Annotated in this window: 55 protein-coding genes (1 of these 55 running past the window's edge); 36 read left to right on the top strand and 19 right to left on the bottom strand. The window is 62.6% G+C overall.

Going from position 1 to position 56972, the window contains the following annotated elements:
- Positions 1-766 carry the 3' portion of a DHA2 family efflux MFS transporter permease subunit gene (locus BBG20_RS05600; RefSeq protein ID WP_065901037.1) on the top strand. The gene continues 764 nt to the left of window position 1, outside the view, so the window shows 766 of its 1530 coding nt (coding positions 765-1530); its start codon lies off the left edge, out of view; its stop codon occupies positions 764-766.
- 930 nt (positions 767-1696) lie between these two features.
- Here the strand turns inward: BBG20_RS05600 and lpxH are convergent.
- Complete coding sequence (gene lpxH, locus BBG20_RS05595; RefSeq protein ID WP_065901034.1) at positions 1697-2446, bottom strand: UDP-2,3-diacylglucosamine diphosphatase; 750 nt, start codon at positions 2444-2446, stop codon at positions 1697-1699.
- Positions 2443-2946 (bottom strand): peptidylprolyl isomerase, encoded by a 504-nt coding sequence (locus BBG20_RS05590; RefSeq protein WP_003211783.1) that lies wholly within the window; start codon positions 2944-2946, stop codon positions 2443-2445. Before BBG20_RS05590 ends, lpxH begins: the two co-directional genes overlap by 4 nt.
- 248 nt (positions 2947-3194) lie before the next feature.
- On the opposite strand from BBG20_RS05590, the gene BBG20_RS05585 reads away from it, so the two are divergent.
- Complete coding sequence (locus tag BBG20_RS05585; RefSeq protein ID WP_065901029.1) at positions 3195-4895, top strand: glutamine--tRNA ligase/YqeY domain fusion protein; 1701 nt, start codon at positions 3195-3197, stop codon at positions 4893-4895.
- 15 nt (positions 4896-4910) lie between these two features.
- Positions 4911-6299, top strand: a complete 1389-nt coding sequence (cysS, locus tag BBG20_RS05580) for a cysteine--tRNA ligase (RefSeq protein ID WP_065901022.1) — start codon at positions 4911-4913, stop codon at positions 6297-6299.
- Between the two features lie 457 nt (positions 6300-6756).
- Here the strand turns inward: cysS and BBG20_RS05575 are convergent, their stop codons facing one another.
- Together BBG20_RS05575 and BBG20_RS05570 are read right to left on the bottom strand one after the other, a co-directional pair.
- Positions 6757-7263 carry a dihydrofolate reductase gene (locus tag BBG20_RS05575; protein WP_065901015.1) on the bottom strand — a complete coding sequence of 169 codons (507 nt, stop codon included), beginning with the start codon at positions 7261-7263 and terminating at the stop codon, positions 6757-6759.
- A 24-nt stretch (positions 7264-7287) separates the two neighbouring features.
- Positions 7288-7851, bottom strand: coding sequence for a dihydrofolate reductase family protein (locus BBG20_RS05570; protein ID WP_065901012.1), 564 nt, complete (start codon positions 7849-7851; stop codon positions 7288-7290).
- A gap of 112 nt (positions 7852-7963) precedes the next feature.
- Between BBG20_RS05570 and lepB the strand changes: the two genes are divergently transcribed.
- Positions 7964-8632, top strand: coding sequence for a signal peptidase I (gene lepB, locus BBG20_RS05565; RefSeq protein ID WP_065901009.1), 669 nt, complete (start codon positions 7964-7966; stop codon positions 8630-8632).
- Between the two features lie 50 nt (positions 8633-8682).
- Positions 8683-9141, top strand: coding sequence for an HIT family protein (locus BBG20_RS05560; RefSeq protein WP_065901211.1), 459 nt, complete (start codon positions 8683-8685; stop codon positions 9139-9141).
- Between the two features lie 126 nt (positions 9142-9267).
- Here BBG20_RS05560 and BBG20_RS05555 read toward each other — a convergent pair whose 3' ends face one another.
- The 7 genes from BBG20_RS05555 to BBG20_RS05525 form a co-directional block, all read right to left on the bottom strand.
- Positions 9268-9606, bottom strand: coding sequence for a Na+/H+ antiporter subunit G (locus BBG20_RS05555; RefSeq protein ID WP_065901007.1), 339 nt, complete (start codon positions 9604-9606; stop codon positions 9268-9270).
- Positions 9603-9881, bottom strand: a complete 279-nt coding sequence (locus BBG20_RS05550; protein WP_005789171.1) for a K+/H+ antiporter subunit F — start codon at positions 9879-9881, stop codon at positions 9603-9605. Before BBG20_RS05550 ends, BBG20_RS05555 begins: the two co-directional genes overlap by 4 nt.
- Positions 9878-10366 carry a Na+/H+ antiporter subunit E gene (locus BBG20_RS05545; RefSeq protein ID WP_065901004.1) on the bottom strand — a complete coding sequence of 163 codons (489 nt, stop codon included), beginning with the start codon at positions 10364-10366 and terminating at the stop codon, positions 9878-9880. Before BBG20_RS05545 ends, BBG20_RS05550 begins: the two co-directional genes overlap by 4 nt.
- The gene (locus BBG20_RS05540) at positions 10363-12045 is read right to left on the bottom strand and encodes a monovalent cation/H+ antiporter subunit D (RefSeq protein ID WP_065901001.1); all 1683 of its coding nucleotides are present in this window, start codon (positions 12043-12045) and stop codon (positions 10363-10365) included. The genes BBG20_RS05545 and BBG20_RS05540 overlap by 4 nt, the downstream gene beginning before the upstream one ends.
- Complete coding sequence (locus BBG20_RS05535; protein WP_003192163.1) at positions 12042-12386, bottom strand: Na+/H+ antiporter subunit C; 345 nt, start codon at positions 12384-12386, stop codon at positions 12042-12044. Before BBG20_RS05535 ends, BBG20_RS05540 begins: the two co-directional genes overlap by 4 nt.
- Positions 12386-15307, bottom strand: coding sequence for a monovalent cation/H+ antiporter subunit A (locus BBG20_RS05530; protein WP_065900998.1), 2922 nt, complete (start codon positions 15305-15307; stop codon positions 12386-12388). Before BBG20_RS05530 ends, BBG20_RS05535 begins: the two co-directional genes overlap by 1 nt.
- Positions 15308-15474: 167 nt before the next feature.
- Positions 15475-16404 (bottom strand): DMT family transporter, encoded by a 930-nt coding sequence (locus BBG20_RS05525; RefSeq protein ID WP_065900996.1) that lies wholly within the window; start codon positions 16402-16404, stop codon positions 15475-15477.
- A 93-nt stretch (positions 16405-16497) separates the two neighbouring features.
- Between BBG20_RS05525 and BBG20_RS05520 the strand changes: the two genes are divergently transcribed.
- The 11 genes from BBG20_RS05520 to BBG20_RS05470 all read left to right on the top strand — a co-directional run bounded on the left by BBG20_RS05520 (position 16498) and on the right by BBG20_RS05470 (position 27397).
- Positions 16498-17061: a helix-turn-helix domain-containing protein gene (locus BBG20_RS05520; protein ID WP_065900993.1), complete on the top strand. Its 564-nt coding sequence runs from the start codon at positions 16498-16500 to the stop codon at positions 17059-17061.
- Positions 17062-17215: 154 nt separating this feature from the next.
- Entirely contained in the window at positions 17216-18412 is a 1197-nt protein-coding gene (locus BBG20_RS05515) for an SfnB family sulfur acquisition oxidoreductase (protein WP_065900992.1), read from the top strand.
- Positions 18413-18424: 12 nt separating this feature from the next.
- Positions 18425-18751, top strand: a complete 327-nt coding sequence (locus BBG20_RS05510) for an acyl-CoA dehydrogenase (protein ID WP_065900990.1) — start codon at positions 18425-18427, stop codon at positions 18749-18751.
- Positions 18751-20130: an LLM class flavin-dependent oxidoreductase gene (locus BBG20_RS05505; protein WP_065900988.1), complete on the top strand. Its 1380-nt coding sequence runs from the start codon at positions 18751-18753 to the stop codon at positions 20128-20130. The genes BBG20_RS05510 and BBG20_RS05505 overlap by 1 nt, the downstream gene beginning before the upstream one ends.
- A gap of 122 nt (positions 20131-20252) precedes the next feature.
- Positions 20253-21155 carry an AMP-binding protein gene (locus BBG20_RS05500; protein ID WP_065900984.1) on the top strand — a complete coding sequence of 301 codons (903 nt, stop codon included), beginning with the start codon at positions 20253-20255 and terminating at the stop codon, positions 21153-21155.
- Entirely contained in the window at positions 21152-21922 is a 771-nt protein-coding gene (locus BBG20_RS05495) for an ABC transporter ATP-binding protein (protein ID WP_065900979.1), read from the top strand. The genes BBG20_RS05500 and BBG20_RS05495 overlap by 4 nt, the downstream gene beginning before the upstream one ends.
- On the top strand, positions 21922-22803 hold the full coding sequence (locus BBG20_RS05490) for a branched-chain amino acid ABC transporter permease (protein WP_065900978.1): 882 nt from the start codon (positions 21922-21924) through the stop codon (positions 22801-22803). Before BBG20_RS05495 ends, BBG20_RS05490 begins: the two co-directional genes overlap by 1 nt.
- 4 nt (positions 22804-22807) lie before the next feature.
- Positions 22808-23857: a branched-chain amino acid ABC transporter permease gene (locus tag BBG20_RS05485; protein ID WP_065900976.1), complete on the top strand. Its 1050-nt coding sequence runs from the start codon at positions 22808-22810 to the stop codon at positions 23855-23857.
- 21 nt (positions 23858-23878) lie between these two features.
- The gene (locus BBG20_RS05480; RefSeq protein WP_065900974.1) at positions 23879-25219 is read left to right on the top strand and encodes an ABC transporter substrate-binding protein; all 1341 of its coding nucleotides are present in this window, start codon (positions 23879-23881) and stop codon (positions 25217-25219) included.
- 3 nt (positions 25220-25222) lie between these two features.
- Entirely contained in the window at positions 25223-25990 is a 768-nt protein-coding gene (locus BBG20_RS05475) for an ABC transporter ATP-binding protein (protein ID WP_065900971.1), read from the top strand.
- Between the two features lie 12 nt (positions 25991-26002).
- The gene (locus tag BBG20_RS05470; RefSeq protein ID WP_065900968.1) at positions 26003-27397 is read left to right on the top strand and encodes an FAD/NAD(P)-binding protein; all 1395 of its coding nucleotides are present in this window, start codon (positions 26003-26005) and stop codon (positions 27395-27397) included.
- A 1173-nt stretch (positions 27398-28570) separates the two neighbouring features.
- Here BBG20_RS05470 and BBG20_RS05465 read toward each other — a convergent pair.
- From BBG20_RS05465 to BBG20_RS05450, 4 genes are read right to left on the bottom strand one after another with little or no spacing between them, the layout of a single operon-like run.
- Entirely contained in the window at positions 28571-29812 is a 1242-nt protein-coding gene (locus tag BBG20_RS05465; RefSeq protein ID WP_065900966.1) for an efflux RND transporter periplasmic adaptor subunit, read from the bottom strand.
- Positions 29802-31280 (bottom strand): TolC family protein, encoded by a 1479-nt coding sequence (locus BBG20_RS05460; protein WP_065900964.1) that lies wholly within the window; start codon positions 31278-31280, stop codon positions 29802-29804. The genes BBG20_RS05465 and BBG20_RS05460 overlap by 11 nt, the downstream gene beginning before the upstream one ends.
- Complete coding sequence (locus BBG20_RS05455) at positions 31273-32490, bottom strand: ABC transporter permease (protein WP_065900962.1); 1218 nt, start codon at positions 32488-32490, stop codon at positions 31273-31275. Before BBG20_RS05455 ends, BBG20_RS05460 begins: the two co-directional genes overlap by 8 nt.
- Positions 32487-33194 carry an ABC transporter ATP-binding protein gene (locus BBG20_RS05450; RefSeq protein WP_065900960.1) on the bottom strand — a complete coding sequence of 236 codons (708 nt, stop codon included), beginning with the start codon at positions 33192-33194 and terminating at the stop codon, positions 32487-32489. Before BBG20_RS05450 ends, BBG20_RS05455 begins: the two co-directional genes overlap by 4 nt.
- Before the next feature lie 357 nt (positions 33195-33551).
- Between BBG20_RS05450 and BBG20_RS05445 the strand changes: the two genes are divergently transcribed.
- Both BBG20_RS05445 and BBG20_RS05440 read left to right on the top strand, forming a co-directional pair.
- Positions 33552-34310: a TetR/AcrR family transcriptional regulator gene (locus tag BBG20_RS05445; protein ID WP_065900958.1), complete on the top strand. Its 759-nt coding sequence runs from the start codon at positions 33552-33554 to the stop codon at positions 34308-34310.
- Between the two features lie 402 nt (positions 34311-34712).
- On the top strand, positions 34713-39158 hold the full coding sequence (locus tag BBG20_RS05440; protein WP_065900955.1) for a mitochondrial porin family protein: 4446 nt from the start codon (positions 34713-34715) through the stop codon (positions 39156-39158).
- Positions 39159-39250: 92 nt separating this feature from the next.
- Here BBG20_RS05440 and BBG20_RS05435 read toward each other — a convergent pair whose 3' ends face one another.
- Positions 39251-40312 (bottom strand): FUSC family protein, encoded by a 1062-nt coding sequence (locus tag BBG20_RS05435; RefSeq protein ID WP_065900953.1) that lies wholly within the window; start codon positions 40310-40312, stop codon positions 39251-39253.
- 139 nt (positions 40313-40451) lie between these two features.
- A complete protein-coding gene (locus BBG20_RS05430) occupies positions 40452-42068 on the bottom strand; it encodes an NADP-dependent glyceraldehyde-3-phosphate dehydrogenase (protein WP_065900951.1) in 1617 nt (538 codons plus the stop codon).
- Positions 42069-42334: 266 nt separating this feature from the next.
- Between BBG20_RS05430 and BBG20_RS05420 the strand changes: the two genes are divergently transcribed.
- From BBG20_RS05420 to BBG20_RS05370, 11 genes are all read left to right on the top strand, one after another.
- Positions 42335-43210 (top strand): Dyp-type peroxidase, encoded by an 876-nt coding sequence (locus BBG20_RS05420; protein WP_065900950.1) that lies wholly within the window; start codon positions 42335-42337, stop codon positions 43208-43210.
- Positions 43211-43537: 327 nt separating this feature from the next.
- Positions 43538-43810: a BufA1 family periplasmic bufferin-type metallophore gene (locus BBG20_RS05415; RefSeq protein ID WP_065900949.1), complete on the top strand. Its 273-nt coding sequence runs from the start codon at positions 43538-43540 to the stop codon at positions 43808-43810.
- Positions 43807-44220 carry a DoxX family protein gene (locus BBG20_RS05410; RefSeq protein WP_065900948.1) on the top strand — a complete coding sequence of 138 codons (414 nt, stop codon included), beginning with the start codon at positions 43807-43809 and terminating at the stop codon, positions 44218-44220. The genes BBG20_RS05415 and BBG20_RS05410 overlap by 4 nt, the downstream gene beginning before the upstream one ends.
- Positions 44221-44233: 13 nt before the next feature.
- Positions 44234-44995 (top strand): alpha/beta fold hydrolase, encoded by a 762-nt coding sequence (locus tag BBG20_RS05405; protein ID WP_065900946.1) that lies wholly within the window; start codon positions 44234-44236, stop codon positions 44993-44995.
- 25 nt (positions 44996-45020) lie between these two features.
- Positions 45021-45293, top strand: coding sequence for a BufA2 family periplasmic bufferin-type metallophore (gene bufA2 / locus BBG20_RS05400; protein ID WP_016979675.1), 273 nt, complete (start codon positions 45021-45023; stop codon positions 45291-45293).
- 55 nt (positions 45294-45348) lie between these two features.
- A complete protein-coding gene (bufB, locus tag BBG20_RS05395) occupies positions 45349-46173 on the top strand; it encodes an MNIO family bufferin maturase (RefSeq protein ID WP_065900942.1) in 825 nt (274 codons plus the stop codon).
- On the top strand, positions 46170-46919 hold the full coding sequence (locus tag BBG20_RS05390; RefSeq protein ID WP_065900941.1) for an HvfC/BufC N-terminal domain-containing protein: 750 nt from the start codon (positions 46170-46172) through the stop codon (positions 46917-46919). The genes bufB and BBG20_RS05390 overlap by 4 nt, the downstream gene beginning before the upstream one ends.
- A complete protein-coding gene (locus BBG20_RS05385; RefSeq protein WP_065900939.1) occupies positions 46912-47364 on the top strand; it encodes an alpha/beta fold hydrolase in 453 nt (150 codons plus the stop codon). Before BBG20_RS05390 ends, BBG20_RS05385 begins: the two co-directional genes overlap by 8 nt.
- A gap of 86 nt (positions 47365-47450) precedes the next feature.
- Positions 47451-48818 carry an MFS transporter gene (locus BBG20_RS05380; protein ID WP_065900938.1) on the top strand — a complete coding sequence of 456 codons (1368 nt, stop codon included), beginning with the start codon at positions 47451-47453 and terminating at the stop codon, positions 48816-48818.
- A 57-nt stretch (positions 48819-48875) separates the two neighbouring features.
- Positions 48876-50006, top strand: coding sequence for an MFS transporter (locus tag BBG20_RS05375; protein ID WP_065900937.1), 1131 nt, complete (start codon positions 48876-48878; stop codon positions 50004-50006).
- A 43-nt stretch (positions 50007-50049) separates the two neighbouring features.
- Positions 50050-50490 (top strand): MEKHLA domain-containing protein, encoded by a 441-nt coding sequence (locus tag BBG20_RS05370; protein ID WP_083221336.1) that lies wholly within the window; start codon positions 50050-50052, stop codon positions 50488-50490.
- Here BBG20_RS05370 and BBG20_RS05365 read toward each other — a convergent pair.
- Positions 50487-51008 (bottom strand): DUF3087 family protein, encoded by a 522-nt coding sequence (locus tag BBG20_RS05365; RefSeq protein WP_065900933.1) that lies wholly within the window; start codon positions 51006-51008, stop codon positions 50487-50489. The genes BBG20_RS05370 and BBG20_RS05365 overlap by 4 nt on opposite strands.
- A 121-nt stretch (positions 51009-51129) precedes the next feature.
- Between BBG20_RS05365 and BBG20_RS05360 the strand changes: the two genes are divergently transcribed.
- Together BBG20_RS05360 and BBG20_RS05355 are read left to right on the top strand one after the other, a co-directional pair.
- Positions 51130-51309 (top strand): hypothetical protein, encoded by a 180-nt coding sequence (locus BBG20_RS05360; RefSeq protein WP_065900931.1) that lies wholly within the window; start codon positions 51130-51132, stop codon positions 51307-51309.
- 12 nt (positions 51310-51321) lie between these two features.
- Complete coding sequence (locus tag BBG20_RS05355) at positions 51322-51522, top strand: DUF6021 family protein (protein ID WP_065900928.1); 201 nt, start codon at positions 51322-51324, stop codon at positions 51520-51522.
- Between the two features lie 30 nt (positions 51523-51552).
- Here BBG20_RS05355 and BBG20_RS05350 read toward each other — a convergent pair whose 3' ends face one another.
- The gene (locus BBG20_RS05350; RefSeq protein WP_065900922.1) at positions 51553-51789 is read right to left on the bottom strand and encodes a DUF6555 family protein; all 237 of its coding nucleotides are present in this window, start codon (positions 51787-51789) and stop codon (positions 51553-51555) included.
- Between the two features lie 120 nt (positions 51790-51909).
- On the opposite strand from BBG20_RS05350, the gene BBG20_RS05345 reads away from it, so the two are divergent.
- The 5 genes from BBG20_RS05345 to BBG20_RS05325 all read left to right on the top strand — a co-directional run bounded on the left by BBG20_RS05345 (position 51910) and on the right by BBG20_RS05325 (position 56798).
- Positions 51910-52737, top strand: a complete 828-nt coding sequence (locus BBG20_RS05345; protein ID WP_065900921.1) for an arylamine N-acetyltransferase family protein — start codon at positions 51910-51912, stop codon at positions 52735-52737.
- Between the two features lie 133 nt (positions 52738-52870).
- On the top strand, positions 52871-53623 hold the full coding sequence (locus tag BBG20_RS05340) for an outer membrane beta-barrel protein (RefSeq protein ID WP_065900920.1): 753 nt from the start codon (positions 52871-52873) through the stop codon (positions 53621-53623).
- A gap of 146 nt (positions 53624-53769) precedes the next feature.
- Positions 53770-54129 carry a c-type cytochrome gene (locus BBG20_RS05335; RefSeq protein ID WP_065900917.1) on the top strand — a complete coding sequence of 120 codons (360 nt, stop codon included), beginning with the start codon at positions 53770-53772 and terminating at the stop codon, positions 54127-54129.
- A gap of 72 nt (positions 54130-54201) precedes the next feature.
- Positions 54202-55533, top strand: coding sequence for a D-arabinono-1,4-lactone oxidase (locus tag BBG20_RS05330; RefSeq protein ID WP_168167057.1), 1332 nt, complete (start codon positions 54202-54204; stop codon positions 55531-55533).
- 56 nt (positions 55534-55589) lie between these two features.
- Positions 55590-56798, top strand: coding sequence for a DSD1 family PLP-dependent enzyme (locus BBG20_RS05325; RefSeq protein ID WP_168167056.1), 1209 nt, complete (start codon positions 55590-55592; stop codon positions 56796-56798).
- Positions 56799-56972: the final 174 nt, after the last annotated feature.

Below are 56972 nucleotides of genomic sequence, written 5' to 3'. Positions count from 1 at the left end.
CAAGCACCCGGTGGTCAACCTGCGGCTGTTCGCCTACCGGAACTTCCGCATCGGCACCATCGTGTTGATCCTGGGGTATGCGGGCTTCTTCGGCATCAACCTGATCCTGCCGCAGTGGCTGCAAACGCAGATGGGCTACACCGCGACCTGGGCCGGCCTGGCGGTGGCGCCGATCGGCATCCTGCCGGTGCTGATGTCGCCGTTTGTCGGTAAGTACGCGCACAAATTCGACCTGCGCCTGCTGGCAGGCCTGGCGTTCCTGGCGATTGGCCTGAGTTGCTTCATGCGTGCCGGCTTCACCAACGAAGTGGACTTCACCCACATCGCCCTGGTGCAGCTGTTCATGGGCATTGGCGTGGCGCTGTTCTTCATGCCGACCCTGAGCATCCTGATGTCCGATCTGCCGCCCCAGCAAATTGCCGACGGCGCCGGCCTGGCGACCTTCCTGCGGACCCTGGGCGGCAGCTTCGCGGCCTCGCTGACCACCTGGATCTGGATTCGCCGCGCGGACCAGCACCATGCGTACATGAGCGAAAACATGACCACCTACGACTCGGCCACCCGCGACGCGCTGCAAGCGCTCGGTGGGGCAGGGCACAAGGCGTACGCGCAGCTGGACCAGATCCTCACCAGCCAGGCGTACATGATGTCCACCGTGGACTACTTCACGTTGCTGGGGTGGATGTTCATGGGCTTGATGTTGCTGGTATGGCTGGCCAAGCCGCCGTTCGGCGCGAAGGCCGGACCGGAAGCCTCCGGGCACTGATACCCGGATCATCCCGAGCCTTGTAGGACCCGGCTTGCTGGCGATGGCGGTGGTTCAGTCGATAAATCTATTGACTGACAGACCGCCTTCGCAGGCAAGCCAGCTCCCACATTTGGATCTCTGTTCACAAGGGATGGCGGTGTTTGGGAATAAGGCACCAGGCAGCGCCAATTGCGGCTTCACAACCTCAAGCTGAGACAGCGCGCGATCAACAAGGTGGGAGCGGGCTTGCTCGCGAAGGCGCCGGATCAGTCGATAAATGAATCGACTGACACACCGCCTTCGCAGGCAAGCCAGCTCCCACATTTGGATCTCTGTTCACAAGGGATGCGCGGTGTTTGGGAATCAGACGCCAGGCAACACCAATTGCGGGTTCACAACCTCAAGCTGAGACAGCGCGCGATCAACAAGGTGGGAGCGGGCTTGCTCGCGAAGGTGCCGGATCAGTCGATAAATGAATCGACTGACACACCGCCATCGCCGGCAAGCCAGCTCCCACATTTGGATCTCTGTTCACAAGGGATGCGCGGTGTTTGAGAGGCAGGCACCAGGCAATGCCCACTGCGGGTTCACAACCTCAAGCTGAGACAGCACGCGATCAACAAGGTGGGAGCGGGCTTGCTCGCGAAGGCGCCGGATCAGTCGATAAATGAATTGCCTGACAGACCGCCTTCGCAGGCAAGCCAGCTCCCACATTTGGATCTCTGTTCACAAGGGATGCGTAGTGTTTGAAAATCAGGCGCCAGGCCATACCCACTGCGGGTTCACAACCTCAACCTGAGACAGCACGCGGTCAACAAGGTGGGAGCGGGCTTGCTCGCGAAGGCGCCGGTTCAGTCGATAAATGAATCGACTGACACACCGCCTTCGCAGGCAAGCCAGCTCCCACATTTGGATCTCTGTTCACAAGGGATGCGCGGTGTTTGAGGATCAGGCACCGGGTAACGCCAGTTGCGGGTTCACAAAGTCAAACGCCGCCAGCTGAAACCCTTGCTCATCCACCTGCAAGGCCCAGCCTTGCTTGTCCCAGTCCCCCAGCACGATGCGCTTGGCCGCCTGGTCTCCAATCTGCAACTTATGGATGGCCGGGCGGTGCGTGTGGCCGTGGACCAGGATGCGCACGCCGAACTGCTGCATCACCCTGGGCACTTCCTCGGGGGTGACGTCAACGATGTCGTTGGTCTTCATGCGCGTTTGCGCGCGGCTTTCACTGCGCAGCTTGCGCGCCAGCTTGTGGCGGGTGCGCAGCGGCAGGTGGCGCAGGATAAACAGCACGATCGGGTTACGCAGGATGCGCCGCAGCTTCATATAGCCAAGGTCGCGGGTACAGAGGCTGTCGCCGTGCATCAACAGCACAGGCTCGCCATGGAGCTGCACGACACTCGGGTCCTTGAGCAAGGTGGCGCCTGCAGCTTTGCAGAACCCCTTGCCGATGAGGAAATCGCGGTTGCCATGCATGATGAAAATCGGGGTGCCGCTGTCGCTCAGCTCGCGCAGGGCTGCGCAAATCGAGCGCTGGAAGGGCGTCATCCCATCGTCGCCAATCCAGGCTTCGAAGAAGTCCCCCAGAATGTACAACGCCTGGGCGCCACGGGCGCGGTTGTGGAGCAGATCCAGAAACGCCCGGGTGATGTCCGGGCGCTCCTCTTCCAGATGCAAATCTGAAATCAGCAATATCACTCAACGATCTCGGCTTTCTCGACGATCACGTCTTCTACCGGAACGTCCTGGTGACCGGCTTTACCGGTGGTCTGCACGCCTTTGATCTTGTCGACGACGTCCTGGCCTTCGGTGACTTTACCGAACACTGCGTAGCCCCAGCCCTGCACGTTCTTGCCACTGTGGTTCAGGAACGTGTTGTCGGCGACGTTGATGAAGAACTGCGCGGAGGCCGAATGCGGCTCCATGGTACGGGCCATGGCGACGGTGTACTTGTCGTTGGAAAGGCCGTTGTCCGCTTCGTTCTGGATGCTTGGACGCTTGTCTTTCTTTTCCTTCATGCCAGGCTCGAAACCGCCGCCCTGGACCATGAAGTTGCCGATGACACGGTGGAAAACAGTGTTTTCGTAGTGGCCGGCCTTAACGTATTCGATGAAGTTGGCGACGGTGATCGGCGCTTTCTCGGCGTTCAGCTCGATGACGATGTCACCGTGGTTGGTGGTCAGTTTGACTTGAGTCATGTTCACTACTCTTTTCAGGGAATTCGTGGGTTTGGACGCCTGCGCGCCTTACCAGGTTGGCGAAATCGCGGCCAAGGCGCGCAGTTTAGCGTGCCCGGCAGGAATTTCGAGGTGGTTTTTTACCGCCCATGCATTAAATGCAGCAGTTTTTGGCCACGCTCTGTCAGCGGCTTGACCGCTTCGGCTATGATAAGCCCTTTGTTTTACTTGGCCCCAACCGGCCACGAACCTGTCTGTTCAAGGATCCTATGAGCAAGCCCACTGTCGACCCTACCTCGAATTCCAAGGCCGGACCTGCCGTCCCGGTCAATTTCCTGCGCCCGATCATCCAGGCGGACCTGGATTCGGGCAAGCACACGCAGATCGTCACCCGCTTCCCGCCAGAGCCCAACGGCTACCTGCACATCGGTCACGCCAAGTCGATCTGTGTGAACTTCGGCCTGGCCCAGGAGTTCGGTGGCGTCACGCACCTGCGTTTCGACGACACCAACCCGGCCAAGGAAGACCAGGAATACATCGACGCCATCGAAAGCGACATCAAGTGGCTGGGCTTCGAATGGTCCGGTGAAGTGCGCTACGCTTCGAAGTATTTCGACCAGTTGTTCGACTGGGCCGTCGAGCTGATCAAGGCCGGCAAGGCTTACGTCGACGACCTGACCCCGGAGCAAGCCAAGGAATACCGTGGCACGCTGACCGAGCCGGGCAAGAACAGCCCGTTCCGCGACCGTTCGGTGGAAGAGAACCTCGACTGGTTCGCCCGCATGCGCGCCGGTGAGTTCCCGGACGGCGCCCGCGTACTGCGCGCCAAGATCGACATGGCCTCGCCGAACATGAACCTGCGCGACCCGATCATGTACCGCATTCGCCACGCTCATCACCACCAGACCGGTGACAAGTGGTGCATCTACCCGAACTACGACTTCACCCACGGTCAGTCGGACGCCATCGAAGGCATCACCCACTCGATCTGCACCCTCGAGTTCGAAAGCCATCGCCCGCTGTACGAGTGGTTCCTCGACAGCCTGCCGGTGCCGGCGCACCCGCGCCAGTACGAGTTCAGCCGCCTGAACCTGAACTACACCATCACCAGCAAGCGCAAGCTCAAGCAGTTGGTGGATGAGAAGCACGTGCACGGCTGGGACGACCCACGCATGTCGACGCTGTCGGGTTTCCGCCGTCGCGGCTACACCCCGGCATCGATCCGCAATTTCTGCGAGATGGTCGGCACCAACCGCTCCGACGGTGTGGTCGACTACGGCATGCTCGAGTTCAGCATCCGTCAGGACCTCGACGCCAACGCCCCACGCGCCATGTGCGTGCTGCGTCCGTTGAAAGTCGTGATCACCAACTACCCGGAAGACAAGGTCGACCACCTCGAACTGCCGCGTCACCCGCAGAAAGAAGAACTCGGTGTGCGCAAGCTGCCGTTCGCGCGTGAAATCTACATCGACCGCGATGACTTCATGGAAGAGCCGCCAAAAGGCTACAAGCGCCTGGAGCCGAACGGCGAAGTGCGCCTGCGCGGCAGCTACGTGATCCGCGCTGACGAAGCGATCAAGGACGCCGAGGGCAACATCGTCGAACTGCGTTGCTCGTACGACCCGGACACCCTGGGCAAGAACCCTGAAGGCCGCAAGGTCAAGGGCGTGATCCACTGGGTGCCGGCCGCTGCCAGCATCGAGTGCGAAGTGCGCCTGTACGATCGTCTGTTCCGCTCGCCGAACCCTGAAAAGGCCGAGGACAGCGCCAGCTTCCTGGACAACATCAACCCTGACTCCCTGCAAGTACTCACTGGTTGTCGTGCCGAGCCATCGCTTGGCGACGCACAGCCGGAAGACCGTTTCCAGTTCGAGCGCGAAGGTTACTTCTGCGCGGATATCAAGGACTCGAAACCAGGCGCTCCGGTATTCAACCGTACCGTGACCTTGCGTGATTCGTGGGGCCAGTGATTTAAGGGAATTGTCGTGCTAACGATCTACAACACACTCAGCAAGACCAAAGAAGTCTTCAAGCCGCTGGATGGCAACAAGGTGCGCATGTACGTGTGCGGCATGACCGTGTACGACTACTGCCACATCGGCCACGGCCGCAGCATGGTTGCCTTCGACCTGGTGACGCGCTGGTTGCGCTTCAGTGGTTATGACCTGACCTACGTGCGCAACATCACCGACATCGACGACAAGATCATCAATCGCGCCAACGAAAACGGCGAGTCGTTCGACGCGCTGACCGAGCGCATGATCGCCGCGATGCACGAGGACGAGGCCCGCCTCAACATCCTCAAGCCGGACATGGAACCGCGTGCCACGGACCACATCCCTGGCATGCACGCGATGATCCAGACCCTGATCGACAAGGGTTACGCCTACGCCCCGGGCAATGGTGACGTGTATTACCGCGTCGCCAAGTTCATGGGCTACGGCAAGCTGTCGCGCAAGAAAATCGAAGACCTGCGCATCGGCGCACGCATCGAAGTCGACGAAGCCAAGCAGGATCCGCTCGACTTCGTGCTGTGGAAAGCCACCAAGCCCGGCGAGCCGAGCTGGGAGTCGCCCTGGGGCGCCGGGCGTCCGGGCTGGCACATCGAATGCTCGGTGATGTCCACCTGCTGCCTGGGCGAGACCTTCGACATTCACGGCGGCGGCAGCGACCTCGAGTTCCCGCACCATGAAAACGAAATCGCCCAGAGCGAAGCCGCCACCGGCAAGACCTACGCCAACGCCTGGATGCACTGCGGCATGATCCGCATCAATGGCGAGAAGATGTCAAAGTCCTTGAACAACTTCTTCACCATTCGCGACGTGCTGGCAAAGTACCACCCGGAAGTCGTGCGTTACCTGCTGGTGTCGAGCCACTACCGCAGCGCCATCAACTACTCGGAAGACAACCTCAAGGACGCCAAAGGCGCCCTGGAGCGTTTCTACCACGCGTTGAAAGGCCTGCCCGCCGTGGCCCCGGCCGGCGGCGAAGGTTTCGTGGCGCGCTTCACCGAAGTCATGAACGACGACTTCGGCACCCCGGAAGCCTGCGCGGTACTGTTCGAGATGGTGCGTGAGATCAACCGCCTGCGCGAGAGCGATCTCGACGCAGCGGCGGGCCTGGCGGCGCGCTTGAAAGAGCTGGCCAGCGTGCTCGGCGTGTTGCAGATGGAAGCCGATGACTTCCTGCAAGCCGGCGCCGAAGGGCGTGTGGATGCGGCTGAAGTCGATGCGTTGATCCAGGCGCGCTTGACCGCCCGTACCAATAAGGACTGGGCGGAATCCGACCGTATCCGTGACCAACTGACCGCGATGGGTGTGGTGTTGGAAGACGGCAAGGGCGGGACGACGTGGCGGTTGGCTGATCAGGCTTGATTGGTAAACGCTGAACAAAAAACGCCCCGACTGGTTCGGGGCGTTTTTTTGCACGCAGGTTCAACGGCTTACTCGATCCATTGTGGGAGCGGGCTTGCTCGCGAAGGTGGCGTGTCAGTCACAGCTGCAGTGGCTGACACACCGCCTTCGCGAGCAAGCCCGCTCCCACATTTTTTACCGTGTCCACTTGGCGAATTCTTCGGTTTCAGATTTATCTGTGAAAAGCCAAATGCTTGCCAGCGCTTGAGCTGACGCCAGGTCCTCCGTAGCGTTGACCGGCAGCGTCTGGGTACGATAAACACGTCATAGCCTTCCACGGACGGCTATGGTTTTTCAGAAGGATTTAGTCAATGGATTGTTGGCAGACACGCGGCCGATCCGCAGATGTCCCCAATCCAAATGTAGGAGCTGGCTTGCCAGCTCCTACAGTTTTCAGCGTGGCCGCTTCATTGCGTCGTTATCTACGCCTGACGTAGTCCACCCATTCGTACTCAAGGCCCTCGTGTTGTCGGACGCCATGGCGGCAGACCTCAACGAACTCATCCTCAAGACGCGGAAACCTGGCTTCACCCTCGTGATCATCGTCGAACAGGGTCAGGTACAGCCTGTCCACAAGGTGTATCGCTTGGTCATAAAGCTCTGGCCCGCCACCGATATGAATTTCCTCGGGGGTGTAGAGGGCTGCGCGTTCTAGTGCCGCTGCCAGGGATTGGCAGGCGATAGCGTGCTCGTGCACATAGTCGGGGTTTCTGGACAGCACGATGTTGGGCCGATCGGCCAATGGCCTACCGCTGAGGGCAATGACCGACTCGAAGGTTTTTCGGCCCATGATGACCGGCTTGCCAATCGTCTTGGCAGCGAATCTGCGCAGATCATCCGGCACCATTCGCAACAGTCCGCTGGCTTTGCCGATGGAGCGATTACGGCTGCCTATGCCTGCGACCAATGCGAGGGGTGGGTTCATGGTCTGTTCCTTCAGGGAAATCCACTATTGCGCGGCGTGAGCGCCTGACATTACTTGATACCGACTTTGCACAAAACCATTGTCCGACATGTAGGTGCCAACATGCTGCAGCTCCTGCTCACTGCCAACCTGGCTGAACAGTGGAATGCCTTGCCCCAGCAAAACGGGGATACGCGTAATGATCAGCTCATTGACCAAGCCCGCTTCAAGAAACGCCTGGATCGTCTGGCCACCGTCGATATAGAGGTGCTTCATACCGCGTTCGGCTAACGTTGCCACGAGTGAGGTGACGTCTCCCGCCATCAACTCGACCTTGCCCTCCAGATGCGCAGGGATCTGCAGAGGCTGATGGGAGAGCGCAATGACGGGGGTGCCCTCGTAGGGCCAATCCGGGAAGGACGAGACTTTCTCCAGGGTTTTGCGACCCATTACCAGTGCATCGACCGTGGCGATGAAGCGTTCATAGGTCACGCCGTTCAGCTCGGCGGTTTCGTATTCCGGTCGGTGCAACCATTCGATATCACCGTCTGGACGGGCAATAAAACCGTCGATGCTGGTTGCGATAAAAACGGAACAGCGGATATCCATGGCGAAAACTCCTTTTAGTGCGCTTTGACGCTAATACTCATTTAATCCTCGCGTGCCACAACCGGGCGTCTGAGAAACAATCCTGATGCCCTTTTCTGTCGTGCGAGGATGTATGCGAAGTTGGTTGATCCGTTACCGTTACGCAATCATTTTCTGGATATGCTTCGGCGTTTTCCGTACCTCCCTGGCAGACTGGAATCCGATTCCCTCCGGCTCCATGCGCCCGACCTTGCTGGAAGGCGATGTGGTGCTGGTCAATCGCGTAGCGTATGACCTCAAGGTCCCGCTCACGGACATTTCCCTGGCCCACCTCGATAACCCCCAGCGCGGCGATGTGGTGACATTTTCGTCACCCAAGGATGGCATGCGCCTGATCAAGCGGATTGTCGGCGTTCCCGGCGACACCCTGGAAATGCGCGATGAAGTGCTGTGGGTCAACGGTACGCCAGCCACCTACAGTGATGCGCAGGACATCAGCGAGCCAATTGTCCCAGGTCATACGGTACCTGGGATCAAGCTGAACGAATTGGCCGCCAACCGCCAGCGTACTGTGCAGTTCATGCCGACGGTGCGGGCGATGCGCAATTTCGCGCCAGTGGTGGTGCCGGCCGACAGCTATTTCATGCTGGGTGATAACCGCGATAACAGCGATGACTCGCGATACATCGGCTTTGTGCCACGTCGGCTATTGATCGGGCGGGCGCATCACGTGCTGGCGTCGGCGCAGATTCTCGATGATTGGATGCCACGGTTTCGCAGGTTTGGCGCGTCGATCTTGTAACGGAATCTGTGCTATCTGAAGGGCAACAAGAGCCACTGATGGAGATTCAAATGACGTGTATTTTCTGCAGCATCGTTCAAAAGACTTCCCCGGCGCACATCTTGTGGGAAGACGACCAGCATATGGCGTTTCTTTCGATCTTCCCTAACACCCCCGGTTTCAGCGTGGTAATCCCCAAGCAGCACTACGGCAGCTATGCGTTTGCGCAGTCGGATGAGGTGTTGGCCGGGCTTGCTATCGCCGCGAAGAAGACTGCGCAACAGATTGACCGCGCGTTTCCCGATGTGGCCCGTACGGGGATGATGCTGGAAGGGTATGGAGTGGATCATCTGCATGCGAAGCTGTTTCCCATGCATGGGACGGGCGGGGACAGTACCTTCAAGCCCATCAGCTCCAAGGTGGAGAAGTTCTTCGAAGCCTATGAGGGCTATATCTCGTCCCACGATTTTGTGCGGGCGGATGATGCCGAGCTAGCGGAGTTGGCGGCGCACATCAGATCATTTGTCTGATGCAAAACCAAATGTGGGAGCGGGCTTGCTCGCGAATGCTGTAGGTCAGTCGCTGATGTGCTGACTGAAAAACCGCCTTCGCGAGCAAGCCCGCTCCCACATTTTTTACTGTGTTCGCTTGATGAATCAGCGGCGGCTGCTGACTTCGGCAGGTACATCATCGCCGGCCATGCGCTTGCGAAACAGCGCGGTGCGCGCCAATAGCAACGTGGTTACCGGCACGGTGATCGAGAGCAAGATCGGGATCAGCCAGCCGTGCAACACCGGCCCGGACTTGAGCACCGAAAAATAGATAATCGACGCCAACGCCACGCACCAGGCGCCCAGCGTCGAAGCCAGGGCAGGCGGGTGCATGCGCTGGAAGAAGTCCTTCATCCGCAGCAAGCCAAGCGCGCCAATCAACGCAAACACGCTGCTGAGCACCAGTAGCACTGCGACAACGATTTCCATCCACAACGGCATCATTCAATCACCTCCCCACGCAGCAGGAATTTCGCCAGGGCAAACGAGCCCACGAAGCCGAACAGTGCAATCAGCAGCGCCGCTTCAAAGTAGGTGTCACTCGCATACCGAATGCCCAGCACCAGCATCATCAGCATCGCCAGGATGTACAGGTAGTCCAGCGCGAGTACCCGGTCCTGGGCCGACGGGCCCTTGAACAGGCGGATCAGGGTCAGCACCATGGCCAGCGAGAACAGGAACAGGCTGAACAGGATCGCATTGGAAAGCAGGGCGCTCATTCGAAGATCTCCATGAGGGGCCGTTCATAGGCATCCTTGAAGTGCTGGATAAAGTGCGCTTCGTCATCCAGGTCGAACACGTGCAGCAGCAGGATGCTGCGGTCCAGCGCCAGTTCAGACCAGACGGTGCCGGGCGTGACGCTGGTGATCATCGACAGCACGGCCAGGCCGTTGGCGTCGCGCAGGTCCAGGGGGATCTTGATAAAACGCGAGCGCGGCGGGCGTGACCCACACGTCAGCACGCCCCAGGCCACTTGCAGGTTGGAGATGATCACATCCCGGCCCACGCGCAAGAACAGGCGAGTGATCACCCCCGGGCGACGGATACGGATTGGCAACGGCCGCAACGGCGCCATCAGCAAGGGCGCAAGAACGCCCAGCAACGCACCCAGCAGCAGGTTGCCGGGGCTCACCGACAGGTTCAACACCAGCCACAATACCCACAACGCCAGGGACAGCCACGGGGCAGGGAACAGACGCTTCATGGCTGCACCTCCAGCGCGGCGGACTTGGCTTCAGGGCTCGGAATTGGGCGCGTTGCCATGACGGCCATCACGTAGTGTTCCGGGTTGTTGAGGCTCTCGGCGGTGGCCTGGGTGTAGCGCATCAACGGTTCGGCCTTGAAGGTCAGCAGGATGCTCAAGCCCAGCAGGAAGAAGATCGGCACGCATTCATAGCGGCGCAGCAGCGGCGAGGGGCGCTCCTCCGGGGTCCAGAAGCGCTGGATGCCCAGGCGGGCGAAAGCGATCAGCGAGGCCAGGCCGGACAGGATCAGCAGCGCCACCAGGCCCCAGGCCGCAGGACGAATCGGCTCATCGACACTGACGCCCAGGCCCAGCGGATTGACCAGCGCACTCAACAAGCTGAGCTTACCGATAAACCCCGACAGCGGCGGCATGCCGATGATCAGCAAGGCGCACGCCACGAAGCTCAAGCCGAGGAAGGCCATGGTCCAGGGGATGACCTGGCCGATCACGGCCTTTTGCTCGTCATCCAGGTTGACGCCCGGACGCGGGTGCAAGGACTCCATGGCCTTGGGCAGCGCGTCGATTTCCTCGTCCAGCGGCAGGTCATTGGCCGAGCGCGAGCGTTCGATCAATTCGGCCAGCAGGAACAGCGCGCTCAGCGCCAGCGTGGAGCTGACCAGATAGAACAACGTGCCGGCAGTCAGGCTGGGCTGGGCAAAGCCCACCGCTGACAACAGGATCCCGGCCGAAACTAGGATGCTCAGGCTTGCCATGCGCTCCAGCCGCTGCGCAGCGATCATCGCCAGCGCCGCGCAGATGATCGTGGCCATGCCGCCGTACACCAGCCAGTCGCCGCCAAACAGCGCCGAGGCCCCGGCCTGGCCGGAGAACAGCAGGGTCCACAACCGCAGCACGGTGTACACGCCGACCTTGGTCATGATCGCGAACATCGCCGCCACCGGTGCGCTGGCCGAGGAATAGGCGGGCGCCAGCCAGAAGTTCAGCGGCCACATGCCGGCCTTGGCCAGGAACGCCGTGGCGAGGATTGCCGCACCGGCGTGCAGCAAGCCGCGATCAGCCTCGGGCACCAGCGGGATTTTCAGTGCCAGGTCAGCGAAGTTCAGCGTGCCGGTGACGCCGTAGATCATCGCCGCACCAATCAGGAACAACGACGACGCCAGCAGGTTGATCGCAATGTAATGCAGCCCCGACGACACCCGCGCCCGCCCCGAGCCGTGCAGCATCAAGCCGTAGGACGCCGCCAGCAGCACCTCGAAGAACACGAACAGGTTGAACAGGTCGGCGGTCAGGAACGCGCCGTACAGGCCCATCATCTGGATCTGGAACAACGCATGGAAACTGGTGCCGGCACGGTCCCAGCGGGCCATGGCGAACAGCAGCGCGCTCACACCGATGATCCCCGTCAGCACCAGCATCAGTGCCGACAGTTGGTCGATCACCAGCACAATGCCGAACGGCACCTGCCAGTTGCCCGGCAGGTACACGCCAATCGAGCCGGGTCCGCCTTTTTGCGTCCAGTACAGCAGCAGAATCGCGATACCCAGGCCGATCATGCTGGAGAACAGGTTGATGCGCGCCTTGAGCGGGCGGTGTTTCTCGCCGAGCATCAGCATCAACGCGGCGGTCAGCAACGGCAGCAGGATCGGCGCGACAATCAGTTGATTCATCCACGTCATTCCTTGGGCTCCCGGCCGTCCACATGGTCCGTGCCGGTCAGGCCCCGGGAGGCCAGCAGCACCACCAGGAACAAGGCGGTCATGGCGAAGCTGATCACGATGGCCGTGAGCACCAGCGCCTGGGGCAGCGGATCGGTGTAGTTGAGCAGGTCTTGCGGCACGCCGTCCTTGATGATCGGCTCCTTGCCGATAAACAGGCTGCCCATGCTGAAGATGAACAGGTTGACCCCATACGACAGCAGGCACAGGCCCATCACCACCTGGAACGTCCGTGGGCGCAGGATCAACCAGACGCCGGAGGCCGCCAGGACCCCAATGGCGATTGCGATGACTTCTTCCATCAGGCGGCTCCTTCCGTTGCGGCAACCACTTTGGCCTGGTTGCTCGGTTTATGCGCTCGTACGGATTGGTGACCGAGGGCGGTGAGCATCAGCAGCGTCGAGCCGACGACCATGGCGTACACGCCAACGTCGAAGAACAACGCGCTGGCGATATGAATGTCGCCCAGCAGCGGCAGGCTGAAATACCAGGTGTGCGTGGTCAGGAAGGGGTACCCGGCAAACAGCGCACCGAGCCCGGTGAGGGTCGCCGAGAACAGCCCGAAGCCCATCCAGCGCATCGGCCGCAGGCTCATCTGCGCCTCGACCCACTGGGTGCCGGCGACCATGTATTGCAGGATAAACGCCACCGACATCACCAGCCCGGCGACGAAGCCGCCGCCCGGTTGGTTGTGGCCGCGCATGAACAGGTAGAACGACACCACCAGCGCAATCGGCAGCAGCAGGCGCACCAGCACCGCCGGTACCATCATGAAGCCCAGGGCGGTGTCGCTGGCCTGGCGCGGGTTGACCAGGTCGGTGGCCACGTCCGGCGCGAGCTGGCGCTGTTGCGCCGGCAGTTGCATGCTTTCCTTGGACGGGCGGAAACGGCGCAGCAGGGCGTACACCGTCAGCGCCACGGCGCCGAGCACGGTGATTTCGCCCAAGGTGTCGAAGCCCCGGAAGTCCACCAGCATTACGTTCACCACATTGCTGCCGCCGCCTTCGGGCAGGGCGCGACTCAAGTAGAACGAGGAAATGTCGTTGGGCGTCTGGCGCGTCAGCATCGCGTAGGACAGCAGCGCCATGCCGCCGCCCACCACGGTGGAGAGCAGGAAGTCACGCAGGCGACGGACACGTGCCTTGCGCAGCGAGCTGGGCAGTGGCGAGACTTCTTCGATCCGCCGTGGCAGCCAGCGCAGGCCCAGCAGGATCAGCACGGTGGTCACCACCTCGACTACCAGCTGCGTCAGCGCCAGGTCCGGCGCCGAGAACCACACAAAGGTGATGCAGGTCATCAGGCCGCACACGCTGACCATGGTCAGGGCCGCCAGCCGGTGATACTTGGCCTGCCAGGCAGCGCCGAGGGCACAGGCAATCGCCAGCAGCCACAAGGTCACGAACACGATGGACCCCGGGATTTTCGGGCGGTCGCCCCAGCTGATGCCGCTGTGCAGCATCGGGATCAGGCCGGCGATCACTGCCGCCAGCACCAGCAGGAACAGCTGGGTCTGCAGGCGTTTGGTGCTGATGCGTTTTTCGATCTTGCGCACGCCGCGCATCATCACTACCAGGCTGCGCTCGAAGCCGCGCTTGCCGTTGAAGTAGCTGATGATCGGCGGGTACTTGAAGCGCCCGCGCTTGAGCTGCTTGCGCAGCAGCAGGTACAGCACCACGCCACCGGTCATCGCCACCAGGCTCATGATCATCGGCGCATTCCAGCCGTGCCAGATCGCCAGGCTGTACTCGGGCAGCACTCCGCCTACGACCGGCAGGGCGGCGGCGGCGAGGATCGAACCGACCACCTGGGCCGGGAAGATCCCCACCAGCAGGCAGGTGAACACCAGCAGCTCGACCGGCGCGCGCATCCAGCGCGGCGGTTCGTGTGGGGTATGCGGCAGGTTGGTGGCGGTCGGGCCGAAGAACACGTCGACAGTGAAGCGCAGGGCGTAGGCCACGCTGAACGTACCGGCAATAGTCGCGATCAATGGCAGGGCGAACTCCACCCAGGCGGTCGAGGTGATGAACACGGTTTCGGCGAAGAACATCTCTTTGGACAGGAACCCGTTGAGCAACGGTACGCCGGCCATGGAGGCACTCGCGACCATCGCCAGGGTCGCGGTAAACGGGATCAACCGCACCAGGCCGCTGAGCTTGCGGATATCGCGGGTGCCGCTTTCGTGGTCGATGATGCCGGCGGCCATGAACAGCGAGGCCTTGAAGGTCGCGTGGTTGAGAATGTGAAACACGGCGGCGACGGCGGCCAGCGGGCTGTTGAGGCCCAGCAGGAGGGTGATCAGCCCGAGGTGGCTGATCGTGGAGTAGGCCAGCAGGCCCTTGAGATCGTTTTGGAACATGGCGCAGTAAGCGCCGAGGAGGAGGGTGAGGGCGCCGGCACCGCCGACGATCCAGAACCATTCTTCGCTGCCGGACAGCGACGGCCACAGGCGGGCCAGCAGGAACACGCCGGCCTTCACCATCGTCGCCGAGTGCAGGTAGGCGGAAACCGGGGTCGGCGCCGCCATCGCGTGGGGCAGCCAGAAGTGGAACGGGAACTGTGCGCTCTTGCTCAGGGCGCCGATCAGCACCAGCGCCAGCATGACCGGGTACAGCGAATGCGCGCGAATCTGCTCGCCCGCCGCCAGCACCTGGTCCAGGTCATAGCTGCCGACGATATGCCCCAGCAGCATCACCCCGGCCAGCAGGCACAGACCGCCCGCACCGGTGACCATCAGCGCCATATAGGCACCCCGGCGTGCATCGGCGCGGTGGTGCCAGTAGCCGATCAGCAGGAACGAGAACAGGCTGGTCAGTTCCCAGAAGAACACGATCTGAATCAGGTTGCCGGAAATCACCAGGCCCAGCATGGCCCCCATGAAGGCCAGGAAAAACGCGAAGAAACGCGGCACCGGGTCTTCCGGTGACATGTAGTAGCGGGCGTACAGCGACACCAGCGTGCCGATGCCCAGCACCAGCATCGAGAACAGCCAGGCGAACCCATCCATGCGCAGCACGAAGTTCAGCCCGAGGCTGGGCAACCACATGAATTCTTCGCGGATCACGCCACCGTGGGCGATCTGGGGGTAGAGCAGGGCGACTTGAATCGTGCCGACCAAGGCCACAAGGCCCGCCAGCAGGGATTCGGTGTTACGTGCATTGTGCGGCAGCAAGGCCGCCAGACAGCTGCCAATAAAAGGCAGAAGCAGTAGAACTATCAGGGACATAGGCTTCTAATCTGCGGGAGTTTGGGATGCATCATACGTGCCGCTTTCTCGATCACCAAACGGCAAGATGTGGCAGGATCCTACAGAGGTCGGAGACGGCAGCTATAAGCGGCAAGCTACAAGAGGATAGCCGAGGGTATATTTCTTGCCGTTTGCCGCTTAGATCATCAACCCTGGCTTTCCGGTTCGACTTCGGCCTTGGCATCGACAACTTTCGAACCGCGCGTCTTCAACTCACTGACAATCACCGCCACCACAATCAACGCCGCGCCCAGCATCGCCAGTGGCGGGAAGCGTTCCCCGGCGATTCGCCCGATAACCCCGGCCCACACCGGCTCGCCGGCATAAATCAACGTGGCACGGGTGGGCGAGACGCTTTGCTGCGCCCAGTTCATCGCCACCTGGATCACCGCGCTGGTCAAGCCCAGGCCCACGGCGCTGAATACCAGCAACCATGAAAACCCCGGCAGCGCTTCGCCCATCGGCACCACCATCAAAAATGACAGCAGCGACGCCGTGGCCAGTTGCACCACGGTCACCCGGCGCACGTCCACCTGCCCGGCATAGGCGCCGATAAGGATGATTTCGGCCGCCACCGCGATCGCGCAGATCAGTGTGGCGATCTCGCCGGGGCTGAAGTTGAGCGAGGCTCCGGTCGGGCCGGTCAGCAGCATCAATCCGGTAAATGCCAGCATAATGCCGATACTGGGCATCAGCCCCGGACGGCGCCCCAGCACCAACCACTGCAACAGCGGCACGCACGGTACATACAGCGCCGTGATGAAGGCCGATTGGCTGCTTGGAATGGTTTGCAGGCCGATGGTCTGCATGCCGTAGCCGAACATGATCGAGGTGCCGATGAAGGCGCCCGCCTTCAACTCGAACAGGGTCAGGCCGCGCAGGGTGCGCAGGGAGAAGAAGCCCACCACGATGGCCGCTGCGGCGAAGCGCAGGCCCACGAAAAACATCGGCCCGCTGACCGTCATGGCATGCTGCACGAGCAAGAAGGTGCCGCCCCAGATCATGGTGATAAACACCAGGAGGCATTCGGCTTTGCTGAAACGGTTGAAACGTGGGGCGGTATTCGCGGCGGTCATGGCGGCTCGGTCTTGCAAGGGAAAGGCACGGACCGCACAATGCGCCGCACTGCTGGGCAGTATACTGCGCACACCCACCTTATGAGCAATATAGTGCACAAAGAAAATCCGCAACGGGCCTCGGTCCTGCAGCACGTCAGCCAGAACGTCAGGCGCCTGCGCCATGCCGCCGACCTGAGCCAGACTGCGCTCTCGGAAAAGTCCGGGGTGAGCCGGCGCATGCTGGTGGCCATTGAGGCGGGCGAGAAGAACGTCAGCCTGTCGACCCTCGACCGCGTGGCCGAAGCGTTGGACGTGGCGTTCAGCGACCTGATCCAGGCCCCGGATGCGCCCGACCACAGCCGCATCAACGAGCTGGCCTGGGCCGGCGATATCCCCGGCAGCAAGGCGGTCTTGCTGGCCAGGGCCCACGCCCGTCGCGAAGTCGAGCTGTGGGAAATGCGCCTGGAGCCGGGAGATCGCTACAGCCCCGAGCCGGATCCGGAAGGCTGGAGTGTGCAGCTGTTCGTGTTCGAGGGAAGTCTGACGCTGCTATTGGACGAGGAAGAACGGCACGTCGCGGCCGGCGAGTTCTATATGTTCGCCAGCCGCCAGGTCCACGCCTATTGCAATCAGGGTGATGTGGCCGTGCGCTTTGTGCGCAACGTGGTGATCTAACTGTCTGCCAGGCAACAGTGGATGGACACTTTGCTGGTTTGAAACCCGCCCTGGCGCCCTGATTTACCAGCAACTCGCTGATTTTGTTGGCGATTAAATTCAGGCACGACTCCTGCAATCACTCCAGCATCCCATCGGAGCCTGGAGTCGGCCCATGTCAGCCCATCCTCAACACCCTGCACATATCATCCGCTCGGATGCCGAAGCCATCGAGGTCGCCAAGCGCCTGGCCGAACGCTTCGCCGTCGACGCCAGCGTGCGTGACCGCGAGCGCCGCCTGCCGGTGGCCGAACTCGACGAATTCTCCGCCAGCGGCCTGTGGGGCATCACCATTCCCAAGGCCTACGGCGGCGCCGAAGTGTCCTACGTGACCGTGGCCGAGGTGATCAAGTTGATCTCCGCCGCCGACCCGTCCCTGGGACAAATCCCGCAGAACCACTTGGGCGTGGTGGACATCCTGCTGCAAACCGCGACCGAGGAACAAAAACGCCATTACTTCGGCAAGGTGCTGGCCGGCTACCGTTTCGGCAACGCCTTCTCCGAAGCCAAGAGCAAAAACGCCGGCACCTTCGACACGCAGATCCGCGTGCACGGCGACACCGCCCAAATCAACGGCGAGAAGTTCTACTGCACCGGCGCGCTGTTCGCGCATATCGTGCCCACCGTCGGCAACAACGAACACGGCCAGGCGTTTATCGCCTTTGTCGAGCGTGACGCGCCGGGCTTGAGTGTGATCGACAGCTGGGACGGCTTTGGCCAGCGCACCACCGCCAGCGGCGGCGTGACCCTCGACGGCGTCACCGTCCCTCTCAGCGCGGTGATCCCCGCCCACCAGGCTTTCGACCAACCCACCGCCAACGGCCCGATCTCGCAGATCATCCAGGCTGCCGTCGACACCGGCATCGCCCTCGGTGCCCTGGAGCAGGCGAAGATTTACGCACGCCAGGCGCGGCCATGGATCGACAGCCAACAGGATCACGGCTGGCAAGACCCGTTCACCATCGCCGCCATCGGCGACCTGGAATGGCGCGTGCACGGCACCGAAGCGATCCTCGCCAAGGCCGGCAAAGCAGTGGACCAGGCGCTGGTCGAGCCGAATGAAGACAGCGTCGCCAACGCTTCACTGGTCGTCGCCCAGGCCAAGGTGCTGTCGGCGGAAACCGCCTTGCTCGCCAGCAGCAAACTCTTCGAACTGGCTGGCACTCGCTCGGTCACCGGCAAACACAACCTCGACCGCTTCTGGCGCAACGCGCGCACCCACACCCTGCACGACCCGGCCCGCTGGAAATACCACCTGATCGGCAACTTCGTGCTCAACGGCGTGAAGCCCGCACGCCACGCCTGGAACTGAGGAGCCTGAACCATGACTGCACTGAATCAAGCGCGCCAACTGCTGGACAGCACCCGCCGCGCCGTCGCGAAAAGTGACGATCCCTACGTGATCAGCCGCTTCGGCGACCTGCAGATCCGCGTGGACGTGGCCGCCGCTTTGCTCGAACGCGCCGAGACCCACCCGAGCCCGGTGGCCATCACCGAAGCACAGATCGCTGCCGCCGAAGCCCTGCTTTTTGCCAGCGCCACCGAATTCGAACTGACCGGCCAACGCACCGCATTGCCGCCGAGCCTCGATGACCCGCTGCGCCACAAATACCAGGTTGTCGGCAACTACCACCTCAACGGAGTGCTTTGATGTCCCGTGAAATCCGCTTGAACGCCTTCGACATGAACTGTGTCGGCCACCAATCCCCTGGCCTGTGGGCGCACCCGCGTGACCGTTCGTGGCAGTACAAGGACCTGGAGTACTGGACCGACCTCGCTAAAATCCTCGAGCGCGGCAAGTTCGACGGCTTGTTCATCGCCGATGTGCTGGGCATCTACGACGTGTACAACGGCAACGGCGACGCGGCGATTCGCCAGGCGGCACAAGTGCCGGTCAACGATCCGCTGTCGCTGATCGCACCCATGGCACTGGTTACCGAACACCTGGGTTTCGGCCTGACGGCGTCGTTGTCGTTCGAACACCCGTACCCGTTCGCGCGCCGGCTTTCGACCCTCGATCACCTGACCAAGGGCCGCGTCGGCTGGAACATCGTCACCTCCTACCTCGAAAGTGGCGCGAAGAACCTGGGCCAGAAAGCCCAGACCGAACACGATGCGCGCTACGACTACGCCGAGGAATACCTGGAGGTTTGCTACAAACTCTGGGAAGGCAGCTGGGAGGAGGGCGCGGTGCTGCGTGATCGCGAGCGCCGGATCTTCAGCGACCCGAGCAAAATCCACGAGATCCGCCACGTCGGAAAGCACTTCCAGGTGCCCGGCATTCACCTGTGTGAACCGTCGCCGCAGCGCACGCCGGTGCTGTACCAGGCCGGCGCGTCGAGTCGTGGCAAGCAGTTCGCCGCCGAGCAGGCCGAGTGCGTGTTCGTCGCCGCGCCGTCCAAAGTGCTGCTGAAAAAGACCGTCGCCGACATCCGCCGGCGTGCAGCCGAGGCGGGGCGCGATCCGAAGAAAATCCTCATCTTCAACCTGCAGACGGTGATCGTCGGCGAGACCGACGCCAAGGCCAAGGCCAAGTTCGAGGAGTACAAATCCTATGTCAGCTATGAAGGCGCGATGGCGCTGATTTCCGGCTGGACCGGCATCGACTTCAGCCAGTTCAAACCCGATGAGCCACTCAAGCACGTGCACACCAACGCCATTCAGTCGGCGGTGGAAGCCTTCTCCACGGCGGACCCGAACAAGGTCTGGACCCCGAATGAATTGGCCGATTGGGTTGGCATCGGCGGCTTTGGCCCGCTGTTTGTCGGCGGCCCGGAAACCGTGGCGGACCTGTTGCAGGAATGGGTGGAAGAGACCGACGTCGACGGCTTCAACCTGGCCTACGCGCTGACCCACGAAACCTTTATCGACGCCGTCGACCTGCTGGTGCCGGAACTGCAGAAACGCGGCGTGTACAAGACCGAATACGCCCAGGGCACCTTGCGCGAGAAGCTCTTCGGCGACGGTGCACGGCTGGCGCCGAACCATCCGGGGGCCGGTTATCGCGACCTTAAAGCCAGCGCAATCTAACTGACTCAAGCCGATCCCCGTGGGCGCCGGCAAGCCAGCGCCCACAGGTGAGCGGTGTCGAGTCAAATAATTCAGCCAGCGGACCACCGCACGCACACCCCTTGAATAGGAGCATCACCCCTATGAGCGTGCACGAACTCAAGCGTCCGCTGGTCCTGGAATGGCCTGCCGAACTGCTCGGCAATTTGCCCAAGGCCCTGGAGCAACTGCAGCATTGGGCGCAGATCACACCGCTGCACACCGCGCTGCGCCACAAGCGCCAGGGCCAGTGGTATGCCTGGCGCTGGATCGACGCGCTGCGCGATGTCGAGCGCCTGGCCGATGGCTTGCGCCAGCAGGGTTTCGGCGAGTCGTCGCGGCTGGCCCTCAGCGGTGCATTCGAGCCCAACCTGTTGCTGCTGGCCCTGGCGGCGCAGTCCGTGGGCGGGCCGGTGCTGACCCTCGCCGATCACCTCGACACCGAAGCCTTGCACCAGCAGCTATGGCGCATTCGTCCCACCCATTGTTATGTGCAGGACCGCCAACAGGCACGGCATTGGCCAGCCGCCAATCGACTCGATTTTGCCCAGCTGCTGGGCCCCACCGACCCTGCCCAGCAGGTGCAGCGCTGGTGGCAACCCAGCGGCGAAACCGCGTTGTGGAGCGAGGAGGGCACCCAGTGGCAGGGCGGCCTGGCGGTGGTGCTCGAGCAATGGCTGAACAGCGGGCACGGCCTGGCGTTCCCGGAAAGCCCGGCCTCGGCGCGGCGCGATCGCAGTGAAGTCGCTCCCACCGGCCTGCTGCTGTCGCCCGCGCGCCTGCAATCTTTGGCCGAGGATATCGAAAGCCGCCTGGCACCCCACGGCACCTGGCGCCGGCGCCTGTGCGACTGGGCCATCGCCCATCCGCACAGCGGCCTGCGCCGCCTGCTGAAAAATCGCGTGCGCAAACTGCTCGGCTTCCAGCGCCTCACCTACATCTGGCAGCCCCTCACTTCCACGACAGAGCCGACATGGCTTGCCGAATTCAAACGGGAAAGCGCATGACCCAGGCCATTCTCCAGGTGCGGGATATCTCGCTGTCTTTCAAAGGCGTGAAGGCGATCAATGCGTTGTCCTTCGAGGTGCGGCGCGGTGAGATCTGCGCGTTGATCGGCCCCAACGGCGCCGGCAAAAGCTCGTTGCTCAATGTGCTCAACGGCGTGTATCGCTTCGATGCCGGCGAGATCGTCTTCGAGGACCAGCACTTGCACCGCATCGATCCGCTGGGCGCGGCGCGCCGAGGTATTGGCCGGACCTTCCAGAACAATGCGCTGTTCAAGAAAATGAGTGTGCTCGACAACGTCCTCACCGGCCTGTCGCGGCACATGCGCAGCAGCTTGATCGAGCAGGCGCTGGGCTTGCCCCGCGCCCGCCGTGAAGCCGAGGCGTTCCGTCAGCGGGCGCAGGGCATCCTCGAGTTCCTGGAGCTGCAGGCCCACCGCGATGTGCTGGTGGGCAACCTGTCCTACGGCCTGCAAAAACGTGTGGAGCTGGGGCGCGCGCTGATCGCCGGGCCCAGCCTGTTGCTGCTCGACGAGCCGATGGCCGGGATGAACGCCGAGGAAAAACAGGAAATGGCGCGTTTCGTCGCCGACGTAAACCGCGACCTTGGCACCACCGTGGTGTTGATCGAGCACGACATGGGCGTGGTCATGGGCCTGTCCGATCATGTGGTAGTGCTCGACTACGGGCGCAAGGTCGGCGACGGCACGCCGGCGGACGTGCAAGCCAACCCCGAGGTGATCGCGGCCTACCTGGGAGTCGCACACTGATGACCTTCTTCTTCGAAACCCTGCTCGGCGGCCTGCTCGCCGGCACCATGTACTCGCTGGTCGCCATCGGCTTCGTGCTGATCTACAAGGCCAGCGGCGTGTTCAATTTCGCCCAGGGCTCGATGCTGCTGTTTGCTGCTCTGACCTTCGTCAGCCTGCACGATCAGGGCGTGCCCTTTGCCCTGGCATTGCTGCTGACGGTGATCGTGATGATCGTCGGCGCGTTGCTCATCGAGCGCCTGGTGCTGCGCCCGCTGGTCAACCGTTCGCAGATCACCCTGTTCATGGCCACGCTCGGCCTGTCGTTCATTATCGAAGGCCTGGCCCAGGGTTTGATGGGCTCGCAAGTGCGCGCGCTGGACCTGGGCATCGACGACGTGCCGCTGTTTGTCGGGCCGCTGATGCTCAGCCAGTTCGACCTGATCGCCGCGACGGTGGCCGTGGTGCTGGTCACGGTGCTCGCGCTGCTGTTCAACAAGACCCGCATCGGCGTGTCGTTGCGCGCGGTGGCAGATGACACCACGGCGGCGCTGTCGATCGGCATCAACCTCAACCGTATCTGGCAGATCGTCTGGGCCGTGGCCGGCGTGGTCGGGCTGGTGGCGGGGTTGCTGTGGGGCGCGCGCCAGGGCGTGCAGTTCTCGCTGTCACTGGTGGTGCTCAAGGCCTTGCCGGTGTTGATTATCGGCGGCTTTACCTCGATTGGCGGGGCGATCGTCGGCGGGCTGATTGTCGGCGCGGCGGAGAACCTCGCCGAGGTGTATATCGGCCCGTTGATCGGCGGCGGCATCACGCCGTGGTTCGCTTATGTCTTGGCCCTGGCCTTCCTGTATATCCGTCCCGCCGGCCTGTTCGGCGAGCGCGCCATCGAGCGAGTCTGAAACCATGTCGACCCCTGTTGCTCAACTCACCGCGCCGCTCTTGCTGGTCCACCGGCGCGTGCCCTGGGGCCTGCTCGGCCTGTTGGCAGTGGCCTTTATCGGCGTGCCGCTGTGGGGCAATGACTATTGGCTCAACGCGATCCTGATCCCGTTCCTGGTGCTGTCCCTCGCCGGGTTGGGCCTGAACCTGCTTACCGGCTATACCGGGCAGACCTCCGTGGGCGCGGCCGGCTTCATGGCAGTCGGCGCCTTCGCCACCTATGGCTTCCTGCTGCGCCTGCCGGAGCTGGGCTTGCCGGTGGCGCTGCTCGGCGGCGGGATTATCAGCGCGTTGGTCGGGCTGCTGTTCGGCCTGCCGAGTTCGCGGATCAAGGGCTTCTACCTGATGGTCACCACCCTGGCCGCACAGTTTTTCCTGGAGTGGCTGTTCGTCAAATTCCCCTGGTTCTACAACTACGGCTCGTCCGGCACGATCTCGGCGCCGAAGCTGGCGTTGTTCGGGTACGACCTCAATACGCCGCTGGGCCGTTACCTGCTGACCCTGGTGACGGTGCTGCTGCTGACCTGGACCGCGATCAACCTGGTGCGCAGCCAGGTGGGGCGCAACTGGATGGCGATCCGCGACATGGACACCGCCGCCGCCGTGGTCGGCATCCCGGTGGTGCGCTACAAGCGCCTGGCGTTTGCGGTCAGCTCGTTCTACCTGGGGATCGCCGGCGCGCTGTGGGCCTTTGCCTACCTGGGCACGGCGAGTGCCAGCAGCTTCGATATCAACCGCTCGTTCCAGATCCTGTTCATCATCATTATCGGCGGCATGGGCAGCATCGCCGGCAACTTCGTCGGCGCGGCCTTCATCAGTTTGCTGCCGATCTTCCTCAGTCATGCCGGGCAAGCATTGTTCGGTGGGTCGGTGGATGCAGGGCAGTTGCAGAACCTGCAGAAAATCATCTTTGGCGTGTTGATCATCGTGTTCCTGATCAAGGAACCCGAGGGGCTGATTCGCCTGTTGCACAACCTGCGTGACCGTGTGCGGCAGTGGCCGCTGCGTTTCTAACATTCCCTCAAGAGAATTCCCATGCGTGCATCCTTGAAACGTTCCCTGGCCGGCGCCGCCTTCGCGCTGGCTGCCCTGGCCGGCGCTGTGCCCCCGGCGATGGCTTCGCCCGACCAGCAATTCATTCCCCTGGCGACCTACCGCGTGGGCGCCTATGCGTCCAGCGGCGTGCAGGTGTGGGCCGGGATGATCGACTACCTGCGCTATATCAACGAGGTCGAAGGCGGCATCAACGGTGTGAAGCTGGTGTGGCAGGAATGCGAGACCGAGTGGACGGCGGAGAAGGGCATCGAGTGCTACGAGCGCTTCAAGAATGGCCTGGATGGCGCGCCGGTCGCGGTGTACCAGCCCAACGGCGCTCCGGCGGCCTATGCCTTGAGCGAGCGCGCCGAGGTCGACAAGATCCCGCTGATCACCCTCGGTTACGGTCGCACCGAAGCCACTGACGGCACGGTGTTCCCTTATAACTTCCCGGTGATGCTGACCTTCTACAGCGAAGCCTCGACCCTGGTGAATTACATCGCCCAGCGCGAAGGTGGTTTCGACAAACTCAAGGGCAAGAAGATCGCCACGGTCTACCACGACTCGGCCTACGGTCGCGAAACGCTCGGCCCGCTGAAGTTGCTCGCAGAGAAATACGGCTTCGAAAATATCCAGATTCCGGTCGCCGATCCTGGCAACGAGCAGTCGGCGCAATGGCGCCAGGTGCGCCAGGCCAACCCGGACTGGGTATTCCTGCGCACCTGGGGCGTGTCCACCCCGGTGGCGGTGAAGACCGCCGCGCGTTTCGGCTTCCCGGTCGACCACATCATTGGCGATATCTGGGCCAGCTCCAGCGAAGACGTGCTGCCGGCCGGTGCCTCCGCCAAAGGCTACCTGGCGCTCACGCCGTACCCGGCCGGCGCGGATTTCGAGATCCACAAACGCCTCAAGCAATACATCCTCGATAAAGGCCACAGCGACCTCAAGGACCTGAAAAACTTCGGCAGCGTCTACTACAACTCCGGCCTGGTGAACGCCGCCGTAGCCGTGGAAGCGATCCGTACCGGCCAGGCCAAGTTCGGCAAGCGCCCACTCAATGGCGAAGAGGGCCGCTGGGGCCTGGAACACCTGAATATCGATGATGCGCGCCTCAAGGACATGGGCTACCTGGGCCTGATGCAGAACCTCAAGCTGTCATGCCGCGACCACGAAGGCGGCGGTTCGGCGCGGGTGCAGCAGTGGGACGGCGCCAACTGGACGCTGGTCAGCGAGTGGATCGCCGCCGACCGCGCGCTGTTGCGTCCGCTGATCGATGAGAAGTCGGCCGCGTTCGCCAAGGAAAAAGGCCTGACGCCGCGTACCTGCACCGGGGATGAATAAACCATGAGCCAGCCCGCCGCCGACGCCGCGCGCCCGTCACTGCTGACGGTCAACGACATTGAAGTGATCTACGACGGTGCGATCCTCGCGGTGGCCGGGGTGTCGCTGGAGGTGCCCAAGGGCGGCATCGTCGCCTTGCTCGGCGCGAACGGCGCCGGCAAGAGCACCACGCTCAAGGCGATCTCCGGGCTGGTGCGCGCCGAACGGGCCGAAGTCAGCCGGGGCACGATCGAGTACGCCGGCGCCGACCTGGCCGGTGTCGAGCCCGGCCAGCGCGTGCGCGATGGCATGGTGCATGTGCTGGAGGGCCGCCATGTGTTCGGCCAGCTCAGCGTCGAGGACAACCTGCGCAGCGGCGGTTTCGTGCGGCGCCCGAGCCGCAAGGACCTGGAGCGCGACCTGGAGCGCATCTACGCCTGGTTCCCTCGGCTCAAGACCAAACGCAACACCCGCGCCGGCCTCACCTCCGGCGGCGAGCAACAGATGGTCGCCATCGGCCGGGCGTTGATGACCCGTCCTACTTTGGTACTGCTCGACGAGCCGTCCATGGGTTTGGCGCCTATGATCGTGCAGGAAATCTTCGAGATCATCGCGCAGCTCAATCGCGAACAGCAGGTGAGCTTCCTGATCGCCGAGCAGAACATCAACGTCGCGCTCACCTATGCGTCCCATGGCTATGTGCTGGATACTGGGCGCGTGGCCTTGAGTGGCAGCGCCGCTGAACTGCTGGCGCGGGGCGATTTGCATGACATTTATCTGGGTAAACAGTAAGGGCCAACCTGCATGACTGAAACCATCCGCAACGCCGATGTCCTGATCATCGGCGGCGGCCTGAGCGGCACGATGCTCGCCGTGCAACTGCTGCGCCTGCCGGGCCAGCGCCGGATCCTGGTGATCGAGCCGCGCGCCGAACTCGGGCGTGGCGAGGCCTACAGCGCAGTCGAGCTGGGCCACACCCTGAACGGCAATGCGGCGCGCATGAGCGTCGACCCCGACAATGCCGACGACCTGACCGAGTGGCTCACCGATTACATCGGCGCCGGCGGATGGCCGGAGTCGGCCGAGCAGCCGGTGCCCGTCAGTGAACTGTTCCCGCCGCGCGGGCTTTTTGGCGTGTACGCACAGCAACGCCTGGCCGAGGCCAAGGCCTTGTCTGCGTCGACTGTCGAGCATGTGCGCGGGGAAGTGGTCGACCTGCAAGTGAGCGCCGATTCAACCCTGCTGACCCTCGATAACGGCCAGCAACTGCGCGGCGCCCGCGCGGTGCTGGCCACCGGCATGTTCCCGGCGGCGCGTACGCCGCAGACCGAGTCCAGCGGCTTGAATGCCGCTGCGGTCGACCCGTGGGATGTGCAGGCGATGACCCAGATCGACGCGCAGGCACCCGTGCTGATCATCGGCTCCGGGTTGACCATGGTCGATGCCGTGGTGTCGTTGGAGCAGGCCGGGCATCGCGGGCCGATCGAGATTTTTTCCCGCCACGGACTGTTGCCCCATGCGCGTCGCCAGCCGCCGAGCTGGGAGGATTTTCTCGCCGCCGACCACAGCCTGCGCAGCCCTCTGCAATTGCTGCGCGAGGTCCGTCGTCAATGCCGTCTCGCGCTGGCGCAGGGTATCGATTGGCAGGCGCCGCTGGACACGGTGCGTGCGCATATCGGGCGGTTGTGGAGCCAGGCCAGTGAGCGCGAGAAGCGCCAGTTCGTGCGGCATGTGCGGCCATGGTGGGAGAGCCATCACCACCGCTCACCGCCGTTGAGCGCGCAGTTGGTAGCGCGATTGCGGGAGGAAGGGCGGTTGCGCATTCGGGCGGCATCGTTCAAAGGGCTGGAGCCTGGCGGCGAGGGCGTGACGATCCGCCTGCGCGCGCGTGGCGAGCAGGTGATCCGCCAGGTGTCGGGGGCGGCGCTGATCAACTCCAGCGGCATCGAATACGACTGGCGCCGCGTGGCCCGGCCGTTGCCGCGGCAGCTGCTCGAACGCGGGTTGATCCAGCCCGGACCCTTGGCGCTGGGGATTGCGGCGGATGCGTCGGGGGCGGTGCTGGATGCCGAGGGCAATGTCAGCCAGCGCCTGTTCGCCATGGGCCCGCCGTTGCGCGGGATGTGGTGGGAGAGCACGGCAGTGACCGACGTGGCGATCCAGGCCAAGGCGCTGGCTGCCAAGCTCACACAGTTCTGATGTGGAAGCTGGCTTGCCTGATTCCTGTGCCTAGTTCAGTTCCCACACTGGTTGGTGACTTGCTTGATTCCTGTGCCTGGCGCAGCTTAAATGTGGGAGCGGGCTTGCCCGCGAAGGCGTAGTGTCAGTCAACCATGATGCAACTGATCCACCGCCTTCGCAGGCAAGCCAGCTCCCACACTTATTTGTGGCGGGACTGAATCCTGTGTCTGGCACAGCTCCCACACTGGTTTGTGGCTTGCCTGATTCCTGTGTCTGTCTCAGTTCCCACAGTTTTTGGCGGGGCTGGACTGAATCCTGTGCCTGGCGCAGCTCCACTGTGGGAGCGGGCTTGCTCGCGAAGGAGCAGTGTCAGTCAACCATGATGCAGCTGATCCACCGCATTCGCAGGCAAGCCAGCTCCCACACTGATTTGTGGCGGGACTGAATCCTGTGTCTGGCTCAGTTCCCACACTGGTTTGTGGCTGGCTTGATTCCTGTACCTGACACAGTTCCACTGTGGGAGCTGGCTTGCCTGCGATAGCGGTGGGTCAGTCAACCATGATGCAGCTGACCCACCGCCTTCGCAGGCAAGCCAGCTCCCACACTGATTTGTGGCGGGACTGAATCCTGTGCCTGGTTCAGCTCCCACACTGATTTGTGGCAGGCCTGATTCCTGTGTCTGGGCACAGTTCCACTGTGGGAGCGGGCTTGCTCGCGAAGGCGCAGTGTCAGCCAACCATGATGCAGCTGAGCCGCCGCCTTCGCAGGCAAGCCAGCTCCCACACTGATTTGTGGCGGGGCTGAATCCTGTGCCTGGCTCAGCTCCCACACTGGTTTGTGGCTTGCCTGATTCCTGTGTCTGGCTCAGTTCCCACACTGGTTTGTGGCAGGTCTGATTCTTGTGCCTGGCGCAGCTCCACTGTGGGAGCGGGCTTGCTCGCGAAGGCGCAGTGTCAGTCAACCATGATGCAGCTGATCCACCGCCTTCGCAGGCAAGCCAGCTCCCACACTGATTTGTGGCGGGACTGATTCCTGTGTCTGGCTCAGTTCCCACACTGGTTTATGGCAGGCCTGATTCCTGTGCCTGGCGCAGCTCCACTGTGGGAGCTGGCTTGCCTGCGATAGCGGCGGCTCAGTCACCCCTGTATCAGCAGATAACCGCAAGCCAGCCCCTCATATTTGAATGTTCATTTATCCCGGGATCTTCACATACCCAGGTTTCAGGCCAAACACCTCCACCCCCTGTGGGGTCGATTGCCCGGTGGTGACCTTGACGCGCTCCACCGGTTTATCCATTGCCGCTCGATACTCCACGGTCATGTCCGCCTGGAGCGCCTGGCTTGGAATCACCATCGCCTGTTCATTGTTGTACGTGACGATGGTCAAGCGCGCACTCATCCCCAGCCGCACTCGCTGCAACTGCTGCGGTGTCAGCTTGGGGATCGACAGGGTCACCGGAAACTGCGCGCTGCCCTGGCCGTCGCTGGAAATCGCCAGGCCGCTGACCACGCTCACCGAGCCGCTCAGCCGCTCCCCATCAAAGCCGTCGCCCATCACTTCCACCGCCTGGCCCTGATGGAGCTGGTTGATGTCCAGCTCCGAGACTTTGGCGACGATTTTCAGCCGTTCGATATTGGCCAGGCCAAACAGTACCTGCCCCTGGTTGACCCTGCTGCCGGCCTGCACCGGTGCGTTGTTGCCGCCGCCGCCCTGAGTGGCGTTGTTGCCGGGCGGCGGCACTACGATCCCGGAAAACGGTGCCTTGAGCTCCTTGCCTTCGAGCAGTGTGTGCAGGGCATCGTATTTCACCGTCGCGTTGGTCAGCTCCATGTCCGCGATCTGCCGGTATTCGCCTTTGCCCTGGTCCAGTGCCTGTTGCAGCTCACTGCGCGCTGAAGCGAGGTCAAGCTGTTGCTGCTGGGTCTGCTGCCTGAGGTCGTCCAGTTCGTTGCGCGGAATGATGCCGCGCTGGAACAGGTTTTCGCTTTCGGTCAGCTTGCGCTGGGTGTTGCCGGCGCTCATTTCGGCCGTGCGCAGGCTGCGCCGGGCGCGGCTGACGGTGGGGCCGCTGTCCCAGTCCTGCATCTCTTGCACGGTGCGCCGTGCCTTGAGCTGCGCGGAGAGGGCTTCGCGCAATTGCACTTCGAGGATCGCCGGGTCCATGCGCAGCAGCACCTGCCCGGCTTCGACCTGCTGGCCTTGCTCCACCAGGTTGGCCTGCACAGTGCCATCGAAGGGCGCAGTGAGGGTCAGGGTGGTGTCGGGTTCGATCTTGCCTACCAGACCGATCTGGTGCACCAGCGGGTCGGGCTTCACCGCCAACCATTGCTCGCCGACGGTGGCGGGGCCTCCAGTCGGGTTGCGCAGGGCCAGCCCCGCGCCGGCCAGCAGCACGATCAATACAACCAACAGGCCTTTGTGTTTAGTAGTCATTGAGGGCGATTTCCCAACTTTCCAGCGTCATGCCCAGGGTCAAGTCAAGCTGGGTCTGGGCGTTCAAATAAGCGATCAGCGCATTGAGTTGCGCGTTCTCGGCGTTGCGCAGGTCAGTCTCGAAGCTCAGCACCTGGAAGTTGGTGGAGCGTCCGGCGCTGAGTTTTTCGCGCTCGATCTCGATCTTGCGCCGCGACAATTCCACCGCGCGCTGGGATATCTGGTATTGCCGCCAGCGGGTGCCGAGGTCACGTACCACGTCGTTGACGTTGCGTTCCAGTTCCTGGCGCGCATCGGTGATGCGGATCTCCTGATCCTCCACATTCACCCGCGCACGCACTTCGGCCTGGCGCGTGCTGATGTCGCCGATGGGGATCTGCACCTGCACTCCAGCGTAGCTGTCCCAAGTGCGGTTGTTGGAGCGGCCGGCATCGTTGTCGTAGGCGTCGCGGACCTGATTGGCGCCGGCCACCAGGTCCACCTGCCAGCGCCCGGAGTCCTTGGCGATCACCAGGTTGAGGTCGGCCTGCTGGCTGCCGAGCAGGGCGGCGAGGTATTCCGGTTGCTGGTTCTGCGCCAGGTTGAAGGCCTGGCGCTTGTCGATCTGCAGGGGGCTGGCCTCCAGGGCTTCGGTGGCGCGAATCGGCGTGGACAGGTCCAGCGCCAGCAAGCGCAGCAGGGCCAGGCGGCTGGTGTCGAGCTGGTTCTGGGCTTCCTCGACACCGAGTTGCTGGGTGGCGATATCGGCTTCGGTCTGCACGATTTCGAACTCGGCCATGCGTCCGGCGCTGATCAACGCCTTGTTCACCTCCAGCAACGTGCCGGACCGCTTGAGGGCGTCCTGCACGATGCTCAGTTGCTCCTGGGCACGCAGCAATTCGCGGTAGGTGGCGATGATCTGGCTGATGGTCTGGGCCACGGTGGCCTTGAGGTTCAGGCGGTTGGCCTGTTCCGACAGGCGAGACAGGCGCAGCGGCGCGGTGGTGGCGTCCCAGCCGGCGCCGCGCATCAATGGCTGGATGATCGCCAGGTCGAGGCCGTCGCTGCGGTAGCGGCCGGCGCGGTCGGCGTTGTTCAGTTGCTGGGTCCAGGCCATGCTCAGGCGGGTGCCGTACTCGCCGAGCAGGCTGGTGGCCGGGGCGACGTTGGCATTGCGCGCGTTGTCGGCCGAGCCACGGTTGCTGCGGTAATAACTGTTGAGGGTGAGCTTGGGGTTGAACACATCCTCGGCCACGCGCAGATCGAACTTCTGCGCCACCCGTTGCAGATACGCACTGCGGATAGCCGGGTTGTTGCGCAGGCCCAGGTACACGGCGTCACCGAGGGTCATGTCGGTTGCCTGGGCCTTCAACGACACGCCCCGGTCGTAGCCGCTGCGGGTGGTGCTGGGTGCGGACGGCTTGATGACAATGTCGGCGGCCATGCCGTGCAGGCTGATCAAGGCGAGCAACCACAGCCATTTACTCATCGCGCAAGGCCTCCACCGGCTGCAGCCGCGAGGCCGAGACCGCCGGATAGATACCGAAGAACAAGCCCACCAGCAACGTGCTCCCCACGCCCAAGGGCAGCGCGGCGGTGGCCAGCGCAAATGTCCAGCCCGACATCCACGCGTACAGCCAGGCGCAGGTCATGCCCAACACCGCGCCGCACAAGGCCCCCACTGCCGTGAGTGTCACGGCCTCGAGCAGGAACAGGTTGCGGATATCGCGCTGGCGTGCACCCAGGGCCATGCGAATGCCGATTTCGCGGCGGCGTTCCGAGACGTTCATCAGCATCACGTTCATCACCCCCACGCCGCCGCCCACCAGGGAGATCGCCCCCAGTGCCAGCAGCAGGTAGGCGAACGTACGGCTTTGGCGGGTCATGCCATCGATCATTTGCTGGGGCACCGTGATTGCGACTTCATGATTGGGCGTTTGCGTTTGCAAGGCCGCGGCCGCCTGCTTAGCAATAAGGTCCATGTTCTGTTCGGGGGCGGCGCGGATGATCACATTGCCAATTTGCGGGGTTGCGTAGATGCGGCGCATGCCCTCGGCGGGGAGAAACAGTGATTCGTTGGCCTGTACCGGCATCAGCATTGCGCGGGGCTGGGATTGCAGGATGCCGACCAGCAGAAACAGGTAGTCGTTGATGCGCACGCGATCACCCAATTTCAGCGGATCGCCCGGTGTACTCAACGCCTGGAACAGCTGGTCACCGATCACGGCGTAGGTCTCATTGGCGTCGAAGCTCGTCAGGAACCGTCCCTCGCGCACCACCAGTCGCATCGCGTCCTTGATATCGTCGGTGCTACCGACGAAGTTGGCATTGACGGTACGTCCATGGAACAGCAGGGGGCCGCTGAACAGCGTCAATGCGCCGATATGTTCGATCCCTGGTGCCGCCTGGCGCACTGCCTCCAGATCCAGGCGGGCGCGCATCGGCGCAGTATTGCTGCCCTTGGTGGCAAACTGGGCGACCAGCGTGTCGGTGCCCATGTCCTTGAAAATCATCGCGGCATCCACCGCCGCGTTGTGGCCGATATTGATCAACGCCACCACCGAAGAGCTGCCGATCACGATGCCGAGCAGGGCCAGGATCGAGCGTTTACCCAGGGTGCGCAGGCTCACCAAGGCTTCATGCAGCAGTTGGCCGAGACTCTGCTCGACCCGCAGGCTGCTCTGTGCCTGCCCCCTCATAGGCGACCGGCCTCTTGCACCACGCCATTGCGTACCAGGATCTTGCGTTCCAGGCGCTCGGCGATGTGAGGGTCGTGGGTGACGATGATCAGCGTCACCTGCTGCTCGCGGTTCAACTCCAGGAGCAGGTCCATGATGTCCTGTGCGGTGGTGCTGTCGAGGTTGCCGGTGGGCTCGTCGGCGAGGATCACCGAAGGGTTGCCCACCAGCGCGCGGGCAATCGCCACGCGTTGGCGCTGGCCGCCGGAGAGGTCGGCAGGGCGGTGATGGGCGCGTTCGGCCAGGCCGACCTGTTCAAGCATGCGCAGGGCCTGCTCCACCGATTCGTGACGCGACACACCGCGGTAGCTCAGGGGCAGGGCGACATTGTCGAGGGCACTCAGGCGGGGCAGCAGGTTGAAGCTCTGGAACACAAAACCGATCTGCTGGTTGCGGATCGCCGCCAACTGATCGGGGCTGGCGCTGAAAATATCGTGACCGGCAAAGTGGTATTTGCCGCAATTGGGCAGGTCGAGCAGGCCAAGGATATTCAGCAGGGTACTTTTACCGGACCCGGAAGCGCCGAGAATGCCGCAACTGTCGCCGCTGGCGATCGTCAGGCACACATCATTGAGAATGGACAGGTGTTGACCGGCCAGCTGATAGCTTTTGCCGATGCCTTGCAGGGAAATCAAGCCTGGGTGCGCGGGGGTATCTGTCATCATGACTACGCCTTCAGTCTCGACGCGGCCGCACTGCCCCCGGTAAATCCTTGTAACAAGTTCGGGAGCTGCCTGGAACGCATCACGGACTGGTTTTATTTCTTGTTTTTAAAATATTGTTTGAATACTAACCGTGTTCTACGCGCTTCGCCAGCCATGGATATAGAGCGGTTTTACCCTTTGAAATGATTTCCCCGACAGGCGAGCAGGCTCGGCAAAAACCCTTCAACTACCCTCAACGAGCCCGCCGGCAAAGGCTTTCAATCATATGGCGCAGTGTCACTACTTGCTTTCGATCAGCGGCCCCGGTATAAAAAATCAAATTATTTTTTAAAACAATATTTCCCACGTGGAACTTGTATGGTCGCGAAGAAACTCAGCGCTCCAAATGTAACCAAGACTCGACTGCTGGATGCGACAGAGGCTCTCTTCATCAAATACGGCTACGACGCCGTGCTGCTGCGGCAGATCACCGAGCGTGCCCAGGTGAACCTGGCCGCGGTGAATTATCACTTCGGGGACAAGGATTCCCTGATGAAAACCCTGCTGATGCAGCGCCTCGAGCCGCTCAACGAGCAGCGCCTGGAACTGCTGGCGCGCTGCGAAGCCGAATCCGACGGGCCGCTGGACTGCGACACGTTGCTCGGGGTGCTGTTTGCGCCGGCCATGGGCCTGGAGCGCAGTGACCCGGCGAGTGCCAGCGGGGAAGGGCGCTCGTTCATCCGGTTCCTGGGGCGGGTCTACAGCGACACGTCGCCGTTTATCCAGGAATATCTCAAGGTCCATTACCAGCCGGTATTCCAGCGCTTTTTCGAAGCCTTTGCCCTGGCGCTGCCGGACCTGCCGCGCAATGAGCTGGGCGTGCGCCTGCAATTTGCGCTCAAGGCCATTTCCGGGGTCATGGCCGGCACCGAATTGCGCCTGCTGATGAACTCCATGAGCCTGGGACGCCCGGCCACTGACGCCGAAGTCATGGCCAAGCTGATCACCCTGGTGTCCGCGGCGATTCGCGTGCCCCAGCAAAGTCCGGAAGCCGAAAACGCCTTGGCCAAGGTGCTGGATACCCAGCGTGCCATTCGCGAGCAAGCGGCAGCCCCGGCCGCCAAGGCTACGCGCTGATAGTCCTGTAGATGCCGGTTTGCCGGCGAAAAACTCAAAGCGATAACGTTCAATTTCAAACTGAACGCGGCGCCTGGGTTTTTCGCCGGGGAGTCGATCCTGGCAAAAAACGCGCAAAAAAAAGCCCGCTGGGGCGGCGGGCTTGATGTGCAACGTTTGTAACGGATGAGGCTTTACCCTACGTCTTGGGATGTGAATAAAACGTGAAAAATATGTAAGAAAAAGTGTGAAGGTTTGAAGTTTTGTCCAGTGAGGCTTTTCTGATTTTTCCATGAGCGATTTGCCGTCCGTCGCTACTGTCAATTCTGACAGGTAGACGCTCACTCCCTGCGGGTGTCTGATTTTCCTTGCCTCATGCGCGCCTATTTCCGCGCGCATCCCCTCCAGCAAGGAGTCCGTTCCATGTCCAATCTACCCGTTGATCCCGCCGCCGATTCCCGCGGTGATGAAGCCCCACCGCTGCTGCTGTCACAGGACATGGTGGTCTACAACACCCCCAACCCAACGGCCAACAGCCCCCGGCGGATCGAAGACCTCGACCCGCCTTTTTCCGCCTACCCCCATATCCCACTGCACGCCACCCTTTACCCGGAAAACGCCGTGTACGGCCTGGCCATCCGCCATGTCACCCCGTATGCCTACTTCGTGTTTGAAAAGTGGACCGGGTGGAGCCTTTCCGACTTTTACGGCCTTTACCTGGATGATCTGCTTAACGCAGTAGCGGCCGATATTACTCTTGAGGACGAGCCGAGGTACGGCCTGTTCGTGCCCAGAGAGCATGTTCCTGAAGGCGAGATACCGATGTACGGCCGGGTATTGCGCGCCGGCACCTTTCAGGAGAGCACCTCGCCGTTGCAAACCATCCTGATCAAGACCACTCGCCCCGGCGGCACTGATACTGACCCGGGCAGTGAGTGGCATACCGGCCTGGTGATGACCGTCGAGGGCTTGCCGGAAGGGTCGACGATTGACCGGTTGATTGCCGAGGGCGGCGTCTGGTGCCTGATCGAACCGTATGAACATATCCGCCAGAACGACCGTATCGAACTGTCCTGGGACGGCATCTTCGTCATACACATTGTCAGCCCTGCAGAGGCGGCTGGCAGCGGACCGATCCGGGTGTTCGTCAGCAAAGACATCATCCTCCAGGGCGGCCAACTGGGGCCCCTGACCTTGCGCTTTCGGGTGCAGGACGTGGTGGAGAACATGTCCGGGGAAAAATACGCATATTCCAAGCGTTACATCCTGATGAGCGAACTGGACCCCAGCCTGCTTGGCTCGCCGATTTTCCTGGTCGATGGCGAGGAGTCCAGCCAGATCGACTTCGATACCCAAAGCGACTCGACCTTTGAAGTGGTGGTGCTCACAACCCGACAATTTCCGACGCCGAACCCACGGCATCAGGTTTTCGTCAGCCTGTTCGCCACCTTTGCCGATGGCTCAACGGATGTCTTCCCGCTGCCGGCGGTGACGGACAACAACCTGGGCTTTACCACGGTGTTCGTAGGGCGCGAAATTATCGAACAATTGGTCGGCGGCTCGTTCCGCGTGTCGTTCCTCTGGCAAACCGCCAGTGGCGAATCCCTGGGCCAGTCTGGCAGCATCACCGTCACCGTGATCGGCACACCAGTGTCAATGCCGGGAGTGACGATCAACCCAATCGAACTGGGCTTGATTGACCCTGAGGATGACATCACCGTCACCGTGCCTTTCTACGAACCGCATGACCCCGACTGGCTGGAAACCCTGTACATCGAGCACCGCATACCCGGCGGCGGTGGTACCCCCTATTTAGATTCCCAACTGGCGGGCACCCAGGGTGGCAGCCGTTATGTCAGCAAGGAGGACCTGCAACAGTTCAACGGCCTGGGCCTGATTTATTTCTACTACGTGGTGACCGACGGTGTCACCACGCGCAAATCGGCAGAGGTGGGTGCCCAAGTGGGCGAACGTGTTGTCGACATGCCGCAGCCGCAGCTTCAGGGCACCGAAGGCAACAATATCAACCCCGATCGCATTCCCGGCCCGACCGTGCTGCTGACCTTGCCCTACCTCGATGCCCGAGACGGCGACGTGTACCACTGGATTTGCGTCGGTTCAGCCCTGGGCGGCTCGGCCAATGGCACCATTCATGTCAATGCGGCGACCCAGGGCCGGCCACTGACATTCCCGGTCAGCCGCACCATCCTCGACTTCAACCTCAACGGCAGCCTGCGCATCAGCTACAGCCTGGAACGCGTCGGACCACCCCGGCAGGTATTGCGCTCGGAAGTGCTGAACCTCACCGTTGGCGTGGGTGTGGAGTTGGACCGTCCGGAAGTCGCCGAAGCCCAGCGCTTCCCGGATCGTCTCGACCCGTTGGCAGCTTTGTCGGGCGCCCACGTAATCGTGAAATTTCGGCAGATGCACGCGACCGATCGGATTTTTATCGACTGGCTCAGCCCCGATGGCAACGGCAGCTACGCCACAGAAGTGCAGGGCAACCCCGCCACCAACGAGGTGAGCGTTCCGATTCCAAGCGAGTTTATCGCCAAAGGTATTCGCCAGGACGGCAATCACATCAGCGTGCAGTACCACTTCTTCAGGGGGACCTTTCTTTACGAGTCGGATGTACTGGATCTGGAACTGCTGCCGCTGACCGGGCTGCCTACGCCGACCATCGACGGAGTGGGCGACAGCATGGTGTTGCAACTGTCGCAAATCAACGATGCCGCCCGCACGCGTGTTTCCGTGTGGAACTTCATCGCGGCCAACCAGCGTATGTGGATGACCTACGAGGGCACTTATGCTGATGACACGCCGTTTATCGAGAACACCTACACGGCCAATCTGGTCACCACCATTGGTGAGACGAATGGTATTTCCCCGCCTGCGCCGGTAGACAAACTGCGCCGGCTCAAGGATGGCTCGCGACTGACCGTCCGCTTCTGGGTGACCTTGTCCGAAAGTTTGAGCAAGGACCAGGCGGTATTGTTTGGAGTACGCGAGCATATTGTGCAGGCGATTCCTTCGACATTGCCGGCGCCGGCCTTCGCCAACCGTATCGGCGCTAACCTGAGCATTTATCCGCTGGACTACGAAAATACCGCCTCGGTGACGGTCGCCTATGGGGGGATGAATGGCTCGCACCGAATTCAACCCCACTGGATCTACCCTGACGGCACCATGGCCAGCATCGCCGCGAAGGACGGCCTGGACGGCGGTCGCGTTGACTTTGCCATCAGCCAGAAGATCCTCGCCGACAGTGTGGGCAAGATCATCGAGTTGCGTTATATCGCCACCATCAATGGCGAAGCGGTGGACTCCTTTGTTCAGACACTGACCGTGCAGGGGCTTAACGCGTCGGACCTTACACGACCGCTGATCAACAACATTAACAGTGGCGGCATACTTGATCTCAGCACCTTTACCGGCAACCCCACCGCATCTGTCGCCAAGTGGCGCTTGAGTGTGGCCGGCCAGCGCGTCTGGTTGAGGTGCAGCAGTGCTGGTTCAGCTGATTTGCTCGTGCTCAATGGCGTCGCGATTACGGCACCGGAAGCGCAGAACGGGCTGGCGAACAAGGCAGTCCTGCGCAGTTGGCTCGCGGCATTGCCGAACAATCAACAGATCACCGTCTCCTGCAGAGTGACCTTTGACGGCAGCGCTGTCGAGGCCAACGCCCAACTGTTCCAGCAGTCCATCTACACAGTGCGTGCAGGGCTTGGGGACTTGCCCCTGCCCGTACTGATTCAAGCGGCCGGCAGTGGCGCCTCGGTGACCCTGGCTCCGTTGAGCGCCTTGAATGGCGGTACGGTGCGGGTGTCCTACCCCGACATGCAGGGGACCGACCGTATCAAAGTCTTCATGGTGGGTAACGGTGCTGCGGGCTCTCCCGACATTGCAGCCAAGGACGGCAGCACAAGTGGCTCCGTTGACTTCACGATTCCCTCCGGCGCCATCGCGGCCAATATCGGCAGCAGTAACCGGACGTTCACCCTCAGGTACGAGGTAACGCGTAGCGGCGCGACCAAACCATCTAATACCGTAGTCGTGACGGTCACACCGATTTCTGCGGCGAACTTGCCACGCGCAATCATTAATAACATCGCTACGGGTGGAAGATTGGATCTGAACACATTTACCGGCAACGCGCTGGCGGCGGTGGCGAAATGGCATTTCAGTGCAACGGGGCAACGGGTGTGGATTATTTGTAGCAGTGCTGGGGTGGCCGACTTGTATGTGCTCAACGGCGTTGCCATATCGGCAACCGAAGCGGCGAACGGGTTGACTGGCAAGGCTGTGCTGCGCACGTGGTTGGAGTCCGTACCCAATAACCAGCAGATCCAGGTGAAGTGTCAAGTAACGCTCAATGGCAGTCAGCTGCCTGGAGATGCTGTCACCTTTCCGACGACGACTTATACCTTGGTACAACGAACCAAGTTGTCGATTACTTGGGATTTTAATGACAACACCTTCCAAGGCTGGGTACCGCAGGGCAGTTATGCCAACGGGAACCTCAGTGTGGGTTCTGGTTACGTGTCCTCGTACACAGATCGTTGGATAGGTTACGCAGGTCCGGTGATGACGCGCGCTATTCAAGTTGAGGCAAATCGCTCTTATGATCTGGGTTTTTCAGTGACTGCTATTAGCAATACCGGCATCGTTGGGACCATACTGCAACTAACATTGAATGGTTCTGCTATTGGCGCCGCCGTAGATACCCAGAATCAGATAGTCTGGAGAACAGGCAGCGGATTCTTTACTGCAACAACCACGGGTACAGTAATTCTCGGTATCTATAATCATGTGGATGATGAGCGAGGCAATGATTTTGCAGTTGATAATATTTGGATAAGAGAAAGATAGATAATCAAGCCTGCAGACTGTTCGTGAAATAGCTATTGTTGACGCTCGGTATCATGGCCGACTCATACCTGAGTCGGCCTTTTTTAATCGCCTTAAATCCCCCACCGCTTCGCGCTTTTCGCCAGCCGCCCCCGCATCGCATCCACGTTCGCCGCCAACTGCACCGTCAACAACCGATACCCATCCAGCGCACTGTACACCGGCGCATCCAGCGCAGGTTCGTTGCCGGTGATGTGGCTCGGCCGTTCCAGCCGTTCCGTCACCCCCGACTTCAACGCCCGCGCCATTCCCACCAGTTGCACCCGGATCTGCCGGTGCTCGGCTTTCAACATGACCTGCATGCGCGCCATCGCCTGTTCATCGCGTGGGTCGGGCCGAGTGTTGCCGAGGATCTCCAGGGTGCTGATGCACATGCGCAGGTGGCGCTGGATCGCGTCCAGCTCGGTCATGGAGATGCGCACTTCCTTGGACACCGACGGCATCAGCGAGCGCAACTGCAGCATCGCCGCGTTGAGGCGGTTGAGCAGTTTCAGGTGTTCATCGTCAGTCACCGACTGGCCATTGATGATGCGGCTATAGATCGCGGCGCAGTCGCGCAGGGCGCTGGCCAGGTTGTAGCGCCATGAGTACACGGCATACAGCGGCAGGGCGAACGAGAAGGCCAGGGCCAGCATGATACCGATCAGGATATCGACCGTGCGCCACAAACCGTCCGAGATCGGGTTGTCGCCATGCCCCGCGACGATAAACACAGTGATCGCCGACAGCAGCGCGATGTACCCGCCCTTGCCGATGGCGTGGTAGGAAAAGAACCCGCACACCACTGACATCAACAGGTAGGTGAGCAACGGCAGGCCGAAGTAGGCCTGTTGCACCACCAGCAGCAAGCCGACACTGGCGCCGATCAAGGTGCCGTAGGCGCGCTCCACGGCTTTCTTGCCGATATTGCCGTGGTGCTGCAGGCCGCCGATCACGATCAACATGGTCACCGAGGCCCACTCACCGTGGGGCAGGTTGATGCCGGTGGTGAGCAGGATCGTTGCCAGCAGGCCGATGGACACGCGCACGGCGTGGATCAGCTTGGCATGCCGATAGCGGCGGTAGGGGTCGAGCAGGGGGCGCAGCAGGCGCCGGGCAAACAGGGGCAGGTTCATCGGTATTGAAGGGGCCTCAAAAAGTCAGGGTTAACTCGAGCCAATGTGGGCGCTGGCTTGCCTGCGATAGCATCCACCCGGTGTGTCTGCAGCACCGAGGTGTTTGCATCGCAGGCCAAGCGCCTACAGAAGTCTGCTGTCAGAAAATGTAGTCGGTGGTCAGGAAGCTTGAGTCACGGTTGCGCAGGATGTCGCTGACCAGCGCCTTGTTGCTTTCCTGGAATTTGGTGGCCACCAGGGTGCGGATCGAGAACACGCGCAGCGCGTCATGTACCGACAGCGTGCCCTCGGCCGAGTTCTTGCGCCCATTGAACGGGAAGGTGTCCGGCCCGCGCTGGCATTGGGCGTTGATATTGATACGGCCGACCTGGTTGGCGAACGCGTCGACCAGGCGCCCGACTTCCACGGCATTGGTGCCGAAGAGGCTCAGTTGCTGGCCGAAGTCCGAGTCGAGGACGTACTCGATCACGCTGTCCAGGTCGCGGTAAGGCACGATCGGCACCACCGGGCCGAACTGTTCCTCGTGGTACACGCGCATCTGCGGGTTCACCGGGTACAGCACGGCCGGGTAGAAGAATGTGCCGCGCGAGGTGCCGCCATTGGTATTCACCACCTGGCCCCCGTGCTGGGTCGCATCCGCCACCAGCGCGTTGAGGTAGTCGACCTTGCCGGCTTCCGGCAGCGGTGTCAGGGCGACGCCGTCTTCCCACGGCATGCCCGGTTTCAGGGTGGCCAGCTTGGCGTTGAATTTCTCGATAAAACGCTCGACCACGTCCTCGTGCACAAACAGGATCTTCAGCGCGGTGCAGCGTTGGCCGTTGAACGACAGCGAGCCGGTGACCGCTTCGCTGACCGCATTGTCGAGGTCCACTTCGGGCAGCACGATGCCGGGGTTTTTCGCATCCAGGCCCAGTGCGGCACGCAAGCGGTGCGGCTTGGGGTGCAGCTTCTTCAAGTCGCTGGCGGCCTTGTTGGTGCCGATGAACGCAAAGATATCGATCTTGCCGCTGGCCATCAGCGCACTCACGGTTTCACGGCCGCTGCCGTAGATCACGTTGATCACCCCGGCCGGGAAGCTGTCGCGGAACGCTTCCAGCAGCGGCCGGATCAGCAGCACGCCGAGCTTGGCCGGCTTGAACACCACGGTGTTGCCCATGATCAGCGCCGGGATCAGCGTGGTGAACGTCTCGTTCAACGGGTAGTTGTAAGGCCCCATGCACAGCGCCACGCCCAGCGGCACGCGGCGGATCTGCCCGAGCGTGTCCTGTTCCAGCTCGAAGCGGCTGCTGCGCCGGTCGAGTTCCTTGAGCGCATTGATGGTGTCGGTGATGTAGTCGCAGGTGCGGTCGAACTCTTTCTGCGAGTCCTTGAGGTTCTTGCCGATCTCCCACATCAGCAGCTTGACCACCGCATCCCGCTGTTCGCGCATGCGCCGCAAAAACGCTTCGACGTGCTGGATACGGTCGGCCACGCGCATCGTCGGCCATTCACCCTGGCCCCGGTCGTAGGCGCGCACGGCGGCGTCGAGGGCGAGGAGGGCGGTGTCGGCGTCGAGCAGCGGCGTGCTGCCGATATGCACCCGCTCGTCCCCCAGCTGTACCGGGCTGAGCACCTGGGCCAATGGGCCGTTCCATACCTGCAACTGGCCATCTACCAGGTAATCACGCTGTTCAATGGGCGCCGCCAGGCGAAACTGTTCGGGAATGTCCGCGGCGGAGGCGGGAAACAGCTGGGCGAGCAGGTTGCTGGTGGTCATGTCACTACCCCTGGAATAGTTGCAAAACATGACTAGAGAGTCACCCATCCAAGGTCCGTATGGCAAGGGCCAGACGCGTTACAACAGCCCGCCGGCTGGCTGCGCCGGGCGAAAGCATCCCGTGCAGTGCAGGTCACGCCCAAGGGGTGGGCACAGTTGAAGGCGCAGTTGGGCCTCGATCCGCGCTGCCTGGAAAACCTCGAGCACAAGCCCGCGCTGGCCGCGCGCGTTGGGGTAAACTGCGCGGCTTTTCAGAAGGAGTTCACATGAGTCAGTACCAGCCGGGCATTCTTGCCGCACCGGTGCCTTTGCAGGCGCGCCACCTGTTTTTTGCCGTGGATACCCTGGCAGCCGTGCCCGCTGCGCTTGACGCGCTGGTGCAACTGGCCGATTCGGCGGCAGTGGTCGGGTTGGGTGAACCGCTGGTAAACGCGCTGGGCGCGCGCATTGACGGCTTGCGTGCATTCCCGGCGGTCAGTGGTCCGGGGGCGCACAACCCGTCGACCCAGCAGGCGTTGTGGGTGTGGTTGCACGGCGTGGATCGCGGTGAGTTGCTGTTGCGTAGCCGTGCGCTGGAGAAGGCCCTGGCGCCGGCGTTTCGCCTGGAGCAATCGACGGAGGGGTTCCGCTTCAAGACCGGTTTTGACCTCACCGACTACGAGGACGGTACCGAAAACCCACACGACGACGCCGCCGTTGACGCCGCCCTGACCGACAGCGGCGCCAGCTTTGCCGCGATCCAGCAATGGCAGCACGATCTTGATGGGTTTGCCGCGTTGCCCGCCCAGGAGCGCGACCACATCATCGGCCGTCGCCATGGCGACAACGAAGAGTTGGAGGACGCCCCCGAATCCGCCCACACCAAGCGCACTGCCCAGGAGAGCTTCACCCCGGAAGCATTCGTGGTGCGCCGCTCGATGCCATGGGCCGAGAACGGCCAGGCGGGGTTGATGTTCCTCGCGTTCGGCCATTCCTTCGATGCGTTTGAAGCGCAACTGCGCCGCATGAGCGGGTTGGAGGATGGCATTGTCGACGGGTTGTATCGCATCAGCACGCCGTTGACCGGCGGCTATTACTGGTGCCCGCCGGTCAAGGACGGGCACCTGGACCTGAGTGCGATGGCGGTTACCGCGCCGCTCTGAAAAGGCGCTGCCGGCGGGTTTGACCCTGCGCACTCGCCAGGCCCGTTCACACCTTGAGTGTGCCGGGCCTTGCCTCTGCAGGCCGTCCGTCCAGCAAATTCCCCCTCTGCGCAAACGCCGGGCTCAGCCCCGCACCACGGCAATGACTGCTGCCGTGTATCCCACTGTATCCCTGGACCTTGCTGATACACCGGCATGACGTTCTGGCGTGTTCGCGACACAGAGCGGATACACGCCTGGCTTTAACTCTGTCCACCAGCCGGCGCCGGCGGTCACGTACCGCCACTCGCGCCCTGGTCACACTCAGTCAAGCCAGGAGATACACCGATGAAGCGTTCCTACGCAGCCCTCGCGGCCACCCTTGCGCTGTCCCTCAGCGCCTTTGCGGCGGNGGCCCACGCCGATGAACCCAAGCCCCAGGAAAAATGCTTCGGCGTGTCCCTGGCCGGGGCCAACGACTGCGCCGCCGGCAAAGGCACCTCGTGCGCCGGCACCGCCACCGCCGACTACCAGGGCAACGCCTGGGTACTGGTGGACAAAGGCACCTGCACCCAGATCAAGACGCCCAAAGGCTACGGCAGCCTGACGGAGCAGCCGTGATCCAGCGCCTGCTGCCACCGGCACTGCTGTTGCTGGTCGCGCGGCTGGGGATCGCGGCGGTGTTCTTCCTGTCGGGACGCACCAAGGTCACAGGCTTTCTTGAACTCAAGCCTTCGACCTACACGCTGTTTCGCTCGGAATACGCCTTGCCGTTGATCCCGCCGGAGTGGGCCGCCCACCTGGCGACCTACGCCGAGCACCTGTTCCCGCTGCTGCTGGTACTGGGCCTGCTGACCCGTCCGGCCGCCGCCGCGCTGCTGGGCATGACCCTGGTGATCGAGGTCTTCGTGTACCCCGACGCCTGGCCGGTGCACCTGACCTGGGCGGGCCTGTTGCTGCCGCTGCTGGCGTATGGCGGTGGGGCCTGGTCGTTGGACCGCGTGATCCGGGCTAAACGTTGCAACCCTTAATGGAGACATCCTGATGCGTATGCTTTCTTCCCTGGCCATTGCCATGGCCATGACTGTTCCGCTGTTGGCCCAGGCGGCCGACGCACCTCAACCCGGCACCGGCAAGAGCGTGGTGATCGTGCCCGGCTCGTTCGTCGACGGCTCTGGCTGGCGCGTGGTCCACGACATCCTGATTCACAAGGGCTACAAGGTCACCGTGGTGCACCAGGGCCACGAAAACCTCGCCGCCGATGTGGCCGAAGCCCGTGAAGTGCTGGAGCAGCAGGTCGGCCCGGTGGTGCTGGTGGGCCACAGTTCCGGTGGCGCGGTGATCTCGATTGCCGGCGACCGCGACAAGGTCAAGTCGCTGGTGTACGTCGCGGCCCTGCAGCCGGAAGTCGGCGAAAACATGGCCCAGTTGATCGGCTCGATGCCGGCGCCGAGCGATGACATCAAGCCGAGCCGCGACGGTCACCTGTTCTTTGATCGCGCCCGGTTCAATGCCGACTTTGCCGCCGACCTGACCACCAACCGCACCGATTTCATGGCCGCCTCGCAGGTTCCGGCGACCACGGCGTTGTTCGGCGGCACCGTGTGGGCCGCGGCCTGGCACAAGAAGCCGAGCTACGCGGTGGTCTCCACCGAAGACCGCGCCCTGAGCCCGGACCTGCAGCGCTGGATGTACCAGCGTGCCGGCTCCAAGGTCACGGAAATCAAGGCCAGCCATTCGGTGTACATCTCCCAGCCCGAAGCCGTGGCGAAGGTCATCGAAGACGCGGCTGCGGTCATCAAATAACCCACACCCCCAAAAGGAAAACACCATGAACACTGCACTCAAATCCCGCTTGAGCCTTGCTGCCGCCGCCGCCCTGATCGCCATGGCGTCTGCTTCATTCGCCACGGCCGCCAGCGCCGCCGACCAGCAGGAAAAACCCGGCCGCTGCTACGGCGTCAACACCTGCAAGGGCACCAGCCTGTGCGCCACCGCCAAGAACGACTGCAAGGGCCTCAACAGTTGCAAGGGCGAAGGCGTGATCGTCAAGACCCCTTCCGAATGCCTCAAGGCCGGCGGCACCCTGACTGAGCCGAAGTAACGCCCCTGGGTGGCGAGTCAGCTCCCTCGCCACCGTTTTTGATGGAGAAGCGATCATGTCGAATTCGACCGCGCACTTTGCAGGCTACGGCCTGGGGCTGCGCAAGGAGCACTACTGCGACTTCCTGGAAACCTCGGTGCCGGTGGATTTCGTCGAAGTGATCTCCGAAAATTTTATGGTCGCGGGCGGCCAGCCACGGCATATCCTGCGCCAGGTCCGCGAGCGGCACCCGGTGGCGCTGCACGGTGTATCGATGTCGATTGGCAGTGCCGAAGGGCTCGACCCGGACTACCTGCGGCGCCTCAAGGCGCTGGTGGACGAGATTGACCCGCTGTTCGTCTCCGACCACCTGAGCTGGTCGCGCAGCGGCGCCTTCAACGCCCACGACTTGTTGCCCGTGCCCTACACCGACGAAGCACTCGACCGCGTGTGCGCGAATATCCACCAGGCCCAGGAGGCGCTGGGCCGCACCCTGTTGTTTGAAAACCCCTCCAGCTACCTGGCCTTCGAGGGCGCATCCATGAGTGAGTGGGCTTTTATCACCGCCATGGCCCAGCGCACCGGTTGTGAGCTGCTGCTGGACGTCAACAATGTGTATGTCAGTGCCAGCAACCATGGCTTTGATGCACGGGATTTTCTCGACGGGATCCCCGCCGAGCGCGTGCGCCAGATTCACCTGGCCGGCCACAGCCAGGGCGCCGAGTTATTGATCGACAGCCATGACAGCCCGGTGTGCAGCGGGGTCTGGGACCTGTACGCGGAGGCCATCGCACGGGTCGGGCCGGTGGCGACCATGGTCGAGCGCGACGATCACCTCCCGCCTCTCGCCGAGCTGCTGCATGAGTTGTCGATGGCGCGTGCGGTGGGGGCGCGGCGATGAACCTGGCCGAATTCCAGCAGACCTTTCGCCACTGGCTGGTCAGTGCGGCGGATGACGCTGCGTGCGCGCTGGGCAGTCACCGCGCGGGGCTGGCGGTGTACCAGAACAACTATCGCGCGCAATTGGTCGCGTGCCTGGAGCAGGCGTTTCCCCACCTGCGCCGTTGGCTCGGTGACGAGACCTTCCTGGCCGCCAGCATTACCCATATCGACCGAAATCCGCCGCACGCCTGGACCCTGGATGCCTATCCCGAGGGGTTTTACCCGACGTTGCTGGAGGTGTTCCCCCACAACCCGGACGTGCATGAGCTGGCCTGGATCGAATCGGCCCTCAACCAGGCCTTTGTCGCCGCCGATGCCCAGCCTTTGGCACTGGAGGCGCTGGCCACGCTGGAGTGGGACACGGCGGTACTGCGCCTCGCGCCGTCCCTGCGTTGCCACGCCCTGACCACCAATGCCGATGCCATCTGGTCGGCGCTGTGGCAGGCGCAGCCCGCACCGCCGGCGCAGATGCTGGAGGCCGCGGGCGGCGTGCTGGTGTGGCGGCGCCAGTTCACCTCGCGTTTGCGCCAGGTGGATGCGTTGGAGTTTCAAGCGCTGGCGCAGCTTCAGGGCGACGGCAGTTTTGCCGGGTTGTGCGAATGGCTGGTGGCGCGGCTGGGCGAAGAAGCCGGCGTGGCGCGGGCCGGTGAATACCTGGCCGGATGGCTGGGCAGTGAATTGATCGTGGAGGTGAGTGATGGTTGATCGGCGTGGTTTTTTACTGTTGGCCGGCGTGACCGTGTCGATGCCGACGTTGGCGCTGCAACAGGTCAGCACCGATGAATTCGAGCTGCGTTATGAAGCCGCAGGGCCGGAGGAGGGCCACGCGATCCTGTTGTTGGCGGCGGATGTCGGCGCGTTCGCCGAAATGACAGCGCCGTTGGCGGCCCAGGGCTTTCGCGTGATCGTGCCGTCCCTGCGCAGCGCCGACGAGGCGGTGCTGGGCCAGGACGTGCTGGAACTGATGAACGCCCTGCACATCCCCGAGGCGCTGCTGGCCGGCGTGGAACTGGGCGCGCGGGTGGCGGCCCGGACGGCCAGCCTGAAGCCGAGTCGGTGTGTGGGGATGGTCACGCTCAACACCTCGGCACAGGCCGGCTTCGCCGAAGCGGTGGCATTGATGGCGAACACCGCGCACTGGCGAACATGAAAATTTCGACAGCCAGGCAATCACTCACTGAAAAAATCCCGATCTGCCCGTAATCTAGACACCTTTGCCACCTGTGCGGATTGTTCATGTCTTCTGTTGCCGATGGGCTGCCCCTCAACAAACGCCTGCCGGCCGTGATCGCGATCTCCCTGGGGATCGGCATGGCCACCCTGGACACGGCCATCGTCAACACCGCACTGCCGACCCTGGCCGAAGGGATCGGCACCGATTCCGCCTCGGTGATCTGGGTGGTCAACGCCTATCAACTGGCGATTATCGCCACGGTGCTGCCGTTCGCGTCCCTGAGTGATGTGCTGGGGCATCGCCGCGTGTACCTCGGCGGGTTGCTGGTGTTTATCCTCTCGTCGCTGTTTTGCGGGCTGGCCGGTTCGCTGGTCACGCTGACCGCTGCGCGAGTGGTGCAAGGGTTGGGGGCGGCGGCGATCATGAGCGTGAATACCGCGCTGCTGCGGCATATCTACCCGTCGAAAATGCTCGGGCGTGGCCTCGGCTATAACTCGCTGGTCGTCGGGCTGGCGTTTACCCTGGGGCCGACCGCAGCGTCGGCCATCCTCTCGGTGGCGACCTGGCACTGGCTGTACCTGATCAACGTGCCTTTGGGGCTGCTGGCCTTGGCGTTGGGATTGCGCTCATTGCCGACCCTGCCGATGACCGGGCACGCCTTCGACCGGTGGGCGGCGGTGCTGTGTGCCGGGCTGTTTGCCCTGTTGGTGCTGGGCCTGGGCACGGCGGTGCATGGCGCCCAGGGCGCGCTGACCCTGGGCCTGATCGCCGTGGCGCTGGTGTGCGGTGCGTTGCTGCTGCGTCGCCAGGCCGGGCACCCGGCGCCGATGCTGGCCCTGGACCTGTTCAAGCGGCCGGTGTTTGCCTTGTCGTCCCTGACGGCAATCTGTGCCTTCAGTGCCCAGGGCCTGGCGTTTGTGTCACTGCCGTTCCTGTTGCAGGCGGTGCTGGGGCATAGCCAGGTAGAAACCGGTTTCCTGATGACGCCGTGGCCGGCGGTGGTTGCGGTGATGGCGCTGGTGGCCGGACGCCTGGCGGACCGCGTGTCGCTGGGCGCGTTGTGCGGCATCGGCCTGCTGATGCTGAGTGTGGGCATGGCCGCACTGGCGAGCCTGGGCAGCGGCGCCTCGGCGTTCGATATCGGTTGGCGCATGGCGTTGTGCGGTGCCGGTTTCGGTTTCTTCCAGTCGCCCAACCTCAAGGCGTTGATGACCAGCGCGCCATTGGCTCGCAGCGGCGGTGCCAGCGGTATCGTGGCGATTTCACGCTTGCTCGGGCAGACGCTGGGGGCGTCGTTGGTGGCCTTGTGTTTCCACCTGTTTATCGGTAGCGGCCCGCAGTATGCGTTGTGGCTGGGTTGTGTATTCGCGCTGGTGGGCGCCGTGGCCAGTGGCTTGCGTTTGCTGCCCTACGGGAAAAAGCCGTTGTAAAAGCCGCGGTGGGAAGGCTACCGTGGCGACCTGAATATTTCGGGATGTTTCAGATTTATGTCCAGCCTGGCCCTCCGTACCGCTGATACCCAGTCCCGCCGCGCCGCGCTGACCCTCGCCTTATGCCTGCCCAGTGACGTGCTGCTCTACCTGTTGCTGCCCATGGAGTCCCAGGCCTTCGGCATCACCCTGGCGCAGGCCGGGGTGCTGCTGGCAGCCAACCGCCTGGTGCGGATTTTCGGTTACCGCCATGTGTTGAATTTCTACGCGCGCAACGGCGACCGGCTGACCTGCATGATCGCTGCCGGGGCCGCCACGCTGTGCGCGCTGGGCAATTCGGTATTGTCGGGCTTTGCGGCGCTGCTCGGGCTGCGGTTGGTCTGGGGCTTGTGTTTTGCCGCGTTGAACCTCTCGACCCAAGTGTTGGCGACCGCGGAACCGGCCGGTGCCGCGCGCCGGGCAGGGCGGTCGCGGGCGTTGATCGCCCTTGGACCGATGCTGGCGTTGCCATTGGGGGGCTGGCTGACATTGTGGGCCGGGCCGCGTCCGATTTTTCTGATTCTGGCCGGGTGCTGCCTGGTGGGCTTGTGGATGGCGCGCGGCCTGCCTACTGTCGGACATAATTTGCACAGCACCCCGGGGCGGCGTTTCAAGTGGCCCGACAGTGTGGCGCTGTGGTCGTTTATCGAAGGGGTGGCACTCGACGGGCTGTTTATCTTTGGCCTGTCGATCCAGGCGCAGAAGCTGCTCGGCGGCGATGCGGTGTTGATCGCCGGTGGCTTGATGGCGCTGCGTTATGTCTCCGAAATGCTCCTGAGCCCCCTCGGCGGCCATGCGGCCCAGCGCTTTGGTGCGACGTCGATGCTGTTGCTGTTTTCGTTCCTGAGTGCCCTGGCCCTCACCGCGTTCGGCAGCTATTGGGTGATTGTCGGCGCAGCGGCGGTGCTGGTGCTGCGTGCGCTGCAACTGCCGTTGGTGACCACCCTGGTGGCCGAGCGCAACCCCGGTTCGATGCGCGTGTCGGCCCTGGCCTCCAATGCGGTGTGGCGTGATATCGGCGCGGGCCTGGGGCCGTTGCTGGCGGGCCTGCTGCTGCCGATCGCCTCGGCACCGTGGGTGTTCGGCGTGGCCGGCGCGGCGATTGCCGTGAGCGCGGTGTTCTGCTGGCGCGCGAGGATTTCCAACTGACAAGCTGAGGTTGTGTGTGTCCCGACAAGAACCCTTGATACAGGTGCTGGACGCTGCCTATCGCCACTGGACCGGCCAGGGACTGCCGGCGCCCGCTCACCTGGATCCGCAACAACGCCTGGACTGGCTGCACACCCAGGCGCCCTACAGTCTGTTGGCCCATGATGGCGCAGCGGACCCGTGTTTTACCTACGTGAATGAATGCGCCTTGCAGTGCTTCAAATACCCGCGCGAGCGCTTCATCGGCATGCCGTCGCGGTTCAGTGCCTCGGAACTGGACCGCGCCGCGCGCCAGGCGCTGCTGGAACAGGTCAGCGCCCATGGCATCGCCGAGGGCTACAGCAGTTGGCGGGTGGACGCGCATAACCAGCCCTTCATGATTTATGCCGGGGTGGTGTGGACCTTGCTCGATGCGGCGGACCGGCCCTGCGGCCAGGCGGCGCTGTTCTGGCCGGATCGGCAACGTATCGGCGTATTGGCTTAAGCGCTTTTAAGACGTTCCAGCCAGGCGGGATCGAGGCGGGTTTGCTCGGGGTCGATCCCCAGAGCCTGCATTTTCGTAGCGTGCGCCTGGATCTCCCCGGCCAGTTGCGCCTGTGCGCTGGAGTTGGCGTCCAACGCGTGCATCTGCGTCAGCCCCAGGTGGTAGAAGCGCAGCAGCTTGATCGCCGTCGGGTCATCGGCCTGCACGCGCGCGGTGACGGTGTGCATCACATTGGTCACGCTCATCAGGCTGCGCTTGAGCTGCCAGCCATACACCGCCGCCGCCAGCCACGGCTGGTTCCAGAACAGCCCGCGCACCAGGGCGACGGTAACCAGCACCCCGGCAAAGACGCCGCCGACATTGAAACGCACGTTGTCACCGCCGGGCTCGCCGAACAGCATCACCGCCAGGCTCGACAGCAGCATCGCCAAGGCCAGGAACAGCACCGCCACGATCAGCGTGCTGCGGCGGGTCTGTTGGCGGTAGGTGACGGGGTCGCAGGGTTTGAGTTCGAACATCCGGGTCATTTCTCCACTTAGGGCTGGCATCTTCGCATGCTTTGCGCAATCAAGTTGAACGATGGTTCCCAGGGCTTTCTCTAAACCTGGGTACACCACAACCCCCGTGAGGTGAACCATCATGCCCGACTACAAGCAGCCGCCACCCGGTACCCCCGACCCCGATCGCACACCCGGTGAAGAAGAGCGCGACAACGATGCGTTGCGCCCCAACGACCCGAAAGAGCGTGACGAACACGATGATGTCGAGCGCGTCGAGGAAGACCTCGAAAACCTCCACGACCAGGCTCGCCCGCTGTAACAGGAGACGGTAATGAACAAACGCCCAGATGGCCCGGCTTCCAACGAACAGGCGCGTGACAAGGATGAGTTGGGCTTCGACCCGGACTCGCCGGACGTGTCCGACCCGCAGGTCGACCCCATCGGTGCGGCAATCGCGCCGTTGGATCAGAAGGATAAGGATGAGGCAAAAAAAAAGCCGCCCTACGATCCGTTGGGCGACTTGAAGAAGTAAACGAGCCCCGCCATTGAGCGGGGCTTTTGTTTACTTGGGTGGTGTCCAGGTCACTTCGGTAATCCCGTATTTTTCTGCCCAGGGACGCGTGGTTTTCTTCACCTGCTCGTGACCCACGCGGCCGATTCGGCTGACGTGCGCAATGTCGGCATCAACGGCCGCCCAGTGCCAGGCCTCGGCGTTGTTCATCACTTCGGCGCGCACTACAAAGGACTTCGGTTGACCGTGCAGCTGATAGTGGATGGTGTAGATTTTTGCGGTACTCATGTTGCCTCCCTGTCTTGTTATAGATGGATATGGGAGTGTTCAAAAAGGTTCATTCAAAATGACAATCCGCACGTCGGCACGGCATAGTGACGCACCCGCCCCGTGCCCAAGGACCGTGCCATGCCCCGACTGATTCATAGCCAGCTATACCTGCAACGCCTGGGCTACGACACCGTGCCACCGCCGACCTTGCAGACACTGCAGGAGTTGCAGCTGCGCCACGTCTGCACCTTCGCTTTTGAAAGCCTGTCGACCCTGCTGCGCCTGCCGGTGCCGATCGACCTGCCCAGCGTCGAGCAAAAAGTGCTGTTCGATGGGCGGGGCGGCTATTGCTATGAACTCAACCAGATGTTCCTCGCGTTGTTGCAGGAGCTGGGTTTCGATGCGCGCGGCATCACCGGCCGCGTGGTCATGGGCGGGCCGCCGGATGCGCACACCGCGCGCACCCACCGCCTGAGCCTGGTGACCCTGGACGGCGTGCGCTACATCACCGATGTCGGTTTCGGCGGCATGGTGCCCAGCAGCCCGTTGCAACTGGACAGCGAGGCGGTGCAGGCCACCGCCCACGAACCCTATCGGCTGAGCTGCGACGGGCAGGGCAGTTACACCTTGTGGGCGCAGGTGGGCGGGGAGTGGCGTGGGTTGTATGTGTTCGACCTGCAAGTGCAGGCGGCCATCGACTACGAAATCGGCAACTGGTACGTCTCCACGCACCCGCAATCGCCGTTTGTGGGCCAACTGAAAGTCGCGCGCCTCGCTGCGGGCAAACGCCATACCCTGAACAACGCCCACTACGCGGTGCATTACCTGGATCGTCCAAGTGACAAGCGCACGCTTGAGAGCGCGGATGAGCTGTCGACGTTGCTCAGCGAGACCTTTGGTATTCGTCTGCCGCAGGAGGCTGTGTTGCGTCCGGCGCTTGATGGCTTAATAGTGGCAGCTGCGTAAGAGTATTGATCTAGAGCCTGCGCTGAACCGTTTTACCTCCAAAACCGGGCAAATTAATTCGAACCTTTGGCGCAAGCGGGGGTTCGAACCGGTTCCTGAATAATTTGCTCACCAGACAAGGAGATGTAAAACGATGTCCAAGCTATTCGGAAAATTCCTCAAGAACACCTCGGTACTGGCACTGGTTGCCGCGCCTGCCGTGGTGTTTGCGGCCCCGTCCACCGACCCGATTTCGACCTTCGGGATCCAGGGCAGCTACAACGACTTCAAACTCGAAGGCGGCAGCGAAAGCGACAAGGACCACATGCCCGAAGCGGGCCTGTTCTACACCTTCGGCAACAAGCTGACCGGTGAGTCCGGGTTTATCTACCAGGCCGGTATCGAGGCCAAATACGGCGAAAAGAGTGACAACAAACTCAAGGAAGGCCAGGCCGACCTGGACCTCGGCTGGCGTGCCGCGCTGGATGCGCGCAACTTCGTCGACGTGATCGTGGGCGGTGGCTACAGCTGGACCCGCTACGAGCCGGACACCAACGACTACGACGTCAAGCTCACCAACAAATCGCCGTTCGCCAAGGCCGCGCTGGGTTACAACCACCAGTTCGATGACATGACCCTGCGTGTCGAAGCCGGTGCGCGCCGCACCCTCGACGGGCGCGCCAAGCTCAAGGTGGATGACGTCGGCAGCGACACCGTCGACCTCAAGGACCGCACCAACCCCTACGCCGAGGTCAGCCTGCTGATGAACCAGAAGGGCGACCTGCCAGTGATGGCTGGCCTGTACTACACCCGCACCGAGTACAAGCTCGACGAAGACTCGGCAGTGGCCGACAACACCAAGCTCAAGCGTGATGAATACGGCTTCAAGGTCGGTATCGCGTTCTAAGCCCCACGGTCGGATGCGGGGAGGCCAACGCCCCGCATCTGGCTGTCCGGTAATGCCCCCCTTTGTGTCCCGCAAAACCCTCAACGCCGCGCCGCCGCTGCCTTAGTGTGGACTCGCTTTCCACCGTATAAGAAGAGAGGCTGGCCATGCGTTGCATCGCCTTGTTATTGGCCGTCTCCGGCCTGCTTGCCGCCTGTGACGACACCCCCAGACATCCCCCCGCACGTGCCACGGCAGCGATTGCCATGCCCGTCGACCCGGCACTGGCCCAGGTCTACGACAGCAGTTGCAAGCTGTGCCACGCCAACCCGGCGTCCGGCGCGCCGCTGAGCGGCGACAAGGCCGCATGGAGCCCACGTGTGGCCCAGGGCGTGGACACACTGCTGGACCACAGCATCAACGGCTACAACGGCATGCCGCCGATGGGCCTGTGCATGCAGTGTTCTGAACAGCAGTTTGTGGCGCTGATCAGCTTTATGGCCGGTGTTCAACTCCAACAAGAATAAAAGGGGTGGTGGATGACGCTTTCACGGCGGCAACTCTTGCAAGGCTCGGCGCTGGCCGGGGCGTTCCTGGCACTGGCGAGTAACCCGACACTCGCCCAGTTGGCGCGGGCGCCGCGCCTGATTCCGTGGCGCAACTGGTCGGGGGCGCAGACCTGCCTGCCCCTGGCGCGGCTGGCCCCCAAGGACCTGGACGAACTGGTGCAGGTGATTCGCCAGGCCCCGGGGCAGATCCGCCCGGTGGGCTCGGCGCATTCCTTCAGTGCGCTGGTGCCCACCGACGGCACGTTGCTGTCGTTGAGTTATTTCAACGGGCTGCTGGACCACGACCCGTCCACGTTGCAGGCCACCTTTGCCGCCGGCACGCCGATGTCGCGCATGGGCCCGGCGCTCAAGGCCGTGGGCCAGGCGCTGCCGAACATGGCGGACATCGACTACCAGACCCTGGCCGGCGCGATTTCCACCTCGACCCATGGCACCGGCGTCGGCTTTACCTCGTATTCCGGCTGCGTCACCGGGCTGCAACTGGTGACCGCCCAGGGCGAGGTCCTGGACTGCGACGCCCAGCGCCATGCCGAGGTGTTCAACGCCGCCCGGGTCTCCCTTGGTACATTGGGCGTGGCCACCCGGATCCGCTCGCAGAACCGCGCGCCTTACCGCCTGCGCGAACGCCAATGGATCGCCAGGACCGAAGAGCTGCTGGAAGACGTCGAGAAGAACACCCGCGAGAACCAGCACTGGGAAATGCTCGTGGTGACCCATTCCGACTACGCGCTGTCCATCGCCCTCAACGAAACCGGTGATGCGCCGACGCCGCCTATCGACCCGGCCGAGGCGGGCGGCAACGAATTCGTGTTGATCATCGAAAAGCTCGACAAGTACGCCAGCGACTTTCCGGACACGCGTCGCACCTTGCTCAACAGCCTGCGTTTTTTCGCCAGTTTCGAGGACCGGGTGGCCGAGTCGTTCGAGGTCTACGCCAATGTGCGCAACGTGCGTTTCAACGAGATGGAATATTCGGTGCCCGCCGAACACGGCCCGGCGTGCCTGCGCGAGATCCTCAAGCTGATCAACGACAAGGACCTGCGCACCTGGTTTCCCATCGAGTACCGCTACGTCAAGGCGGATGACATTCCCTTGAGCATGTTCGAGGGCCGCGACAGTTGCTCGATCTCCGTGCACCAACATTACGCCATGGACCACCACAACTTTTTCGCCGCCGTGGAGCCGATCTTCTGGAAATACGCCGGGCGCCCGCACTGGGGCAAGTTGCACACCCTCAATGCCCGCACGCTGCAGCCGCTTTACCCGCGCTGGGATGAATTCACCCGCGTGCGCCGCGAGCTGGACCCGAGCGGCAAATTCCTCAATGCGCACCTGCAATCGATCCTGGGAGTGCCCCGATGAACCGCCGACATTTTGTGCTGGGCACCGCGTCTTTAGTCGCGGCGGGTGCCTGGCTGCTGCGTCCGAGTGATCGCGGCGCGCCGTACAGCGAATACTTTCGCAACCTCAATAATGAGTTGAAGGCCCATGGCCCGATGCGGCCGGTGATGCTGATCGACCTCGACCGCCTGGATCACAATATCGACGTGGTCATGCAATCGGTGCAGCGCGGCGGCAAGCAGCTGCGGCTGGTGGAGAAGTCACTGCCGTCGCCGGGGCTGCTGGCGTATATCGCCAAGCGTACTGGCACTCAGCGGTTGATGTCGTTTCACCAGCCGTTTCTGAATCACGATGCGCAGGTATTTCCCGACGCCGATATTCTGATGGGCAAGCCGTTGCCGGTGCGCTCGGCCGAGCTGTTTTATCAAACGCATAAAGGGCCGTTCGACCCCTCGCGGCAGTTGCAGTGGCTGCTGGATACGCCTGAGCGATTGCAGCAGTACCTGACGCTGGCCCAGGGCCTGGGCACGCGTCTGCGGGTGAATATCGAACTGGATGTGGGACTGCACCGCGGCGGTATCCGTGACAACGCGGTGCTGGGGCAGATGCTCACGCTGATCGGCGCGCACCCGCAGCACTTGGTGTTTGCGGGTTTCATGGGTTATGACCCGTTCGTGGGCATGGGGGTGCCGGGTATCCTCGGCTCGCCCCAGGCGTTGTTCGAGCAGGTGATGCAACGCTACAACGGGGCGGTGGATTTTACTCGCCAGCAGTTCCCCGGGTTATGGCGCGACGGGTTGACGCTGAACACGGCGGGCAGTCCGAGTTATCGCATTCATGAGCAGGAGCGCTTGAGTACCGAGGTGTCGGTGGGCACGGCGTTGCTCAAGCCTACGCATTACGATTTGCCATCGCTGAGTGAGCATGTGCCGGCGGCGTTTATTGCCACGCCGGTGTTGAAAAGCACGGGCCCGGTGGAGATTCCGGCGCTGGAGGGGGCGTCGCGGTTGTTTTCGTGGTGGGACCCGAACCAGCGGGAGACGTTGTTTATTTATGGCGGGAATTGGATGGCGGAGTTTGAATCGCCCCAGGGGTTGCAGAGCAACGAGGTGTTTGGGCGTAGCTCTAACCAGGAGATGGTCAATGGCTCGCCTGCGGTGGGCTTGAGGGTGGAGGACCAGGTGTTTTTGCGGCCGACCCAGAGTGAGTTTGTGTTGTTGCAGTTTGGGGATTTGCTGGCGGTTCGGGGGGGGAGGGTTGTTGATGCCTGGGCTGTTTATGGCTGACGGTTGGGGGGAGGGTGGCGTACATATCCATTGCTGCGGTAATGGCGAGTTATGGTTCCGCCCTTACGGCGGGTCACTTTTGGAAAAGCCCCAAAAGTAACCAAAAGGGCTCTTGCCCCAACACTCGGCACCTCGCCTAGGCTCGGTGTGCCCGTAATCCGACATTGATTTGGG

The sequence above is a fragment of the Pseudomonas aylmerensis genome (genome assembly GCF_001702265.1).
In the GTDB taxonomy this organism is placed as follows: Bacteria; Pseudomonadota; Gammaproteobacteria; order Pseudomonadales; family Pseudomonadaceae; genus Aquipseudomonas; species Aquipseudomonas aylmerensis.
Note: the sequence above shows the minus strand (reverse complement) of the source record. Positions and strands in the feature narration are given on the sequence as shown.

Bases quoted from the DNA above. Each gene is read 5' to 3' on its own strand.
- BBG20_RS05485 (WP_065900976.1), top strand. From the start codon at position 22,808: ATGTCGACCCCTGTTGCTCAACTCACCGCGCCGCTCTTGCTGGTCCAC.
- BBG20_RS05405 (WP_065900946.1), top strand. From the start codon at position 44,234: ATGCGTATGCTTTCTTCCCTGGCCATTGCCATGGCCATGACTGTTCCG.
- BBG20_RS05435 (WP_065900953.1), bottom strand. From the start codon at position 40,312: ATGAACCTGCCCCTGTTTGCCCGGCGCCTGCTGCGCCCCCTGCTCGAC.
- BBG20_RS05340 (WP_065900920.1), top strand. From the start codon at position 52,871: ATGTCCAAGCTATTCGGAAAATTCCTCAAGAACACCTCGGTACTGGCA.
- lepB (WP_065901009.1), top strand. From the start codon at position 7,964: ATGCGAAGTTGGTTGATCCGTTACCGTTACGCAATCATTTTCTGGATA.
- BBG20_RS05450 (WP_065900960.1), bottom strand. From the start codon at position 33,194: ATGATGACAGATACCCCCGCGCACCCAGGCTTGATTTCCCTGCAAGGC.
- BBG20_RS05570 (WP_065901012.1), bottom strand. From the start codon at position 7,851: ATGGATATCCGCTGTTCCGTTTTTATCGCAACCAGCATCGACGGTTTT.
- BBG20_RS05530 (WP_065900998.1), bottom strand. From the start codon at position 15,307: ATGTCCCTGATAGTTCTACTGCTTCTGCCTTTTATTGGCAGCTGTCTG.
- BBG20_RS05550 (WP_005789171.1), bottom strand. From the start codon at position 9,881: ATGAGCGCCCTGCTTTCCAATGCGATCCTGTTCAGCCTGTTCCTGTTC.
- BBG20_RS05590 (WP_003211783.1), bottom strand. From the start codon at position 2,946: ATGACTCAAGTCAAACTGACCACCAACCACGGTGACATCGTCATCGAG.
- BBG20_RS05360 (WP_065900931.1), top strand. From the start codon at position 51,130: ATGCCCGACTACAAGCAGCCGCCACCCGGTACCCCCGACCCCGATCGC.
- BBG20_RS05375 (WP_065900937.1), top strand. From the start codon at position 48,876: ATGTCCAGCCTGGCCCTCCGTACCGCTGATACCCAGTCCCGCCGCGCC.
- BBG20_RS05475 (WP_065900971.1), top strand. From the start codon at position 25,223: ATGAGCCAGCCCGCCGCCGACGCCGCGCGCCCGTCACTGCTGACGGTC.
- BBG20_RS05445 (WP_065900958.1), top strand. From the start codon at position 33,552: ATGGTCGCGAAGAAACTCAGCGCTCCAAATGTAACCAAGACTCGACTG.
- BBG20_RS05555 (WP_065901007.1), bottom strand. From the start codon at position 9,606: ATGATGCCGTTGTGGATGGAAATCGTTGTCGCAGTGCTACTGGTGCTC.
- BBG20_RS05540 (WP_065901001.1), bottom strand. From the start codon at position 12,045: ATGACGTGGATGAATCAACTGATTGTCGCGCCGATCCTGCTGCCGTTG.
- bufB (WP_065900942.1), top strand. From the start codon at position 45,349: ATGTCGAATTCGACCGCGCACTTTGCAGGCTACGGCCTGGGGCTGCGC.
- BBG20_RS05585 (WP_065901029.1), top strand. From the start codon at position 3,195: ATGAGCAAGCCCACTGTCGACCCTACCTCGAATTCCAAGGCCGGACCT.
- BBG20_RS05465 (WP_065900966.1), bottom strand. From the start codon at position 29,812: ATGACTACTAAACACAAAGGCCTGTTGGTTGTATTGATCGTGCTGCTG.
- BBG20_RS05355 (WP_065900928.1), top strand. From the start codon at position 51,322: ATGAACAAACGCCCAGATGGCCCGGCTTCCAACGAACAGGCGCGTGAC.
- BBG20_RS05420 (WP_065900950.1), top strand. From the start codon at position 42,335: ATGAGTCAGTACCAGCCGGGCATTCTTGCCGCACCGGTGCCTTTGCAG.
- BBG20_RS05335 (WP_065900917.1), top strand. From the start codon at position 53,770: ATGCGTTGCATCGCCTTGTTATTGGCCGTCTCCGGCCTGCTTGCCGCC.
- BBG20_RS05545 (WP_065901004.1), bottom strand. From the start codon at position 10,366: ATGAAGCGTCTGTTCCCTGCCCCGTGGCTGTCCCTGGCGTTGTGGGTA.
- BBG20_RS05560 (WP_065901211.1), top strand. From the start codon at position 8,683: ATGACGTGTATTTTCTGCAGCATCGTTCAAAAGACTTCCCCGGCGCAC.
- BBG20_RS05495 (WP_065900979.1), top strand. From the start codon at position 21,152: ATGACCCAGGCCATTCTCCAGGTGCGGGATATCTCGCTGTCTTTCAAA.
- BBG20_RS05380 (WP_065900938.1), top strand. From the start codon at position 47,451: ATGTCTTCTGTTGCCGATGGGCTGCCCCTCAACAAACGCCTGCCGGCC.
- BBG20_RS05430 (WP_065900951.1), bottom strand. From the start codon at position 42,068: ATGACCACCAGCAACCTGCTCGCCCAGCTGTTTCCCGCCTCCGCCGCG.
- BBG20_RS05500 (WP_065900984.1), top strand. From the start codon at position 20,253: ATGAGCGTGCACGAACTCAAGCGTCCGCTGGTCCTGGAATGGCCTGCC.
- BBG20_RS05515 (WP_065900992.1), top strand. From the start codon at position 17,216: ATGTCAGCCCATCCTCAACACCCTGCACATATCATCCGCTCGGATGCC.
- BBG20_RS05535 (WP_003192163.1), bottom strand. From the start codon at position 12,386: ATGGAAGAAGTCATCGCAATCGCCATTGGGGTCCTGGCGGCCTCCGGC.
- BBG20_RS05505 (WP_065900988.1), top strand. From the start codon at position 18,751: ATGTCCCGTGAAATCCGCTTGAACGCCTTCGACATGAACTGTGTCGGC.
- BBG20_RS05490 (WP_065900978.1), top strand. From the start codon at position 21,922: ATGACCTTCTTCTTCGAAACCCTGCTCGGCGGCCTGCTCGCCGGCACC.
- BBG20_RS05390 (WP_065900941.1), top strand. From the start codon at position 46,170: ATGAACCTGGCCGAATTCCAGCAGACCTTTCGCCACTGGCTGGTCAGT.
- BBG20_RS05525 (WP_065900996.1), bottom strand. From the start codon at position 16,404: ATGACCGCCGCGAATACCGCCCCACGTTTCAACCGTTTCAGCAAAGCC.
- BBG20_RS05480 (WP_065900974.1), top strand. From the start codon at position 23,879: ATGCGTGCATCCTTGAAACGTTCCCTGGCCGGCGCCGCCTTCGCGCTG.
- BBG20_RS05385 (WP_065900939.1), top strand. From the start codon at position 46,912: ATGGTTGATCGGCGTGGTTTTTTACTGTTGGCCGGCGTGACCGTGTCG.
- bufA2 (WP_016979675.1), top strand. From the start codon at position 45,021: ATGAACACTGCACTCAAATCCCGCTTGAGCCTTGCTGCCGCCGCCGCC.
- BBG20_RS05510 (WP_065900990.1), top strand. From the start codon at position 18,425: ATGACTGCACTGAATCAAGCGCGCCAACTGCTGGACAGCACCCGCCGC.
- BBG20_RS05470 (WP_065900968.1), top strand. From the start codon at position 26,003: ATGACTGAAACCATCCGCAACGCCGATGTCCTGATCATCGGCGGCGGC.
- BBG20_RS05345 (WP_065900921.1), top strand. From the start codon at position 51,910: ATGCCCCGACTGATTCATAGCCAGCTATACCTGCAACGCCTGGGCTAC.
- BBG20_RS05365 (WP_065900933.1), bottom strand. From the start codon at position 51,008: ATGTTCGAACTCAAACCCTGCGACCCCGTCACCTACCGCCAACAGACC.
- BBG20_RS05575 (WP_065901015.1), bottom strand. From the start codon at position 7,263: ATGAACCCACCCCTCGCATTGGTCGCAGGCATAGGCAGCCGTAATCGC.
- BBG20_RS05440 (WP_065900955.1), top strand. From the start codon at position 34,713: ATGTCCAATCTACCCGTTGATCCCGCCGCCGATTCCCGCGGTGATGAA.
- BBG20_RS05350 (WP_065900922.1), bottom strand. From the start codon at position 51,789: ATGAGTACCGCAAAAATCTACACCATCCACTATCAGCTGCACGGTCAA.
- BBG20_RS05455 (WP_065900962.1), bottom strand. From the start codon at position 32,490: ATGAGGGGGCAGGCACAGAGCAGCCTGCGGGTCGAGCAGAGTCTCGGC.
- BBG20_RS05460 (WP_065900964.1), bottom strand. From the start codon at position 31,280: ATGAGTAAATGGCTGTGGTTGCTCGCCTTGATCAGCCTGCACGGCATG.